Annotated in this window: 48 protein-coding genes and 2 pseudogenes; 25 read left to right on the top strand and 25 right to left on the bottom strand. The window is 71.4% G+C overall.

Translation table 11 applies throughout. The features are described from left to right. Positions 1-197: 197 nt before the first annotated feature. The 4 genes from HKK74_RS21840 to HKK74_RS39195 form a co-directional block, all read right to left on the bottom strand. Positions 198-1,223 (bottom strand): fatty acid desaturase family protein, encoded by a 1,026-nt coding sequence (locus HKK74_RS21840; RefSeq protein ID WP_187245139.1) that lies wholly within the window; start codon positions 1,221-1,223, stop codon positions 198-200. Between the two features lie 139 nt (positions 1,224-1,362). Then, complete coding sequence (locus HKK74_RS21845) at positions 1,363-2,160, bottom strand: ABC transporter permease subunit (protein ID WP_222722586.1); 798 nt, start codon at positions 2,158-2,160, stop codon at positions 1,363-1,365. Between the two features lie 29 nt (positions 2,161-2,189). Then, positions 2,190-2,966 (bottom strand): ABC transporter permease, encoded by a 777-nt coding sequence (locus HKK74_RS39190; protein WP_222722587.1) that lies wholly within the window; start codon positions 2,964-2,966, stop codon positions 2,190-2,192. After that, complete coding sequence (locus HKK74_RS39195; protein ID WP_222722588.1) at positions 2,963-3,874, bottom strand: ATP-binding cassette domain-containing protein; 912 nt, start codon at positions 3,872-3,874, stop codon at positions 2,963-2,965. Before HKK74_RS39195 ends, HKK74_RS39190 begins: the two co-directional genes overlap by 4 nt. A 156-nt stretch (positions 3,875-4,030) precedes the next feature. Here HKK74_RS39195 and HKK74_RS21855 point away from each other — a divergent pair, with 156 nt between their 5' ends. The 5 genes and pseudogenes from HKK74_RS21855 to HKK74_RS40130 all read left to right on the top strand — a co-directional run. Next, entirely contained in the window at positions 4,031-5,242 is a 1,212-nt protein-coding gene (locus HKK74_RS21855) for a sensor histidine kinase (protein ID WP_187245141.1), read from the top strand. Further along, the gene (locus HKK74_RS21860) at positions 5,239-5,898 is read left to right on the top strand and encodes a response regulator (protein ID WP_187245142.1); all 660 of its coding nucleotides are present in this window, start codon (positions 5,239-5,241) and stop codon (positions 5,896-5,898) included. Before HKK74_RS21855 ends, HKK74_RS21860 begins: the two co-directional genes overlap by 4 nt. A gap of 190 nt (positions 5,899-6,088) precedes the next feature. Next, complete coding sequence (arfA, locus tag HKK74_RS21865) at positions 6,089-7,690, top strand: arabinosylfuranosidase ArfA (protein ID WP_312881663.1); 1,602 nt, start codon at positions 6,089-6,091, stop codon at positions 7,688-7,690. 12 nt (positions 7,691-7,702) lie between these two features. Continuing rightward, entirely contained in the window at positions 7,703-8,707 is a 1,005-nt protein-coding gene (locus HKK74_RS21870; RefSeq protein WP_187245144.1) for a zinc-dependent alcohol dehydrogenase, read from the top strand. 5 nt (positions 8,708-8,712) lie between these two features. Beyond that, positions 8,713-8,909, top strand: a pseudogene (locus HKK74_RS40130) (IS5/IS1182 family transposase); the annotation flags it as partial. Between the two features lie 359 nt (positions 8,910-9,268). Here the strand turns inward: HKK74_RS40130 and HKK74_RS21875 are convergent. Continuing rightward, on the bottom strand, positions 9,269-10,213 hold the full coding sequence (locus tag HKK74_RS21875) for a TIGR03621 family F420-dependent LLM class oxidoreductase (RefSeq protein WP_187245145.1): 945 nt from the start codon (positions 10,211-10,213) through the stop codon (positions 9,269-9,271). 232 nt (positions 10,214-10,445) lie between these two features. On the opposite strand from HKK74_RS21875, the gene HKK74_RS21880 reads away from it, so the two are divergent. Together HKK74_RS21880 and HKK74_RS21885 are read left to right on the top strand one after the other, a co-directional pair. After that, on the top strand, positions 10,446-11,228 hold the full coding sequence (locus HKK74_RS21880) for an alpha/beta fold hydrolase (RefSeq protein WP_187245146.1): 783 nt from the start codon (positions 10,446-10,448) through the stop codon (positions 11,226-11,228). A gap of 145 nt (positions 11,229-11,373) precedes the next feature. Next, entirely contained in the window at positions 11,374-12,150 is a 777-nt protein-coding gene (locus HKK74_RS21885; RefSeq protein WP_187245147.1) for an SGNH/GDSL hydrolase family protein, read from the top strand. Between the two features lie 193 nt (positions 12,151-12,343). Here the strand turns inward: HKK74_RS21885 and HKK74_RS21890 are convergent, their stop codons facing one another. From HKK74_RS21890 to HKK74_RS41530, 5 genes are all read right to left on the bottom strand, one after another. Next, positions 12,344-13,141 carry an ATP-binding cassette domain-containing protein gene (locus HKK74_RS21890; protein ID WP_187245148.1) on the bottom strand — a complete coding sequence of 266 codons (798 nt, stop codon included), beginning with the start codon at positions 13,139-13,141 and terminating at the stop codon, positions 12,344-12,346. After that, the gene (locus HKK74_RS21895; RefSeq protein ID WP_222722589.1) at positions 13,138-14,169 is read right to left on the bottom strand and encodes an ABC transporter permease; all 1,032 of its coding nucleotides are present in this window, start codon (positions 14,167-14,169) and stop codon (positions 13,138-13,140) included. The genes HKK74_RS21890 and HKK74_RS21895 overlap by 4 nt, the downstream gene beginning before the upstream one ends. Before the next feature lie 60 nt (positions 14,170-14,229). Beyond that, complete coding sequence (locus HKK74_RS21900; protein ID WP_187245150.1) at positions 14,230-15,366, bottom strand: sugar ABC transporter substrate-binding protein; 1,137 nt, start codon at positions 15,364-15,366, stop codon at positions 14,230-14,232. Between the two features lie 76 nt (positions 15,367-15,442). Continuing rightward, entirely contained in the window at positions 15,443-15,637 is a 195-nt protein-coding gene (locus HKK74_RS21905) for a hypothetical protein (RefSeq protein WP_187245297.1), read from the bottom strand. Positions 15,638-15,642: 5 nt separating this feature from the next. Then, positions 15,643-16,563 (bottom strand): U32 family peptidase, encoded by a 921-nt coding sequence (locus HKK74_RS41530; protein WP_222722590.1) that lies wholly within the window; start codon positions 16,561-16,563, stop codon positions 15,643-15,645. A 230-nt stretch (positions 16,564-16,793) separates the two neighbouring features. Between HKK74_RS41530 and HKK74_RS21915 the strand changes: the two genes are divergently transcribed. Beyond that, positions 16,794-17,573, top strand: coding sequence for an IclR family transcriptional regulator (locus tag HKK74_RS21915; protein WP_187245151.1), 780 nt, complete (start codon positions 16,794-16,796; stop codon positions 17,571-17,573). Beyond that, positions 17,570-18,421: an SMP-30/gluconolactonase/LRE family protein gene (locus tag HKK74_RS21920; protein ID WP_187245152.1), complete on the top strand. Its 852-nt coding sequence runs from the start codon at positions 17,570-17,572 to the stop codon at positions 18,419-18,421. The genes HKK74_RS21915 and HKK74_RS21920 overlap by 4 nt, the downstream gene beginning before the upstream one ends. Positions 18,422-18,521: 100 nt before the next feature. Here HKK74_RS21920 and HKK74_RS21925 read toward each other — a convergent pair whose 3' ends face one another. Then, a complete protein-coding gene (locus HKK74_RS21925) occupies positions 18,522-19,205 on the bottom strand; it encodes an ACT domain-containing protein (RefSeq protein ID WP_187245153.1) in 684 nt (227 codons plus the stop codon). A gap of 409 nt (positions 19,206-19,614) precedes the next feature. On the opposite strand from HKK74_RS21925, the gene grpE reads away from it, so the two are divergent. The 6 genes from grpE to HKK74_RS21955 all read left to right on the top strand — a co-directional run bounded on the left by grpE (position 19,615) and on the right by HKK74_RS21955 (position 30,373). Further along, positions 19,615-20,202, top strand: a complete 588-nt coding sequence (grpE, locus tag HKK74_RS21930) for a nucleotide exchange factor GrpE (RefSeq protein ID WP_312881664.1) — start codon at positions 19,615-19,617, stop codon at positions 20,200-20,202. 9 nt (positions 20,203-20,211) lie between these two features. Then, a complete protein-coding gene (locus tag HKK74_RS21935; protein WP_187245155.1) occupies positions 20,212-21,795 on the top strand; it encodes an Hsp70 family protein in 1,584 nt (527 codons plus the stop codon). A 476-nt stretch (positions 21,796-22,271) separates the two neighbouring features. Beyond that, positions 22,272-24,863, top strand: coding sequence for a SaeA-related protein (locus tag HKK74_RS21940; RefSeq protein WP_312881665.1), 2,592 nt, complete (start codon positions 22,272-22,274; stop codon positions 24,861-24,863). Positions 24,864-24,865: 2 nt separating this feature from the next. Further along, positions 24,866-26,086 carry a TRAFAC clade GTPase domain-containing protein gene (locus tag HKK74_RS21945; RefSeq protein WP_187245156.1) on the top strand — a complete coding sequence of 407 codons (1,221 nt, stop codon included), beginning with the start codon at positions 24,866-24,868 and terminating at the stop codon, positions 26,084-26,086. Between the two features lie 3 nt (positions 26,087-26,089). Further along, positions 26,090-28,603, top strand: a complete 2,514-nt coding sequence (locus HKK74_RS21950; protein ID WP_187245157.1) for a GAP1-N2 domain-containing protein — start codon at positions 26,090-26,092, stop codon at positions 28,601-28,603. 3 nt (positions 28,604-28,606) lie between these two features. After that, positions 28,607-30,373, top strand: coding sequence for a TRAFAC clade GTPase domain-containing protein (locus HKK74_RS21955; RefSeq protein ID WP_312881666.1), 1,767 nt, complete (start codon positions 28,607-28,609; stop codon positions 30,371-30,373). Between the two features lie 106 nt (positions 30,374-30,479). Here HKK74_RS21955 and HKK74_RS21960 read toward each other — a convergent pair whose 3' ends face one another. Beyond that, positions 30,480-31,694, bottom strand: a complete 1,215-nt coding sequence (locus HKK74_RS21960; protein WP_187245158.1) for a hypothetical protein — start codon at positions 31,692-31,694, stop codon at positions 30,480-30,482. Positions 31,695-31,972: 278 nt separating this feature from the next. Here HKK74_RS21960 and HKK74_RS41535 point away from each other — a divergent pair, with 278 nt between their 5' ends. Continuing rightward, positions 31,973-32,719 carry an SMI1/KNR4 family protein gene (locus HKK74_RS41535; RefSeq protein ID WP_312881667.1) on the top strand — a complete coding sequence of 249 codons (747 nt, stop codon included), beginning with the start codon at positions 31,973-31,975 and terminating at the stop codon, positions 32,717-32,719. Positions 32,720-32,835: 116 nt separating this feature from the next. On the opposite strand, the gene HKK74_RS21970 is transcribed toward HKK74_RS41535, so the two are convergent. The 3 genes from HKK74_RS21970 to HKK74_RS21980 form a co-directional block, all read right to left on the bottom strand. After that, complete coding sequence (locus HKK74_RS21970) at positions 32,836-33,822, bottom strand: LamG-like jellyroll fold domain-containing protein (RefSeq protein ID WP_187245159.1); 987 nt, start codon at positions 33,820-33,822, stop codon at positions 32,836-32,838. A gap of 95 nt (positions 33,823-33,917) precedes the next feature. After that, positions 33,918-35,990: a PQQ-dependent sugar dehydrogenase gene (locus HKK74_RS21975; RefSeq protein ID WP_187245160.1), complete on the bottom strand. Its 2,073-nt coding sequence runs from the start codon at positions 35,988-35,990 to the stop codon at positions 33,918-33,920. Between the two features lie 153 nt (positions 35,991-36,143). Beyond that, complete coding sequence (locus tag HKK74_RS21980; protein ID WP_187245161.1) at positions 36,144-36,899, bottom strand: SDR family oxidoreductase; 756 nt, start codon at positions 36,897-36,899, stop codon at positions 36,144-36,146. A 354-nt stretch (positions 36,900-37,253) separates the two neighbouring features. On the opposite strand from HKK74_RS21980, the gene HKK74_RS21985 reads away from it, so the two are divergent. Then, a complete protein-coding gene (locus tag HKK74_RS21985; RefSeq protein ID WP_246491861.1) occupies positions 37,254-39,371 on the top strand; it encodes a M6 family metalloprotease domain-containing protein in 2,118 nt (705 codons plus the stop codon). A 57-nt stretch (positions 39,372-39,428) separates the two neighbouring features. Here the strand turns inward: HKK74_RS21985 and HKK74_RS21990 are convergent, their stop codons facing one another. Then, positions 39,429-39,848, bottom strand: a complete 420-nt coding sequence (locus tag HKK74_RS21990) for a MarR family winged helix-turn-helix transcriptional regulator (RefSeq protein ID WP_187245162.1) — start codon at positions 39,846-39,848, stop codon at positions 39,429-39,431. Positions 39,849-39,903: 55 nt separating this feature from the next. Between HKK74_RS21990 and HKK74_RS21995 the strand changes: the two genes are divergently transcribed. Together HKK74_RS21995 and mgrA are read left to right on the top strand one after the other, a co-directional pair. Further along, positions 39,904-40,317, top strand: coding sequence for a MarR family winged helix-turn-helix transcriptional regulator (locus tag HKK74_RS21995; protein ID WP_246491862.1), 414 nt, complete (start codon positions 39,904-39,906; stop codon positions 40,315-40,317). Positions 40,318-40,434: 117 nt separating this feature from the next. After that, the gene (mgrA, locus tag HKK74_RS22000) at positions 40,435-41,472 is read left to right on the top strand and encodes an L-glyceraldehyde 3-phosphate reductase (protein WP_187245163.1); all 1,038 of its coding nucleotides are present in this window, start codon (positions 40,435-40,437) and stop codon (positions 41,470-41,472) included. A 105-nt stretch (positions 41,473-41,577) separates the two neighbouring features. Here mgrA and HKK74_RS22005 read toward each other — a convergent pair whose 3' ends face one another. The 4 genes and pseudogenes from HKK74_RS22005 to HKK74_RS22020 all read right to left on the bottom strand — a co-directional run. Then, on the bottom strand, positions 41,578-41,769 hold the full coding sequence (locus HKK74_RS22005) for a DUF397 domain-containing protein (protein ID WP_187245164.1): 192 nt from the start codon (positions 41,767-41,769) through the stop codon (positions 41,578-41,580). Beyond that, positions 41,766-42,158 (bottom strand): DUF5753 domain-containing protein, encoded by a 393-nt coding sequence (locus HKK74_RS22010; RefSeq protein ID WP_187245165.1) that lies wholly within the window; start codon positions 42,156-42,158, stop codon positions 41,766-41,768. Before HKK74_RS22010 ends, HKK74_RS22005 begins: the two co-directional genes overlap by 4 nt. 105 nt (positions 42,159-42,263) lie before the next feature. Then, positions 42,264-42,701: a hypothetical protein gene (locus HKK74_RS22015; protein WP_187245166.1), complete on the bottom strand. Its 438-nt coding sequence runs from the start codon at positions 42,699-42,701 to the stop codon at positions 42,264-42,266. 344 nt (positions 42,702-43,045) lie between these two features. Then, a pseudogene (locus HKK74_RS22020) lies at positions 43,046-43,333 on the bottom strand (transposase); the annotation flags it as partial. Positions 43,334-43,610: 277 nt separating this feature from the next. Here HKK74_RS22020 and HKK74_RS22025 point away from each other — a divergent pair. Next, the gene (locus tag HKK74_RS22025; protein ID WP_187245167.1) at positions 43,611-44,960 is read left to right on the top strand and encodes an alpha/beta hydrolase family protein; all 1,350 of its coding nucleotides are present in this window, start codon (positions 43,611-43,613) and stop codon (positions 44,958-44,960) included. 42 nt (positions 44,961-45,002) lie between these two features. Here HKK74_RS22025 and HKK74_RS22030 read toward each other — a convergent pair whose 3' ends face one another. Further along, positions 45,003-46,259, bottom strand: coding sequence for an ROK family transcriptional regulator (locus HKK74_RS22030; protein WP_187245168.1), 1,257 nt, complete (start codon positions 46,257-46,259; stop codon positions 45,003-45,005). A gap of 142 nt (positions 46,260-46,401) precedes the next feature. On the opposite strand from HKK74_RS22030, the gene HKK74_RS22035 reads away from it, so the two are divergent. The 5 genes from HKK74_RS22035 to HKK74_RS22055 all read left to right on the top strand — a co-directional run bounded on the left by HKK74_RS22035 (position 46,402) and on the right by HKK74_RS22055 (position 52,202). Beyond that, positions 46,402-47,736 (top strand): ABC transporter substrate-binding protein, encoded by a 1,335-nt coding sequence (locus tag HKK74_RS22035; RefSeq protein WP_187245169.1) that lies wholly within the window; start codon positions 46,402-46,404, stop codon positions 47,734-47,736. Then, positions 47,733-48,755 carry a carbohydrate ABC transporter permease gene (locus HKK74_RS22040; protein ID WP_312881668.1) on the top strand — a complete coding sequence of 341 codons (1,023 nt, stop codon included), beginning with the start codon at positions 47,733-47,735 and terminating at the stop codon, positions 48,753-48,755. Before HKK74_RS22035 ends, HKK74_RS22040 begins: the two co-directional genes overlap by 4 nt. Beyond that, the gene (locus HKK74_RS22045; RefSeq protein ID WP_187245170.1) at positions 48,748-49,605 is read left to right on the top strand and encodes a carbohydrate ABC transporter permease; all 858 of its coding nucleotides are present in this window, start codon (positions 48,748-48,750) and stop codon (positions 49,603-49,605) included. Before HKK74_RS22040 ends, HKK74_RS22045 begins: the two co-directional genes overlap by 8 nt. A 54-nt stretch (positions 49,606-49,659) precedes the next feature. After that, on the top strand, positions 49,660-51,060 hold the full coding sequence (locus HKK74_RS22050) for a GH1 family beta-glucosidase (RefSeq protein ID WP_187245171.1): 1,401 nt from the start codon (positions 49,660-49,662) through the stop codon (positions 51,058-51,060). A gap of 122 nt (positions 51,061-51,182) precedes the next feature. Beyond that, positions 51,183-52,202: a Gfo/Idh/MocA family protein gene (locus tag HKK74_RS22055; RefSeq protein ID WP_187245172.1), complete on the top strand. Its 1,020-nt coding sequence runs from the start codon at positions 51,183-51,185 to the stop codon at positions 52,200-52,202. 78 nt (positions 52,203-52,280) lie between these two features. On the opposite strand, the gene HKK74_RS22060 is transcribed toward HKK74_RS22055, so the two are convergent. The 4 genes from HKK74_RS22060 to HKK74_RS22075 form a co-directional block, all read right to left on the bottom strand. Continuing rightward, positions 52,281-53,303: a LacI family DNA-binding transcriptional regulator gene (locus HKK74_RS22060; RefSeq protein WP_312881669.1), complete on the bottom strand. Its 1,023-nt coding sequence runs from the start codon at positions 53,301-53,303 to the stop codon at positions 52,281-52,283. 187 nt (positions 53,304-53,490) lie between these two features. After that, on the bottom strand, positions 53,491-54,993 hold the full coding sequence (locus HKK74_RS22065; RefSeq protein WP_187245174.1) for a hypothetical protein: 1,503 nt from the start codon (positions 54,991-54,993) through the stop codon (positions 53,491-53,493). 50 nt (positions 54,994-55,043) lie between these two features. Then, complete coding sequence (locus tag HKK74_RS22070; RefSeq protein WP_187245175.1) at positions 55,044-56,225, bottom strand: CoA transferase; 1,182 nt, start codon at positions 56,223-56,225, stop codon at positions 55,044-55,046. Continuing rightward, entirely contained in the window at positions 56,225-57,424 is a 1,200-nt protein-coding gene (locus HKK74_RS22075) for an acetyl-CoA C-acetyltransferase (RefSeq protein WP_187245176.1), read from the bottom strand. The genes HKK74_RS22070 and HKK74_RS22075 overlap by 1 nt, the downstream gene beginning before the upstream one ends. Positions 57,425-57,483 lie beyond the last annotated feature (59 nt).

Here is a 57,483-nt window from a genome sequence, read left to right on the forward strand (position 1 = left end):
GGCGTCCGCTGACCGGCGTCCATTGACCGGCGTCCGCTGACCGGCGTCCATTGACCGGCGTCCATTGACCGGCGTCCGGTGCGGCGCCCGTCCAGGGACGGGAGCCGCACCGGACGTTCCACGGACACGGTCACCGGCCGGATCGCGTCATCACCCCGGCGCCGTCACCCCTCCCGCACGGCATCCCTCCCGCACGGTCACTCCGCGGGTGCGGCGCCGACGGCGCGCAGGTGCCGCAGCGAACGGGTGTAGGAGTCCAGCAGCCCGGCCTCCGTGTACGGCAGTCCGACCAGCTCGCAGTGGTCGCGTACGAGCGGGCGCACCCGGCGCAGGTTGGGGCGCGGCATGCTCGGGAAGAGGTGATGCTCGATCTGGTAGTTGAGGCCGCCGAGCAGCCAGTCGACGACCGGGCCGCCCCGGACGTTGCGCGAGGTGAGCACCTGCTTGCGCAGGTGGTCCCATTGCTCGTCCGGCCCGGGCATCGGCATTCCCTTGTGGTTCGGCGCGAAGGCGCAGCCGAGATGCAGCCCGAACAGCCCCTGGTGCACGGCGATGAAGACGACGGCGTGCAGAGGCGACATCAGGGTGAACGCGAGGGTCAGGTACCCGACGGCGTGCACCGCGAGCAGAGCGCCCTCGGCGGCCCGTACCCGGGGTGGCCGGCTCCGCAGCTCCATGACGCTGGTGACCTGCAGGCTCAAGCCTTCGAGCAGCAGCATCGGGAAGAACAGCCGGTCCTGGTTGCGGGACATCCAGCGCAGCAGTCCCCTCCGTTCGCCCGCCTGCTCCGGCGTCCACACGAGCGCGCCCGCCGCGACGTCGGGGTCCTTGTCGGCATGGTTGGGGTTGGCGTGGTGGCGGTCGTGCTTGTCGACCCACCACCCGTGGCTCATCCCGAGCATCAGATTGCCCAGCAGGAACCCGAGCAGCCGGCTCGACCTGGCCGTCCGGGCGATCTGGTGGTGCCCGGCGTCGTGTCCTAGAAAGCCCGTACGGGTGGACAGCAGCGCGGCGGGCACGGCCAGGGCGACCTGCCACCAGGAGTCGCCGATCAGGGCGAGGGCCACCCAGACGGCGGCGGTGGCCAGCACGTTCGCGGCGATGGAGAACGCGTAGTAGCCGGTGCGTCGATCCAGCAGCCCGCTGGCGCGGACCTGTTTCGCCAGCGGGCTGAAGTCGCTCCCGCCCTTTCGTCCGCGGGGTGGGGCGAGCGTTTCCGGCATGAAGAGTCCTCCGGCTTCGGGGTGGCAGGTGTGGCCCTGAACGTACGCGTCCGGGCCTCCCCGGGTCTCCACCCTGCGGAGCTAGATCGCAACTGGCTCGCAGGTCGCTTCCGCCGGCGGCTCTCGCAGGTCAGGATTCTCAAGCGTCGCGGCGGCGGAGCACCAGATAGCCGCCGATGAGCGCGACCACGACCCACGCGACGAGGACGGCCAGGCCACCCCACGGGCCGTAGTCGCGGGCGAACCGGGGATCGTCCGGCGGTATCACCTGAGTGATCACGAAGCCCGCCTGGTCCGGCAGGTACTGCAGGACCACCTTGACCTTGGGCACGTTCCCCAGCCCCTGCGAGCCGAGGAACAGCAGCGGCATCAGGATGCCGAGCGCGGCCGCCGAGCTGCGCAGCATCGCCGCCACCCCGATCGCGAACGCGCACATCAGCGTGAGGTACAGGCACGCGCCGACGGTCGCTCGGAGGGCGCCGCCGGCACCGAGTGAGACGCCGTACGGCCCGAACGCCGCCTGCGCGACGAAGAAGGTGACGAACGCGGTGACCAGTGCGCAGGCGAAGGCCGCCGACGTGCCGGCGAGCACCTTGGCCCAGTACAGCGCCCCGCGACGGGGCACCACCGCCAGCGACGCGCGGATGGTTCCGCTGCCGTACTCCCCGCCCACCAGGAGGACACCGAACACGACGATGGCGAGCTGGCCCAGCGTGAGGCTGTAGAAGCCCCAGTGGACCGGGTCGAAGCTCCCCCGCCACTCCGCCGTCCCGTTCTCGAAACCGGACCGGAGGCCGCGCGCCACCAGCCAGCCGAGGCCGACGCTGACGAGGGGTGTCAGCAGCAGCGCCCAGACCGTGGACCGCACGGTGCGCATCTTGATCCATTCGGCGTGCGACACCGCCGCCAGGGATGCAGCCAGGGACGTCCTGTTCAAGGTCGCCTTCTCCTCTCCTCGGGCCGGTGTCATGCGTCGCGGCGGGACATCGAGACGTGGCCGCCCGCGACCGCGGCCGCGGTCCACAGCGACAGGACCAGCAGTCCGGTCCACGGCCCGAGGACCGTGTCCTCGCGGGGGACGAGCCGCAGGACGTGCCCACCGGCCGCGTCGGGCAGGAACTGCGCGACGGTCCGTACGCCGGGAATGTTGTTGAGGATCTCGGAGAGCATGAAGAACAGCGGGACCAGCACGCCGAGCGCCGCCGCCGCGCTGCGCACCATCGCCGCCACCCCCATCGCGAACACCGAGAGCAGTGTCATGTACAGCACGGCGCCACAGATCGCGCGTGGCACGCCCTCATCGGTCAGGGACGCGTTGTGCGTGCTCCCGATGGCGGCCTGGGCCGTGCCGAAGGTGATGAGAACGGTGACGAGCGAGACCAGGAAGGCCACCGCCGTCGCGGTGACGAGCTTGCCGCCGTAGAACAGGCCGCGCCGCGGCACCGCCGCGAGTGAGGCGCGGATGGTCCCGCTGGAGTACTCGCTCGTGACGGTGAGCACCCCGAAGACGACAAGCGCGATCATGCCGAGACGCAGGCCGTTGAAGCCGGAGCCGACGGGGTCGAAGGACGCCTTGCTCTCCGGCCTCAGATCGTCGTAGGCACCGCGGAGGACGAGCCCGAACGACAGGGCGATGCCGACGCTGACGGCGAAGGCCGGCAACAGCGTCCACAGGGTCGAGGGGACGCTCCGCAGCTTGGTCCATTCGGCGCCGAGGACCGCCCGCGCGGTCTCCGCGCTCACCTCTCCGCTCCGGCGCGGTGTTCCGTGGCCTCGGCGGTGAGGCGCATGAACGCCTCCTCGAGCGACGCCGACCAGGTGCTCACCTCGTGCACCGTCAGCCCGTTCGCTGCGGCCAGGTCGCCGACCCGGGCGGCGTCGGTCTCGAAGGCCTCCAGGAAGCCGTCGTCGGCCTGCCGCACCCGCGCGCCGGCGGCGGTGAGGACGTCGCGCATCCGCTCCGGCTCGGGCGTGCGGATCCGCACGTGCGACCGGGAGTTGCGCTCGATGAACTCGGTCATGCCGAGGTCGGCCAGCACCCTGCCGCGCCCGATGACGACGAGATGATCGGCGGTCAGCGCCATCTCGCTCATCAGGTGGCTCGACACGAACACGGTGCGCCCCTCGGCCGCGAGGCTCTTCATGAGGCCGCGGATCCAGCGGACGCCCTCGGGGTCCAGCCCGTTCACCGGCTCGTCGAGGACGAGGATCCCGGGATCGCCGAGCAGTGCCGCCGCGATGCCCAGGCGCTGGCCCATGCCGAGCGAGAAGCCCTTCGCGCGCTTGCCGGCCACGCTCTGCAGGCCGACCAGCTCGATGACCTCCCGTACCCTGCTCTCCGGAATGCGGCCCGCCCGCGCGAGCCACCGCAGGTGGTCGCGTGCTCTGCGGCCGCCGTGCACCGAGCCGGCCTCCAGCAGCGATCCGACATGCCGTAGCGGATCCCGCAGGTCGCGGTAGCGCCCGCCGTTCACGCGGATCCGCCCGGACGTCGGTGCGTCCAGGTCCAGGATCATCCGCATGGTGGAGGACTTGCCCGCGCCGTTCGGCCCGAGGAAGCCGGTGACCCGGCCGGGCCGCACCGTGAAGGAGAGCCGGTCCACCGCCAGGGTCCGGCCATATCTCTTGCTGAGGTTCTCTACCTCGATCATTCGCGACCACGCTTTCGAGATGCGATACCGATCGCGCTTCACGGTAGGAGTGCGCTGCGGGCGGTGGCTGTCCACGAAAGTCGACGATCGCGCCGACCAAAGATGACCGCCGACCAAAGATGACCATCGCCCGCGTCCGCCCGTAGCCTGCTCATCATGGGCCGACTCGTCGTCGCTGTGCTCGTGGTCGTCGTCGAAGTGACGTGGCTGCTGTCCTACCGCCCGGGCGTTCCCATCGCGGTGGTGCTCCTCTACGGTGCAGCCGTCGCCCTCGTGATGGCGGTCCGGTCACGGTTCCCCGCTCTCGGATTCGCCGCCGCGATGGCGCTGGCGACCGTGTCCGGGGGTTCGTACGCGGTCGTCGTCTGCGCCGCCTACGAGGCAGGGCACCGCATCGTCTCGCGCCGTGGCCTGGCGCTGGTCGGCGTCGGGTCGCTGGCCTGGCTGGGCGCACAAGTGCCGGCGGCCGGGCCGCGCAACACAATCGGCGCCCTCGTCGCCGCGTTGGTGGTGCTGGTGGCGCTGCCGTTCGTGGTCGGCCGCTACCTCGCCCAGCACCGGCGGCTGGTGGAAGCGCTCGACCGGCACAACCGGCAGTTGCGGTGGGAGCGGGAACTGCTCGCCGAGCGGGAGAGGCTGCGTGAGCGACTGCGGATCGCCAGGGACATGCACGACTCCCTCGGCCACCGGCTCGGCCTGGTGTCGGTCCAGGCGGCCGCGCTGGAGGTCACCGCCCTGCCGGATCCGCAGCGGGACGCCGTCGCGCGGCTGGCCGGCGCGGCCCGGGAGGCCATGGACGAAATGCACGAGCTGGTCGGTGCGCTCCGCCAGCCCGACGAGCGCGGCGAGGGCTCGCCGGGCGCCGAGGGCATCGGCGACGTGGTGGCCGAGTTCGCGGCCGCCGGAAGCCCGGTCGCCCTGCGGCAGCGCGGCGAGGCCCGCCCGTTGCCGGCCGCCGCGGGCCACGCCGCCTACCGTGTGGTCGAGGAGGGCCTGACCAACGCGGCCAAGCACGCACCGAAGGAGCCCGTCGAGGTGTCCGTGGAGTGGGAGCCCGACGCGTTGCTGCTGCGTGTCCGCAACGCCCTGCCGTCGGCGCCGCCCGTCACCGGGAGCCGTCCCGGGCACGGGCTGACCGGGCTGGCCGAGAGGGTACGGCTCGCCGGCGGCCTGCTGCGCACCGACCGGTCCGCCACCGACTTCAGCGTCGTCGCCATGCTGCCCACGGCGGGGGAAACGGCCGAGCGACCACCGGAGCCCGCGCGCTCCCCGACGGCGACGCGGATGCGGGCGGCCGCTCTCGTGCTCGCCGCCGCGGCACTGATCATGCTGACCGGCCCCGCGGGCGCGTTCATGGGGGGATCATGAGCCGGTCGATCCGTGTCCTGGTGGCCGACGACGAGCCGCTCATCACCGCCGGCGTCCGCACCGTGCTCGAGTCGGCGCCCGACATCGAGGTCGTCGCCGAGGTGGAGAACGGCCGGGACGCCGTGGAGCAGGCGATCCGGCACCGCGCCGACGTGGCGCTGATCGACATCAACATGCCGGTGATGGACGGGCTCACCGCCGCGGACCGGCTGCGACTGCGGTCACCGTCCGTACGGATCGTGGTGCTGACCGCCTTCGGCGATGAACCGAACGTGCTGCGCGCGCTGCAGAACGGCGCCGCCGGATTCGTACTCAAGAACTGCTCGCCCGGGGAGCTGATCCGGGCTGTACGGGCCGCCCACGGCGGCGACGCGTTCCTGTCCCCGGCGGTGACCCGGCAGGTGCTGGGCCTGCTCACCCCGGTGGAGGCCGGCCGGAGGCAGGAGGCCGCGCGGCGGCTGGAGTCCCTGACCGCCCGGGAGTCGGACGTGCTGCGGCTCGTGGCCGAGGGACTGTCGAACGCCGACATCGGCCGGCGGCTGCACATGAGCGAGACGAGCATCAAGACCTACATGACCAGGATCCTCGCCAAGCTCGGCTGCGCCAACCGGGTACAGGCGGCCCTGCTCGCCCGCGACGCCGCACCCCTGGGCTGACCGGTCGTCCGCGGCCTGATCCGCAATCCTGAAACACATGTTCTCGTGCAACCGGCACATCGTCGAACATCTGTGCAGGCCGCCCGACCGCCGTCCACCAGCCGAGGAAGCGCACCCGGGTCAGCCGGTATTGAGCAAACTCATCAGACAGGTCTTGATCCATCCGTCAGGTTCACGGATCCTGGGGCGCGTGGCGCACCATGCCGAACTCACCCTCGACCCCGCCTTCTCGGTCGGCGAGATCGACCGCCGGCTGTTCGGTTCCTTCGTGGAGCACCTGGGCCGGTGCGTGTACACCGGTGTCCACGAACCGGGCCACCCGGCCGCCGACGCCGACGGGTTCCGCGAGGACGTACTCGATCTCGTCCGTGAACTGGGGGTGAGCGTCGTCCGGTATCCGGGCGGCAACTTCGTCTCCGGCCACCGCTGGGAGGACGGCGTCGGGCCGCGCGAGCGCCGCCCGCGGCGCCTCGATCCGGCATGGCACTCGATCGAGACCAACGCCTTCGGGCTCGGCGAGTTCATGGCGTGGACGCGCCGCGCGGGCGTCGAGCCCATGATGGCGATCAACCTCGGCACCCGCGGCATCGCCGAGGCCTGTGACCTGCTCGAGTACGCCAACCATCCCGGCGGCACGCACTGGTCCGACCTGCGTGCCGAGCACGGCGCGAAGGAGCCGTACGGCATCGGCCTGTGGTGCCTCGGCAACGAGATGGACGGTCCCTGGCAGACGGGGCACAAGACCGCGCACGAGTACGGCCGGCTGGCGGCCGAAACCGCGCGGGCGATGCGGATGATCGATCCTTCGGTGCGGCTGGTGGCCTGCGGCAGCTCGCACTCCGGCATGCCGACGTTCGGTACGTGGGAGGCGACCGTGCTGGAGCACGCCTACGACCTGGTCGACTACATCTCCCTGCACGCCTACTACGAAGAGCGCGACGGCGACCCGGCGAGCTTCCTCGCCTCGGCCGTCGACATGGAGTCCTTCATCGAGAGCGTCGTCGCGACCTGCGACCACGTGCGCGCCGCCACCAAGGCCACGAAGCGGATCAACCTGTCGTTCGACGAGTGGAACGTCTGGTACGTGAGCCGCCGGGAGGAAGAGGGGCCGCCCACCGAGTGGGCCGAGGCACCGCGCCTGCTGGAGGACCGCTACAACGTCACCGACGCGGTCGTCGTGGGCAGCCTGCTCATCGCGCTGCTGCGGCACTGCGACCGGGTGTCGATCGCCTGCCAGGCGCAGCTGGTCAACGTGATCGCGCCGATCGTCGCCGAGCCGGGCGGCGCGGCCTGGCGGCAGACGATCTTCCATCCGTTCGCGCAGGCGGCGCGGTACGGGCGCGGTGAGGTGCTGCGGGTGGAGCCGTCGTCGCCGGTCGTCAAGACCGCTCGATTCGGCGAGGTACCGGCGCTGCACGCCACCGCGACGCGCGACGAGGACGGCGCCGTGACACTGTTCGCCGTCAACCGCGACCTGGAGCGGCCCCTCGATCTCACGGCGAACGTACGGGCGCTCGGCGCGTATCGGGTGGTCGGCCACCAGGTCCTTTCCGACGCCGACCGCCTCGCCCGCAACACCGCCGCCGAGCCGGACCGGGTACGGCCTCGCACTGTTACCGGCACTGCGATCGGCACTGCGATCGGCACCGCGACCGGCACCGCGATCGGCACCGCGATCGGCACCGCGACCGATACCGCGACCGGCGCCGTGGCCGAGGTCGGGCTGCTGCGGGCCAAGCTGCCCCCGGTGTCCTGGAACGTCATCCGCCTGGCCCCGACGACCGGCTACTGAGGAACCAGCGTCATGAACCGTTCAATCCTGCTGGAGTCGCCCGGGTCGTGGCGACTGGTCACCACGGATGCGCCGGAGCCCGGCCCCGGCGAGGCGCTCGTGAAAGTGTCGGCGGCGGGCGTGTGCGGCAGCGACCGCGAGTTGCACGCGGGTACCCGGCCGGAGGGCTTCGCCGCCTATCCGGTGACGCCCGGCCACGAGTGGTCGGGGACCGTGACGGCGGTCGGTGCCGGAACCGATCCCTCGCTGGTCGGATCCCCCGTCGTGGGCGAGGGCTACCGCGCCTGCCTGGCATGCGACAACTGCCGCAGAGGCGACACGAACCTGTGCACCGGCGGCTACGACGAGACCGGCTTCACCCGGCCCGGCGCGTTCGCCGACCACCTGCTGCTCCCCGCCAGGCTGCTGCACGTCCTCGCCCCCGGCACCGACCTGCGCGCGGCCGCCCTGCTGGAGCCCGCCGCCGTTGTCGCCTCGGCCCTGCGCAAGGCAGCCCCTCGGCCCGGCGACTCGGTGGCCGTCGTGGGCGCCGGCACCCTCGGGTTCCTCTCCCTGCAGTTGCTCGCGGCGTCCTCACCCGCCGAACTCACCGTCACCGACCCGCGAAGCGAACGCGAGCGGCCCGCGCTCGAGGCCGGAGCGACCGGTTTCCACCCGCCGGAGGCGGCCGAGCGACTGACCGGTCGCTTCGACGTCGTCGTCGAGACCGCAGGCGCCCCGGGCACCGCGCACACCGCGGTCGCACTCGCCCGCCGGGGCGGCCGCGTGGTCCTGACCGGAATCCCCGGCGACCCGGCCGACGCGATCCCGACCTCGCTGATCGTCACGCGTGCCCTCACGCTGTCGAGCGTCTTCGGCGCGACCTCCGCCGACTGGACCTACGCGGTGCGCGCCTTCAACGCCGGCATCCTCGCCCCCGAGGCCCTCATCACCCATGACCTCCCCCTCGAGGACTACGAACGGGCCCTCAACCTCAGCGGCTCCCCCACCGCCGGCAAGGTCCTCCTCCACCCCTGACCAAGCGTCTTTGGCATGAGGCCGGGGTGTGGGAGAAGCTGCATGAGCTGCTGCTGGCCGAGCTGCATACCGCTGATCAGCTGGACTGGTCCAAGGCGGTAATCGACAGCTCGCATGTGCGGGCGATGAAGGGCGGCCCAAAACAGGAGCGAACCCGGTCGACCACGCCCGGCCGAGCTCCAAACACCACCTCATCTGCGATGGGACCGACATTCTGCGGGTGCGCAGTCAAAGGGCCTTCTCATTGCGGATGGTGAATTCGATGTGGGCTCGAACGGGCCACGCCATCTCGGAGCGCACCAGGTCGACCGTGTGGCGGCGCCCGGAGGTCGCCATTCTGGCGCGAGCAACATGATCGAGCCCGTCCCCTCCCGTGATCATGCACTTATTCCGGCCAGAACGGTGGCCACCACCCTTCCGACCAAAGCGCCAGCGCGCAGATCAGCGGAAGGCTTAGCCCCGCTCATCTAGTTGTTCGCGCCAGAACGACGGCCACCCTCTCAACCGGACCGCCGACCCGTGACGATCGTTGATCGACACCTGGGGATGGGCATCGTCGGTTCAGCCGGAGCGGAGGCGTTCGATTACCGGGGCGAATTCCGCCATGAACGGCTCGTGCACGGTGATGTAGGTGAAGCCGTATCGCTCCCGGTTCTCGCGCAGTTGCTCCGCGATCTGCTCTTCGGTGCCGATGAGCAGGAGCGGGGTATCCAGGGCCTCTTCGACCGTGCAGAAGCTCAACTGCTCGGACACAAGGTGCTCGGCCACCGACCGGCGGTCGGGGGTCACGGCGACCATCTGCACGAGCACGTTCGACTCCATCTCGTCGGCCCGTGGCCCCGCCTGCTCACGAACGAACCGGACTCGTTCGTCCATCTCGGCGGCGGTCGCCAGCCGGAAGGTCCCCGGCGGCCGGCCCTTGACCTGGATGGCGCCCGCATGGCCGACCGTGTCGGCGTGCCGGGCCGCCAGGCGCAGGACCGTGTCACCGGTCCCCCCGACGAGCAGGGGCGGTCCAGATCCGCCGAACCCCTTGCGCTGGACGGGCCTGAGCTCGGGCAGGTCGTACGCGTCCCGCAGCGGGGCGCGCTCCTCGTAGTCGGGACCGCCGAACAGCCTGCCGAGCTCCTCGATCGTGCGCTCCAGCCGATCCGCTCTGGCGGCGAAGGGCTCCCACTCGATCCCCGCCGCCTCGAACTCCCACCTCATGTGCCCGGAACCGAGCCCGAGCTCCAGCCGGCCATCGGTGAGGAGGTCCGCCGTCGCGACCTCGCGGGCGAGCAGGTGCGAGTTCCAGAAGCCGACGTTGAGCACCAGCGTCCCCACCCGCAGCCGCTCCGTCGCCTCGGCGGCCGCGATGAGGACCGGGAAGGGCGCCGGGGCGCCGAGGTGGTCGGGCGCCAGCGCGATGTCGTAACCCTGCGCCTCCGCCGTACGGCAGCGCTCGACGAATTGCCGCCGCGACCGGATGCCGAAGACGTTGAACCCGAATCGGAAGTCCGCCATGCGGCCAGCCTCTCCCGCGAAGTGGCGCGTGATCCATACCGTACGCGCGCAGCGAAACCGCAGGGGCAGCCAACAAGGGACCGACAAGTAATTTCGTCCTGATAAGGACAGCAATCGGTGGCACAGTAGTTCGCCCGGTGAACGGCAGGTCGGCGGCGGCCCGCCTTCGCCGGACCACCGGCGAACACGGCCGCCCGCACATGGACGACGATCAAGGGAAGAGTTGATCTCGATGAACCACGTCAAATCCGCCGATGGCACGCCGATCGCCTTCGACCGTTCGGGCAGCGGGCCGGCGGTGGTCCTGGTCGGCGGCGGCTTCGCCGACCGGCACGACCCGATCTTCACGGCGCTGGCCGAGGCGCTCGCACCGCGCTTCACCGTGTTCAACTACGACCGGCGGGGCCGGGGCGACAGCGGCGACACGATGCCGTACGCGGTCCAGCGGGAGATCGAGGACCTCCGAGCCGTCATCGACGAGGCCGGCGGCCGGGCGGTGGTGTTCGGCGGATCCTCCGGCGGCGCCCTGGCCCTGGAGGCCGCGGCCGAAGGCGTGGCGATCAGCAGGCTCGCGGTGTTCGAGCCTCCGTACGTCACCGACGAAAGCCGTCCCCCGCTGCCGAGCGAGAAGGAGATCGGCTCGCTGGTCAAGGAGGGCCGCCGGGGCGACGCGGTCGAACTGTTCATGACCAAGGGCGCCGACGTCCCGGCCGAGATGCTGGCCGGTCTCAGGGGCGAGCCGTTCTGGCCGGGAGTGGAGGCGGTGGCGCACACCCTCGCCTACGAAGCCGCGATCATGGACGGCGGGCGGATCCCCGCGCAACGGTTCGCCGCCATCGGCATCCCCATCCTTGTGCTGGCCGGCACCCAGACCTCCGCCCGCATGAGCGACGCCGCGCAGGCGGTCGCCGACGTCCTTCCCGACGCCCGGCTGCAGGCCCTGGAGGGCCAGGCGCACGGTCAGCTCGATCCAGCGGATCTCGCCTCCGCGCTCTCGGCGTTCTTCGCCGCCTGACGCCGGACCGCACCGACGCCGGACCGCACCGATGCCGGACCGCACTGACGCCGGACACCGCCGGCCGTTGACCGCACCAATCCCGGACCGCACCGACGGCTGGCCTATTTGTCCGGTTAACCAAGACGTACGGCAGAATCCCACCATGACCTGGAAGCGGTACGTCGCCATCGGCGACTCGTTCACCGAAGGGCTCGGCGATCCGGATCCCGACTCCCCGGGCGGCTGGCGCGGGTGGGCCGACCGGGTGGCGGGCGCCCTCGCCGCCCGCGCCGAGGGCTTCGCCTACGCCAATCTGGCGGTCCGCGGCAGGCTGCTCGGGCAGATCATCGAGGGCCAGTTGCCGCAGGCGATCGCGCTCGGCCCCGATCTGGTGTCGGTCTCGGGCGGTGGGAACGATCTACTGCGCCCCGGGACCGACGTGGACGCCCTGGCCGAGCGGGCCGAGGACGCGGTGCGGCGGCTGCGCGAGACCGGGGCCGACGTCGTGATGTTCACCGGTGTCGACCCGGTGGGCTCGCCGGTGATCCGGCGTACGCGCGGCCGGGTGGCGGTCTACAACGAGCACATCCGCGGCATCGCGGCACGGCACGGTGCGTACGTCGTCGACCAGTGGGCGATGACCGTGCTGCGCGACTGGCGCATGTGGAACGCCGACCGGCTGCACATGTCCCCGGCGGGACATCGCCGGGTGGCGCTCGCCACGCTGGAGGCCCTCGGCGTGCCGACCGGCGGCGACTGGCGCGAACCGCTCCCGCCGCTGCCCGAGCTGAGCCGGGGCGCGCGTCGGCTCGCGGACCTGCGCTGGGCCGGCGGTTTCCTGGTGCCGTGGGTCGGACGGCGGCTGCGCGGCCGCTCGTCCGGCGACGACGTCATCGCCAAGCGGATCGCCCTCGCGCCGCTGACCCTGCACGACGACTGACCCTGCACGACGACGTCTGAGGACGTACCGACCGGCCCGACGAGTGCCGGCACCGCTCGACGAGCCCCGACGCGTCCCGCGGGACGCCGCCCCGCGCACGCCGGCACGCGGCGAGGTCGGCCGGACCCGGCGCCGCCCACTGGACACGGCCCTGTGCGGGGCGACGACGCTCGGCGAGCGGCGAGCCCCGCGGTCAGCCGCCCCTGGCCGCGCGGTACTCCGCGACGACCAGGTCGGTCAGCTCCTGGAGCGAGGTGTCCGAGGTCGCCTTGTCGAAGGTGATCTCGCCGTGCTGCAGCAGGTTGACGCGGTCGCACACCTCCAGGACCTGAGCGTAGTTGTGCGCGATGATGATGATCGAGACCTCGCCGCGCCGCTTCAGGTCGCGGACCAGGTCGAGGATGAGCGCGCCCTCCTTCGCGCCCATGGCGGCGAGCGGCTCGTCCAGCAACAGGATCCTCGCGTCGGAGTAGACCGAGCGGGCGACCGCGATGGCCTGCCGCTGGCCGCCGGACAGCTTGGCCACCTCGACGTCGACCGAGGGAATGTTCACCCCCATGTCCCTGAGGTGCTCGGCGGCGACCCGGCGCATGGCGCGGTTGTTCAGCAGCCGGGTCGGCCGCACCTTCTCCCGGCCGAGGAACATGTTGTGGTAGACGGTCAGCTCGTTCACGAGCGCGAGGTCCTGGTAGACGGCGTCGATGCCGAGCGAGCGGGCGTGCTCGACCGATTTGAGGGTCACCTCGTCGCCGTTCAGCACGATCCGCCCCGAGTCGGGCCGGTGAAAACCGCAGAGGATCTTCAGCAGCGTGGACTTCCCCGCGCCGTTGTCGCCGATGAGCCCGAGCACCTCGCCCCGCCGGAGCCGCAGGTTGACGTCGCGCAGGGCGGTCACGGCGCCGAACCGCTTGGCGACGTGCTCGACCGACAGCACCGTGGTCCCCGTCCCTCCATTGGTCCCCGTCCCTCCATGCGTCGTCGCCTTGGTCATCGTCCCGCCCTTCGCAACCTGGCCAGGTAGACGTTGGAGATCATCGAGATGAGGATCGCCGCGCCGAGGATCAGGTTGAACGGATTGGCGCTGATCCCGATGAGGTTGAAGCCGTTGCCGAGCACGGCGAGCACGAGCGCGCCGAGGAAGGCGCCGATGACCGTGCCGGAGCCGCCGGCCAGCGCGGTGCCGCCGATGACGGCGGCGGCCACGGCGGTGAACATGATGCCCGTGCCGCCCGCGGTCGGGTCGATCGACTGCACCCGGAACGCCTCGAGGATGCCGGCGAACGCGCCCAGCACACTCGTGATCATGAAGTTGCCGATCTTGATCCGGCCGGCCCGGATGCCGGCCTCGCTCGCGCCGAGCGGGTTCCCGCCGACCGCGACGGTGTGCAGCCCCCAGCGCGTACGGGTGAGCACCACGTGGAAGAAGGCGACGATCAGCACCGCCCAGATCAGCTCGGCCCACGGGGCCCGGCCGAACCACCCCTCGATCCCCACGGCGGCCGGCGGGATCTCCGCCGGGTAGGCGTGCGAGGTGGTCAGCGTGATCCCATTGACGACGAACAGCGTGCCGAGCGTCGTCACGAACGACGGCACCTTGAGGACGACGGTGACGAACCCGTTGACGAACCCGATCGCCGACGCCGCCAAAAGCGCGAGGGCGATGGCGGGGACCGGGAAGACGCCGTAGTAGTCGATGGCGTAGTGCACCAGGAACGGCGCGAGCGTGAACACCATGCCGACGGACAGGTCGATCTCGCCGCTCACGAGCAGCAGGACCTGTCCCACCGCGATGATCGCCGCGGGCGCCAGCACCTGCGAGATGTTCACCAGGTTGTCGTTGGTCAGGAAGACGTCACTGGCCGTACGGAAGTAGACGAACAGCGCGACCGCGACCAGCAGAATGCTCGCCTCACGGCGCCGCAGGAACGCCTCGGCGCCGGTCCGCAGGGGTCCGCGTGCGGGCGGGCCCGGCGACGGGGCGCGCGTCTCGCCGATCCGGTTGTCGATGGTCTCACTCACGGGCGTGTCCCAGCTCCTTCCGGTGGGGGGAGGAACCGGCCGGGCCCCTCCCCTCATCGCTCAGCCGTGCGGAATGGCCCCGGACCGGCTGAGCACCTGCTGCCGGGTGCTCGACCCCTCGAACCGGGTCTTGGTGGCCAGGTAGGGGTCGACGTTGTCCTTGCCCACGAAGAGCAGGCCGGTGTTGGTGTCGGCCGGCGCCACCAGACCGCCGGACAGCTTGTAGAGCCAGAGCTGCAGCACCGGCAGGAAGCCCTGGAGGTACGGCTGCTGGTCGATGGTGAAGTCCAGGTCACCGGCCTTGATGGCGGTGAGCGTGGCCGGGTTCAGGTCGAAGCCTCCGGCGACCACTCCCTTGCTCTTGAGCCGGTACTTCGCCACGGTCTTGCCGACCGCCTCGGTCGACCCGGCGTCGACGGCGAAGATGCCCCTGAGCCCACTGTGCCCCTGGACGTAGGCGTCGATGGTGGACAGCTCCTTCGGCAGTTCCGCGCCGCTGGCGACGTCGGTGAAATCGATGGACTTGCCGGAGGCCTTGATGGCGTCCTTGGCGCCGTCGATGCGCGGCTGGATGTTCAGCTGCCCGGGGGTGGCGATGAAGCCGACCGCGTCGCCGCCGGTCATGAGCGAGGCGACGCGCTTGCCGAGCTCGTAGCCGGAGACGTACAGGTCCTGGCCGACGTACGCGAGCCGCGCGCTGCCCGGGTCGTCCCTGGTGCCGTCGGCGTTGTACGACACGACGGGAATCCCCGCGTCGAGGGCCTTGCCGACCGGATCCCTGAACGCGTTCTTGTCGACCACCGCCGCCGCGATGCCGTCCGCCCTGGCCGAGACGGCGGTGTTCAGCGCGTTGACCATCTCGGGGACCTTGGCCGTCTCGGAGCCGGTCCACTGGAACTGGCAGCCGAGCAGCGCGCAGGCGTCCTGCGCGCCGTACTGCGTGGGGGTGAAGAAGGGATTGGTCGTCACGTGGTTGACGAACACGAATTTCCACTTGGGGGTGGCCGGGAAGTCACCGGGGCCGCCGGCCGCGGCCGGCGACTCCTTCTTGTTGCCGGAGGAGCAGGCCGCCAGCAGCGCCGACGCGGCCGCGGTGGCGCTCACCAGCCCGGCGCCGCTGAGCAGCCGCCGCCGCGCGACCCCGGTGATGCCCAGTGTGTCGACGGCCTGTTCGACCGTGGGATGGACGTCTTTCACTCGTACCTCCCTGCGGATGGCGCGGTCACGAGGCCGGCGGGCCCGAGGCGGTGAGGCACCCGGCCCCGCCGGAGTGTCAGCGCGCCGAGAACTGGTAGACGGTGGTCGTCCGATAGGTCTGGCCCGGCCGGAGCACGGTGGAGGGGAAGTTCGGGGAGTCGGGGAAGTCGGTCGTGAGTCGGTCGGTCGTGAGTCGGTCGGTCGTGAACGGTTCGTGGAACGTGGCCCGGCGACCCGTCGCGGACCCGTGTCCGGAACCGCGAGCGCGCATCCGGCCTATGGGCTGGCGACGGCCTCCCGGTAGTAGCGGTCCAGCATCGCCAGGCCGATCGCGGCGCGGCGTACGCGCTCGCGCGCCGTGGCGACGGCGAGCTCGCCGAGGTGCCCGCCGGAGGGATACAGGCCGGGAGCGTTGCGGACGGTGAACTTCAGATGGACGGGCGCCGCGATCCGGACGAGATCGGGCACCTCGTAGTAGCGGACGACCCCGCCGAAGTCGTCCGCGCCCTCGACGTAGACGTCGAGCGGAACGTCCACGGCCCGCCTGATCGCCGCGACCTGCGCGAGCGACAGGTCCGTGGGCAGGTTGATGGTGGTGATGCCGAGGTCCTCCAGCAGCCGGGCCGTGGCGGGGTTGGCCGTGGGGAAGGAGATGGAGGCCTTGAACTCCAGATCCGGCGGCAGGTCACCGGTCCGCTGCATGCGGCCGAGCACCCAGAGCTGGCCGATGTCGCCGACGAGCACGCTGCGAACGCCGAGTTCGCACCCGCGCACGACGTCCTCGATGCCGTACACGAGCTGGTCGGCTCCGCGGAGCACGCCCGCCGCCACGCCGCCCGACGCGGCCGTGACCTGGACGCCGGTGTCCCAGGAGGCCCGCGGGCCGACGAACAGGCACACCTCCACGTCGTGCTCGCGCCCGAGCGCGACCATCTCGGCGATCTCCGCGTCGGTGAGGAGCATCATGCCGCTGCCCTGGCTGATCCGGTGGACCCGGATGTCGTGCTCCTTCGCGGCCCCCAGCACGGCCCGCAGCGGCTCGGGTCCCTCCACCGACGGGATCTCCACCCGGAACTGAGCCCCGTCGGGGAAGCGCTTGGCCGAGGCCGGCAGCTCCCCCAGATCGCGTTCGGGCAGGCCGAGCGAGGAGAGGTACCGCCGGGTGCTCGCCATCCCGTGCCGGCCGTCGAGGTCCACCACGCGCTCCTGTTCGATATTTCGAACTATGTTCGAGAAGCCGCCTGCACATGGACGGTAAGCATCAAATGCGGCTCCGTCAACGGGTCATTTGTTAGAGTGCGTTCGGTATCTCGCACAAGGTCCGGCGAGCTGCCAGTCCAGCGAGATGCCAGTCCAGCGAGGTGCCGGTCAGACGCGATGCCTGTCCAACGCGATGCCGGTCCGACCGGTCAGACGAGGTGGCAGTCATGGGTCGCATGGTCCCCGCGGTCGGCCGAGCGCTCGACGTGCTCGAGCTCTTTCTGGATCGCCCCACCCTGTCCGCACCTGACATCACCGAACGGCTGGGACTGCCCCGTACGACCGTGCACGAGCTGGTCACCACGCTGGTGGAACGCTCCTACCTCGTCCCGGTGTCCGGCCAGCCGACCCGTTACCGGCTCGGCCTGCGGCTCTTCCAGCTCGGCAGCGTGTTCGCCGACCGGCTCGACCTCGCCGCCGAGGGTCGCGAGGCCGCCCTCAAGGTGGCGGCCGAATGCGACGAGACCGTCCAGGTCGCGGTGCTCGACGGAACCGACGTGGTCTACGTCGCCAAGGTGGACAGCACCCACCCGGTGCGCATGGTGTCGGCGGTCGGGCGGCGGCTGCCCGCGCACTGCACCGGCCTGGGCAAGATGCTGCTCAGCGGCCTGGGCGCCGAGGCACTGGACGCCCGGTATCCGCGCGACCGGAAGCTCCCCGGCATGACGCCGAACAGCATCACCTCGCCCGCGCGGCTGCGCTCCCATCTCGGCGAGGTGCGAGCGCGGGGTCTGGCCTATGACGACTGCGAGTCCAACGAGGCGGTCCATTGTGTGGCGGCGCCCGTCTACGACCACACCGGCGCTATGGTCGCGGCCATGAGCATCTCGGTACCGACACTTCGATGGAACGACGACCGGCGGCGGGAGTGGGGAGAGCTCGTGCGCGAAGGGGCCGCCGGCCTGTCCGCGCGGCTCGGTCACCGCGGCGGTGGGGACAGGGCATGAGCGGCACCGAGGTCGAGGTCGCCGTCGCCGCCGGCGCGGAGCTCGCCGAGGGCCCTACCTGGGATCCCGCCACGGGCCGCCTGATCTGGGTCGACATCCTCGGCTGCATGATCCACACCTATGATCCGGGCACCGGCCAGGACGCCTCACGCGGCACCGACCAGCACGTCGGCGCCGCCAAGCCGCGCGAGGAGGGCGGGCTCGTGGTGAACCTGCGCGACGGCATCGGGCTGTACGAGCCCGAGGGGACCTTCCGGTGGCTGGCCGAGCTCGCCAGGGAGGGGGTCCGCGGCAACGACGCCGCCATCGCGCCCGACCGGTCGCTGTGGGCCGGCACGATGCGCTACGACCAGGTGCCCGGCGGAGGTGCGCTCTACCGCGTCGCCCCCGGCGGTGAGGTCACGACCATCCTCGACGACGTGACGATCAGCAACGGGCTCGGGTGGAGCCCCGACGAACGGCTCATGTACTACATCGACACCCCGACCGGACGGGTGGACGTGTTCGACTACCACGGCGAGACGGTGACGAACCGGCGACCCTTCACCCTCGCCGGCGAGGCCGCCGGCGACGGCCCCGGCCTGCCGGACGGGCTGACGGTGGACGCCGACGGGTGCGTCTGGGTGGCTCTCTACGGTGGCGGCCGCGTGCACCGCTACACGCCCTCGGGGCAGCTCGACCGGGTGATCGAGGCACCGGCGGCGAACACTACGGCGTGCGCCTTCGGAGGCCGTGACCTCACCGATCTCTACATCACGTCCGCCCGCTCGGACGAGCCGCTGAGCGGATCGGTGTTCGTGGTGCCGGACGCCGGGCAGGGACTGCCCTCCCCCGCCTACGCCGGATGAGCCCGGACACGCCGGATGAGCCGGATGAGACCGCCCGGACGCGCCGGATGAGCCCGGACACGCCGGATGAGACCGCCCCCGACGACGCGCCGTCCGGTCGTCAGACGATCTCGACCTCGGCGTTGATCACGCCCCGGCGCGCCCCCAGCACCGCCTCGGCGGCGGTGACCAGCTGGGCGAGCCGGAACACCTCGGTGCGGTGGAACGGCGGCGCGCCGGTGCGCGCGACGACCAGTACCAGCTCACCGTCGGCGATCGGTGCGATGGTGTACTGCGTTCCGTCCTTGGCGGTGAAGGACCGCGGCCGGACCGGATTCACGTCGGGCACGTCGATGTCGCCGAATGCGCCGACGCTGGAGTGCAGGACGACCGCGTCGTCCGGCCGCCGTTCGCCGCCCTCGGCGGCGGGCCGCCCGGGACGCAGCAGCCCGGCCCAGTCGGCGCTGAGGATGGCGGGGACGGCGTCGGTCAAGATGACGAGCCCGCCGTCGGGGTTGGCCGCGAGCTGCCCGATCAGTGCCGCGTCCGGGAAGGCACCCTGCGGCTCGGCCGTCGGCCACACCCCGATGATCTCGACGCCGGGGATGGATGCGAGCCCGTCACAGAGCCGCTCGATGCCCGCCCCCGACGGCCAGGCCACCGTGAGGTCGTCGAGGGCCCGGCCGACGTCTCGCTCCAGGACGACCATCTGCACCACGTCGGCGCCGGCGGCGCCCAATGTTCTGGCGACCTTGCCCAGCGATCCCGGCCGGTCCGGTAGCCGAACGCGAACTCTCAGCAACATTGTTTACCCCCGAAATAAGAAGGAATGGCGCGACTATGCTGCGTCATACATATTTCATATCTGTTGCCTGCTCGTATCATCGCTGAGAAACACGGCTCCCGCCACCCTGAACCACCCCCTGAGCTGCGGCGGACCGCCCAAGGCTGTTGCCGTCGCGGCAGCGGTTCAGCGAGCGGGCCGCCGTTGTCGATCACGACCGAGCGGTCATGAACGGTGCCGATGCCCGCCGGTTCCGAGCCGTCGGCCGGCCGTCCGCCCGGCCTCTTCCGGCTCGGCACATTCGATCGATCGGTGGTCCGGTTCGGCTTTCCCACCAGGGCCCCCGCGGCACGGAACGGCCAAGAACACGGCCAAGAACATGGACAGAAAACCTTACGCCGAGCGTTACTGCTCGTTAGGGTTGCTGCCCGTGTCGAGTGCACAGGATCCGCCTGCCGAAGAGGGGCCCGCCGACATCGACGGGGTCATGGCGGAGCTCGGCGAGATCGGCTCGGCGCTCGCCGAGCTCACCCGGATGGTCGGCCGCGACAGCGAGCGCGCCGCGCACCGCGAAGCGATCATCGACCGCTTGCACGAGGACAACCAACTGCTGCGCCGAGGCGAGCTGCAGGCCATGTACGAGCCGGTGCGCGCCGCCCTTTACCGCCTGCATGACATGACCAAGCGCGAGTCCGAGCGCTGGGCGGCGCCGGAGCCGCCCGATCCGGTCCACATCGCGCCGCTGCTGGCCGCCGTCACCGACGAGATCGCCGAGGCGCTCGCCCGCTCCGGCGTCGAGCGCTTCACCGTCGAGCCCGGCGACCTCTACGACCCCGCGCGGCACCGGCCGGTCGCGACCGAACCGGTCGACCGGCCCGAACTCGACGGCACCGTCGTCAGCGCCCGTACGGACGGTTTCACCCGTTGTGAACGGGTCGTACGGCGCGCCGAGGTCGTCGTCGCTCGGTTCAAGTCCGACGACCGTGAGAACATCTCGCCTGAACCCGACCCCGAGTAGGTGGAAAAGATGGCTGTCTACGGGATCGACCTGGGCACGACGTACTCGTGCATCGCCTCCATCGACGAAGTCGGCCGCCCCACGGTCCTGCGCAACCTCGAGGGCACCGACACCACACCGTCCGTCGTCTACTTCGAGTCGGGCGACAACGTCGTCGTCGGCGCCGCGGCCAAGGACACCGCCGTACTCGAACCGGACAACGTCGTCAGCCTGATCAAACGGGACATGGGCCGCGACCTCACCCGGCCGGTCCACGGCTTCGAGTACACCCCCGAGGAACTGTCGGCGTTCATCCTGCTCAAGCTGGCCACCGACGCACGCACCACCACCGGCGAGGACGCCCGTGACGTCGTCGTCACGGTCCCCGCCTACTTCGGCGCCGCCGAGCGCGACGCCACCCGCAAGGCCGGCCGCATCGCCGGGCTGAACGTCATCGACATCATCTCCGAGCCGATCGCCGCCGCCATCACCTATGGCGTGCTCAACCCGGAGCAGGACCGCACGATCCTCGTGTACGACCTCGGCGGCGGCACCTTCGACACCACGGTCATCGCACTCAAGGGCGGCCACATCGAGGTGGTCTGCACCGACGGCGACCACGAGCTCGGCGGTGCCGACTGGGACGAGCGCCTGGTGGAGTACCTCGCCGAGCGCTTCCGAGCCGAGCACCCCGACGCGGGCGATCCGCTCGACGACAAGCAGACCGAGCAGCAGCTCCGCCGCGACGCCGAGGAGGCCAAGAAGGCGCTGACCTCCCGTACCCAGCACACCGTGCGGGTGATGCACGAGGGCCGGGTCGCCGCCGTCGAGGTCTCCAGGGAGAAGTTCGAGGAGATCACCAAGGACCTGCTGGACCGTACGGTGGAGATCACCGGCCGCACCCTCGCCACCGCGAGCGAGAAGGGCGTCTCCGACTACGACGACCTCGTGCTCGTCGGCGGGTCGACGAAGATGCCCGCGGTGGCCGCCCGGCTCGAGACCGAACTCGGCCTGCCGCCCAAGCTGCAGGACCCCGACCTCGCGGTGGCCAAGGGCGCCGCCCTCTACGCCTTCGAGGAGACGTTCCGCAGGCTTCTGCTGCAGGGCGCAGAGGAGCGGGCCGAGGAGATGGCCAGCCGGGCCGGGCTCTCCGCCGAGCAGCAGCGTCAGATCGCCAACCGCCAGATCAAGACGGTGGCCTCGCGCGCCTTCGGCATCGTGGTGCTCGACCGGGCCAACAACCTCGAGCAGGTCGCCCATCTGGTGCACGCCAACGACGAGCTGCCCGCGGCCCGCACCGAGGACTTCTTCACGGTCAACGACGACCAGACCGCCGCCGACGTGCGGGTGATGGAACAGGCGGGTGCCGCCGAGTCGGCGGAGGTGACCGACAACACCGAGATCGCCACCGGGGTCATCAAGGTGCCGCCGGGCAAGAAGGCGGGCTGGCCCATCGAGGTCACGTTCGCGCTCGACGCCTCCGGCCTTCTGCACGTCACCGCAGTCGAGAAGGAGACCGGCGAGCGGCTCGAGCTGACGGTCGACGTGGGCGGCATGTCCGAAGAGGACGTCGAGCGCTCCCGCGCGGCCCTGTCCCGCGTCCAGGTGAGCTGAGTCCATGGCCTCGCTCCGCTCGGCGGTTCGCGGGCGCCTCGTCGCGCGGTCTTCCCTCGTCACGTGCTCGCTCGTACCTCGCTCCGCGCGCTCCTCAGTCCAGACCGCGCGCGCCCGCTCAGAGCCCATGGCCTCGCTCCGCTCGGCGGTTCGCGGGCGCCTCGTCGCGCGGTCTTCCCTCGTCACGTGCTCGCTCGTACCTCGCTCCGCGCGCTCCTCAGTCCAGACCGCGCGCGCCCGCTCAGAGCCCATGGCCTCGCTCCGCTCGGCGGTTCGCGGGCGCCTCGTCGCGCGGTCTTCCCTCGTCACGTGCTCGCTCGTACCTCGCTCCGCGCGCTCCTCAGTCCAGACCGCGCGCGCCCGCTCACGGGGGCATATTCGATAAGGGGATCGGCCTGAACTTCGACGACCACTACAAGCGGGAGGTCCTCGAACCGGCGCGCAACGCCGGGGACCAGCCGCCAGAGGATCTGCGGGTGCGCTACCAGCTGCGCGACCCGCTGTCCCCTCAGGACGTCGCGGCTCAGGTCAAGCTGGTGCGGCAGTGCTGGCGCCGGGCCCGCGGCCAGCTGAAGTACCGCAAGCTCATCGACCGGCTCGAAGCCGAGCACCGCGAGCTCGCGCCCGTCTTCGCGGCCGCCGAGCGCGGTGACGCCGGCCCGTTGCGCGCCCGGCTGCGCGGCGGCACGGAGCGCACGGAGCGCCGGCGGTCCGACGCGAGGGCACGCCTGCTCGACGCCGCCGGGCCGCTGCGGCTGCTGTCGCCGGGCGACCTGGAGGCCATCGCGCGGTCCAGCGGCTTCGCCCGCGCAGAGCTGGAGTCGTTCCTGACGACCGAACGCGTCGAGGTGCGCGAACCCGACCCGCTCCCGGCGTCCGCGCCGTACCAGGGTTATCTCAAGGCGCGCGAGTCCCTCGCCGTGCTGGGTCACCGGCATCTCGCCGACTTCCTGTTCGGCGCGCGGCTCACCGGTCCGATGCGGGTGATGGGCGGTTTCCAGGCGCCCGGAGTGCGGCTGGACGCATCGGTGGTGGCGTCCGTGTCCGCCGACTGGGCCCGGCGGCCGAGGGACACCAGCTCCACCAACGCCGAGACGGTACTGGCTGCGCTGCGCTCGGCCCTCGGCGGCGACACCGGCGACGGCGCGCGACTGGCCGAACTGGTCCGGTACGACCTCGTGGACCGGCTGCGGGAACGGCACCGGCAGCGCGCCTCCGAACGGGCGCTTCTTCGGTACGCCGTCGACGGCCTCGGCATCGAGCCGGGTGAGGCCAGGCGCCTGGTCTTCGCCGTGCTGAGAGAGAGCGGCCCGGCGGGCGGCCTGGCCGGGCGGCTGCGTGAGCTGCTCGACGCCGGCGCGGTGCACGCCGCGGCCCTGCTCGCCGACTCGGCCCTCCCCGCCGCGGGCGAGGCCGAACGGGCCGGTGCGCAGAGCGCGGCACGGCGGGAGGCCGAGAGCGCCGAGGTACTCGCGGCCGAGGCGCGTGAGCGGCTCTCCACCGCCGTCAGGCTGCGCGATGAGGCCGTGGAATGCCCCGACCCGGACCGGGCGTGGCGGCTGCTCGCCGACGCCCTGCATCTGGTCCGCGACCTGCCCGGTGCGGAAGATCACCAGCGACGGCTTCCGCCGCGGCCGGTCGCGGAGGCCGCCGCCACCGTCGACGCCGGTGGCACGGCCGTGCGCCTGAGCTGGAGCGAGTCACCGTCGAAGGTGGGTGACATCGGCTACCGCGTCGTACGCCGGCGCGGCCGGCCACCGCGCGACTCGGCGGACGGCGAGATCATCGCGAGCAGCGGCACGGGCGCCTACGACGGCCGCCCGCCGGTCAACGTGCCGCTCTTCTACGCGATCATCGCCCGGCGGGGCGACACGGCCGCGGCCCCCGCGGTGGCCGGTCCCGTCCTGGTACGGCCGGAACCGGCCGAGGTGGAGCTCGTGGCCGGCGACGGGGTCGTCACGGGCCGGTGGCGGTGCCCGCCCGCGGCCGCCCGGGTGCTCGTCACCCGCGACGAGGCCTCGGTGGACCTGCCGAGGGTGGTGGTCCGGGCCGACCGTGAGGGCTTCCGCGACGCGGTCAGGAACGGGACGACCTACCACTATCGCGTGGCCGCCGTCTATCTCGACGAGTCCGGCCGTGAGGTGACGACCCCGGGTGTACGGGTGTCCGCCAGCCCGAGTGCGCCGCCCGAGCCCGTGGCCGGGTTCACGCTGGAGCCCGATCCGGGCGAGGCCGGCCGGCTGCTCCTGGGCTTCGACCCGCCCCGGCGCGGCACCACCGAGTTCGTCCTGCTCGCCGGTCCGCCGCCCTGGCCGCACGGCACCGTCGTGCCGCTGGCCGAGGTGCGCCGGGCGGGCCGGGCCGTACCGGCGACGCCGACCGCGAACGGGCTCGCGGTACGTCCCGGCGCGAGCGGGGTGCTGCTCGCCGTCACCGTCTCGGGCGAGGCGGCCGCGGTCGGGACTCACCGCCGGCACGTGAACCTGCCGCCGCCGAGCAATGTCGTCGCGCGGCGCCACGGGGCGACGGTGCACGTCGGTTTCGACTGGCCGCCCGACGTCGCCGAGGTCGAGCTCACCTACCAGGTGGGCGGCTCCGATCCACGCCGAACTCTGATCACCCGGGCCGCCTACGAGGCGCAGGGAGGGGTGCGGCTGGCCGCGCCCGAGACCCGGCAGGTCGACGTACTCGTGGCCTCGAGTGGCATGGGCGGCGAGGCCCGCGTCGTCGGCGCGCCGGTACCCGTGATGGTGTCCCCGCGATCCCTCGTGGACTACGACCTGCGCCTGACCGGGCCGCCCTGGCGCCGCACCCTCGTGGTGGCGCTCCGGTCCGAGGAGCCGGTGCGCGTCCCGCGCCTGCTGCTCGTGCTGCGCGAGGGCCGCGTGATGCCACAGCACCCGGGCGACGGAGATACCGTCGCGTCCTGGGACGAACTGGAGGTTCCGGTGGAGCTGTCGTTGCCGCATCCCCGGCGGGCCGGGTCGTTCTGGCTGCGCTGCTTCGCCGCCGATGATGAGATCGAGCTGAGCGACCCACCGGTCCGCCGCCTCCAGATGAAGGGCTGAGGATGCGCGCGATCACCTGTCCGTACTGCTTCGCGGCGGTGCCCGCCCAGCGGATCGAGTTCCGCTGCCTCGGGCGGGCGGGTCGCGGGCCGGGCTGCGAGCCGGTGCTCGACCGCAGGCTCGCCGACTACACCGGGTCGGCCGCGGCCGCCTCGCTCCCACCGGTGTTCTCCGCGTCCGGCCGACGGGGCCGGGCCGCCTGCCCGGCCTGCGGTAAGCCCACCGGACGGCGGGTGTGCCCGGAGTGCCACAACCCCCTGCCGTCGGCCTACTGCGACACCCCGGGCCGGATCGTCGCGCTCGTCGGGGCCAAGAACGCGGGCAAGAGCACCTACATCGCGGTGCTGCTGCACGAGCTGATGAACCGGATCGGCACCGAGCTCGACACCTCGCTGGTGGCCTGCGACGACCGCACCATCGACCGCTACAAGCGGGACTTCGCGCGGCCACTGTACGACGAGCGGCGGCTGCTGCCGACCACCGCCAGCGCGGCGACGACGCCGCGCGAGCCACTGGTCTACCTCCTCACCCGGACGCGGCGCCCCCGCTTCGGACGGCTGAACCTCGGCGGCGGCAACGACGCGCTCACGCTGGTACTGTTCGACACCGCAGGCGAGGACCTGCGCAGCCGCGACGTGCGCGACCTGCACCTGCGCTATCTCGAGGCGGCCGACGCCGTCATCTTCCTCGTCGATCCGCTGGAGCTGCCCGGTGCCCGGGCGGCCCTGGTCGGCGGGGCACTGCCGGTCACCGCCGACGATCCCGACAGCGAGCCGATCAACGTGATCGCCCGGGTCACCGAGGCGCTCCAGGCGCGTCGTTCGGGCGACCGGCTGCGGATCCCGGTCGCGGTCGCCCTCACCAAGATCGACGCGCTGCAGCCCTCCTTCGCCCGCCAGTCGGCGCTGCACCGCTCCCGGCAGAGCCAGGGCGCCCTCGACCTCGACGACCGCGAGGCGGTCGACGAGCAGGTCCGGGCGCTGCTGCACGAGTGGCAGGCCGGACAGCTCGACCGCTACCTGCGCCAGCACTACCTGGAGTACGGGTTCTTCGGGCTGTCCGCGCTGGGGGGCATGCCGGGCGACGGCCGGGTCGGCGCGGGCGGCGTGCAGCCCTATCGGGCGGAGGATCCGCTGCTGTGGCTGCTGCACCGGTTCGGGATGCTCGACGGCGTCCGCGGCGCGGCGGCGAGCCCCTGGCCGGCGGCCGGAAGGAACGCGTGAGCCGTGGCCTGGCAGCTGCACTACACCTCCGCGAAGTCCGGCCCGGACGGCCGGGCCGGCTTCCAGTTCGTCGCGGAGACCCCGGGGCTGCCGCCGGGCCTGCGCACCGCCGTGTCACCGCTCATGGTCTACCGGCCGCCACCGCACGCCCCGCTCTCCCCGAGCACCGACGAGCTGGCGCGGTTCCCGGTGGGGCTGGCCTACGACCGGCTGGACGAGCGGCCCGTGCTGGTCCGGTGCCGCTACCTCGGCCGGGACTACTCCGGGCGGTACGGCAACTTCTTCGCGCACGCGGTGGTGGCCGACACCGCTGAGCTCGAGGGGCTGCGCCCGATGGAGCTCTGGCACGCCCCGCTGTGGGACGACGCCCCCGCGAGCGGGCTACTCCCGGCCCTCGACGAGCTCTCCCCCGGTGACGGCTTCGAACCCGACGCGCTCGCCGACTGGCTGGCCGACCAGTGGGACGTCGCGTCGACCTATGACCTGCTGGCCCGGCTGATCGACGCCGTCACCACCGTCCTCGGGCGCGACCATGGCCGGATCATACTGGTCGCCGACGACACCGAGCTCATCGCGCGGTGGATCGCGGTCGTCTCGTACTCCCTGCCGGTGCCCGCCGCCGCGCTGATGTCGTTCATCACCTACAGCGCCGATCCGGGGGTGGCGCCGCAGCGCGTCGTCGGCACCACGCCCGATGTGTGGGAGACGACCCGCCACGACGGCCCCGTCTTCTTCGTCGACGCCCCGCACGCCATGGGCGGCCGCGTCGAGTACCACCGCGACACGGACCACCGCCTCGAGGACCACCGCGACGCGGGCGACCGCGCCGCACCGGCCGGCGAGTCACCGCGCGCCGCCCGGGGCCGCTACGCGCGGACGGCCGCGCAGTGCTGGCGCGATCTCAACTTCGCGGGGCTGGACGCGATGGGCGAGCTCGCCGACGCCGCGCTCCGCTCCAAGATCACGGCCCCGCTCGACGTCGTGCTCGACCGGGCCGCGGCACTGCTCGCGCTGTGCCAGGGCGACGAGACGGTGACGCCGGGCGAGGAGGCCGAGGCCGCCACGCTGCTGAGCCGGCACGGCGCCGACGTGCCCGGATGGGTCTGGCGCGACCTCACGCCGACGCTCCCCGGCATGGGCTTCGACCTGGCCGTTGCGATCATGAACTGGGCGGTGCAGGATCCGCACCTCGCCGAGCGATGCGCGGCCCGCTGTGTCGTGCTGGCGCTTCGCGACCCCGCCCTGCGCTCCCGGCTGCCCGACCTCACCCTGCCGGAACCCGCCCGCGACCGGCTCACCCCCATCGTCGAGGAGGCGCTGCTCACGGCACCCGACCTCACCGAGGTCGCGCTGATCGCCGGGCTGCTGGAGCGCGTCGGAGCCGACGTGCCCGGCCCCGGTGTCGAAGCGGCCGCCGTCGGATGCGCCCGGCGCGGCACCGCCGACCTGACCGCCGCCGTACGCCTCGTGCCCATGGCGGTGCGCGAGCCGCTCATCGCGGGCGCGCTCGCCGGGCTCGCCGCGACCGACGAGAGCACCCGTGCCGCGGTGCTCACCGACGCCGCCTGTGATCTGCTGTACGCGCGGAAGGCCCCGCGCCCGGCCAGGGCCCCGGTCGCGGACGCCGACACGACCCCGGACGCGCACACGGACGCGGCCCCGGCGGCGGATCCGGTCCCCGGCCCCGCACCGGCACCGCCGTGGCTGCCGGGAGCCGTCGCGCTGGACGTGCTGCGATCGGTCGGGCGGCGGCGCAGGGAACGGCGGATCGAGGTCACGCGGGTCCTGCTCGAACTCGCCGAACCCCGGTCAGCGGTCGAGGACGTACTGCACGCCGTGTGGGCCGAGCCGCCCACCGCCCGTGAGTGCCTCGCGGTCATCGACTCTTTCGGCGCCGCGCTCCCCCACTTCCGCTGCCTGTACGACCTGCCGTCGCGGGTGTTCACCCGGCTGGCCGAGAGCGGAGACGACCTCGACGCGCCGGACACCCTCGACCTCGCCCGGCGTACGCGCGAGGCGCTGACCGCCGACGACCGCCCGGCCGCCGACGCGGCCCTCGTCCAGGCCTATGCCTCGGCGGTGCGGGCCGGCGATGCCGCGGCGGCCGCCCTCGGGCTCGCCGACATCGACGTGGTGACCGGGGCGTCCACGCCGCTGACCGACTGCGTCGTCCGCTGCGCGGCGCAGCGCCTCGCGCTGCGAGCGCCACGGTTCCGCGCGGCGGTGCTGGCCGAGGCGCCCGCACCGGCCCGCGACCGGCTGGTGGCCGAGTGGACCGCCGGCAAGCACAGCAAGGCCGCGCGCAACGAGCTCATGGAGGTCGCGATCCGGCTGCGCCGCCTCAGCGTGTTCCCCGAGGCGCTCGAGGCGTGGGCGGCCGGGCAGGCCGCCGGCCGGCTGTCGTATCTCCAGCTCGACGCCTGCTTCCGCCACGACCGCGACCTGCGGGCCGGGCTCAGGGAACTGCGCAGCCGGACTCTGGCGGCGCAGACCCGGCGTCAGCGGCGCGGGAGGTGACGAGTGCAGGCCGTCTTCGTCGCGCTGCTGGTGGTCGTGTGGCTGGGTGCCATGTGGGTCGGGTTCGTGTTCGTCTTCCCTGTCGTGTTCTCCGTCTCGCTCGTCGCGGCCGCCGCGTGCGCGATCGGCTACTACTACGTGTACGCCTGCCGGGCCCTGGTGCCCGCCCCGGCCAAGGGCCTCGCACCGGTCGCGCCGCCCGGCTCGGCCCGTTCGCAGGGCGCCCCGGTGCCCGATCCGGCCTACCGGCACTACCTGCTGGCGCAGGTCTGGCGGGACCTGTGGGCGATCACCCGCGGCATCATGCCCAAGATCACTATGACCGCCACCGTCGCGCTCACGACCACCACGAGAACGCTCGTGTCGGGGATCTGGGGCTTCTTCACCTTCCCGCTCTGGCTGGCGATCTGCTCGGGCATCGTGCTCGCCGCCGTCCCGGCCGCTCTGCTCGGCGCGCTGCTCACCCTGCTGTACGCGGCGGTGGTGGCGGTCGGGCTGGCCGGATGGCTCGTCTGCGTGCTGGTGCTCGGCATCGTCGAACGGGTGTTCATGGCGTACGGGCGGATCCTGCAGACCTGTCCCCACCCGTTCTGCTACGAGAAGGTCGCCCTGCCGGTGTACGAGTGCCCGGCCTGCGGCGAGCGGCATCGCAGGCTCGCCCCGAACTCCTTCGGCGCGGTCAGGCACGTGTGCCGGTGCGGCGCCCGGCTGCCGACCACCATCCCGCTCGGCCGGTTCCGGCTCACGGCCTACTGCCCCCACTGCAACGGGCGGCTGCCGGAGCGGATCGGCCGGGTGCGGGTCGAGCCACTGCCCTTCGTCGGCGGCCCGGCCGCGGGCAAGACCACGTTCATGTTCCTGGCGATCCGCGCGCTGCACGCTCGCGCCCGGGCCGCGCACGGCACCGTGACCTTCGTCGAGCGGCGGCACGCCCAGGCCTACGCCGGAGCGGTACAGGAGTTCCAACGCGGAGGGCGGCTGGCCAAGACCGGTCCGGAGCTGCCTCTCGCCACGATGGTCGACGTCGACCTGCCCGGCGCCGGCCACCGGATCCTCTACCTGTTCGACCCGGCCGGTGAGCACTTCACCGGTGCCACCCTGGTCGAGTCGCTGCGCTATCTCGACCACGGCGAGGCACTGCTGTTCGTGATGGACCCGTTCGCGCTTCCGCAGGTGCGGCGGACCCTGACCGGCGATGAGAACGAACTGGTCGAGCAGGCGGTCGCCTCGTCCGACGAGGATCCCGCCGACACCCTGCAGCGCGTGCTCAACGAGCTGCGATCGCGGCGCGACCGGGGCCGCCAGAAGCGCGTCGCGGTGGTCGTCACCAAGACCGACCTGCTGGCCCACACCATCGTCGGGCGCCACCTGGAGCACCCGGAGTCGGGTGCCGCGGTCCGCGACTGGCTGGAGGGCCTCGGGCTCGGCAACTCCATCCGGGCCCTCGACCAGCTCGCCGCCGAAGTGCGCTACTTCGGCTCGGGCCTGACGACCGAACCGGCCCTGGTCGCCGAACTGCTCGGCTGGGTCACCGGGCTGCCGGTCGGCGACGGCATCGCGGCTCCGGCGGATACCGACCCCGAACTGCCGGGGCCCGAACTGCCGGGCACCGCCCCGCTGCGCGCGCCGTGGGAGGCCCGCGGCCGCGACGCCGCACTGGTGCCCGCGAGCTACCAGGCCGGCCGCTGGGCCATCCTCGCCGGCATGTCGGTCCTCACCATCGCCACCCTGGTGAGCACGGCCGCCTACGCCCTACCGCTGATCCGCTGATCCCGCCAGATCGTCCGGAGCGTCCGGTGCGCCGGTGGCCGCCCGGCGGGGCCGGGACCTCGTGCGGCCCCTGGACCCGCCGCGTCGGCGCGTGGCGGTCAACGCACTAGCCGACGTCCTCCGCATGGCGTGCGATCATCGGGTACGGGCCGGCGGTAGAGCCGACGACCCAGGTGTCCCCGCCGGGGACGGCCGCGACGCCATTGATCATCCCCTCGCCCTCATGGGGCACGGGATGGTTCACCCACCGGTCCCCCGCCCACCGCAGCACGTACATCTCGTAGGTGGGCGCGGTGGGAGAGAAGGTGTCGCCGACCGCCCACCCCCGCCCGCCACTCTTGCTCATGTCATACAGCTCACCCGGCCCGTCCGGCACCGGCGAGGTCGTCCAGCGGAGCCCGTTCCAGTGCAGGATCATCGGGCGCCGGATCTGCTCGCGGTCGGGTGCCGTCTTACTCCAGCCGACGACCCACGCGTCGTCACGCGCCGTTATCCGCACCTCCTCAGGGCGCAGGGTCCACTGGCCCGTCTCGGGCTCGGGCACGCGCTCCCATAAGGTGCCGTCCCAGTGGAGGAGCAGGAGCCGGTCGGGGCGAGCGTCGTCGCCGTACACGGTGCCGACGACCCAGACGTCGTTCGCACCGCGTGCGGCGACGGAGCTGAGATGATGGGAGTCCTCGATGGCCGGCAGGGTGAGAAGCCGCCAGTTCCGGCCGTTCCAGCGCTGGACGAACCCTTTTTCGACTTCAGTCAGAACGTCGTAGGTGTTGCCGACGAGCCAGGCCTCCTCGGGGCCAGTGGTGTGGAGGTCGTTGACCGAGGCCTGTTCTCCCGGAACCTCGGCGTGAGCGGTGTTCTTCCAGCTCCGGCCGTCCCACCTCAGCAGGCCGCAGTCGCCCAGCGCCCACATGTCGTTCGCGCCCGCGGCGGAAAGATCGTTGATCCGCCCGACATTGGGCACCGCGACCTGGTTCCAGGCGATCCCGTTCCAGCGCAGCATCAGTGAGGGGAAGTCCGCCGTGATCGTGTCGCACAGGTCGTCCGCGGCCCGGGCACCGGGAGCGTCAGGGGACATAGACGCCCCATTGATCTTGACGTGGAAACCACCCACCCAGGCGTCGCTTCGGCCGGTAGCGACGACGGCGGTCAGGTTCGCGCTGCCCTGGACCGGCACGTCGTGATGCCGCCACCCGGAGGCCGGAGCGGCTCCGGCCTCCGGCGCGCCGTCGGCGGACGCACCACCGGCAGAGGCGGTCGCTCCGGCCACCGCCATGAGCAGCAGGGCCCCCAGCCTGGTCGACTTCGATGTCAGGTGACGCACGTCGGTACCTCCGCTGATCGTTCGACAGGTCACCCTTTATCGCCACATGCCGTCGATCGAGTTCTCGCCGCATGGTCGCCGCATGGTCGCCGCACCCTCAGGCGGGCCCTCACACGGGTGGTCGTGACGCCGTGCCGGTGCGCGCCTTATCGACCTGTGGTTCTTCGGGCGCAATTGGCATGAGTTGAGCGGACGCCGCAGGCCCACCCCGCTCGGTGCGGGCGGCGCAGAAGCCGGGTCCGGGAGATCCGGTGACGTACTGGTACTAACCTGCCCGCATGCAGACTGGGATCACCGCCGATGACGTGGTGACGTTGTGGCGGCCTACCGGCCAGGCGGAGCTCGATCTCGTCGCCGCGTCGCAGTGGCGGGCGTGGCCGCCACGCCTGCCCGACCAGCCGATCTTCTACCCGGTGCTCAACCGGTGGTACGCCACGAAGATCGCTCGTGACTGGAACGTCCCCTCCGGCGGAGTCGGCTACGTCACGCGGTTCACCGTTCGCCGCGAGTTCCTCGACCGCTACGAAGTCCAGCAGGTGGGCGGGCGTGACGTGCTGGAGTACTGGATCCCGGCCGAGGATCTCGACGACTTCAACGCGAACATCGTCGGCGCGATCGTTCAGGAGGCCCACTACCGGGCCCCTGTGCCCGACGAGGAGTTCGCCGTCGCTGCCGAGACGCTCGGCCGCCCGTTGCCGGACGCCTGGCGGGCCTATCTGCAGAGCAGATCGTGGCTCTACCGCGGCTTCCTGCCGTCGGGCTGTTTCGTCTCCCTCAACACGCCACGGGAGATGCTCGAACTGCACGACGCGTGGGAGCACGGCACCGAGGCCCATCCCGGCATCGCGATCATCGGCGGCGACGGCTCCAGAGAACAGTTCGCCCTCGACCTGCGCCAGGACCCCTCCCCGGTGCTGATGGTCGACATCACCAGCGACGGCTGGGACCCGGCGATACGGCAGGCCGACGACGTCGGCGTGTTCATCGAACGCATCGAATCCGGCACGTTCGATCTCACCTGGTAGGGAGGCGCATCAGGCCGCGGGCCCGGTTCTCACCTCCGGGCCGCCTTGCCCGGCCTGTGCCCGACCGGGCCGCCGACCCGCTCGTCATGCCGCCGTGTCATCGCCGTGATCCGGTGTCATCGCCGGTGATACTGCAGCCACACCTCCCGGGGCGTCACGACCCGGTCGAGGAACATCAGGCCGTCGAGGCGGCAGTCGCACGGGTTCGCCTCGCGGGTGTTCTGGGGAAAGCTTCCACCGATCTTGATGCCTCTGGGGTCGGTGGCCGATGCGAGATCCGGTTCCGGCGGACCCGAGACGGCCCAGGGATCCCTGGGGAGCACGTAGGACCCGGCGAGTGACCGCCCGTTCTTGTAGAGCCTCATGACACCGTCGTCGAAGTCGAACGTCGCCGCCAGGAACACCCAGGTGTTCAGCGGCAGCACGCTCTGCCAGTCTTCGTTCGCGGCGAAGGTCTGGGAACTGCCCCCGTCGACGCGCCGCCCGAGGGCGACCACGCGGAGCTCTCCCGAAACGCTGATCACTTCGAGCAGGGCCCGTACGTCGTGACCTTGTGAGTCGCCACTGAGGACGCCCGCCAGCCCGACCGCGTTGTAGCGGTCGGCCGGATCGGGCGTGCCCGAGTTCAGGCCGGGGTTCGGACCGGTCATCTTGAACCAGCCCATGATGGTGGCGCCTTCGACGCCGTTGAAGGCGTGCAGAGTGCTGACGCCGGTTGCCGAATAGACGCCGGCCTTCCAGTCGTCGTTGCCGGCGGTGTCCGAGTTGACCTGCCCGACCTGTAGCGAATGACCTCTGCCCGGGTGAGCTCCGTCCCGTACCCGCATCGAGGCCCCGCCGTTGACGAGGTCGATGGTCGTGCCCGACAGGCCCTGGTCCCGCTCTCGCGCCGGATCTCCCGGGACCGGATGTTCGAAGTCGTAGTGGGCGACCAGGTTCCGCCGCAGGCTGGGCAGCACCTTCGGATCGCCCCACGCGGGCGAGCGCGCCGCGCCGGCGGGTCTCTTCTCGATGTCGGCGTCAGCCCGGCCCTCCCCGGCCGCCGCCGTGAGCGACCCGCACAGCAGCGCGGTCATGAGGACGGCGGACAGGCGTTCTCTCATCTCTCCTCCATGCGCGTCCGGTTCCCGGCGGCCACGGAAGGCCCGTGGCCGCCGGGAGGGTGGGGGTTTTCCGCCGCGGTCACCACACCGAGCGGTCAGTCGTCCACCCGGGTTCCCCTGACCTCGAGGTCACGGAGCCTTCCGATGTTGTCGAACGACCCGAAGCCGACCCGGCCGGACGTGAACGTGGTGTCAACGGCCGTCATCAGGGGGGTCTTCGAGTCATCGACGTACACCGCGATCTCTCCCGTGTCGGCGCAGTGCACCACACGGACGTCATGCCACTCGGTGTCGGTGATGGCCGGTACGGCACCCCGCGATTGGACGGCGTCCCACTGGTCCTCGATCCGCACCCGGTCGGCGTTGTCGACGACGAAGATCCCGTTGTGCGGGTAGATCGTGTTGTCCGTCGACAAATGGGCGTAGTAGAACTGCGTGTCGGACCGGTACCCGAACACGATGATCACATCGCGGTTGGTGATCTCGACCGGGGTGTCGATCCGGACCTTGGCGTCGATCCGGGCCGAGCCGAACTCCGGTCCCGCCGTCAGCACCGCGTACTCGAAGGGACGACGGGGGCCGGGACGTGCCGCTCCGGGCTCGGTCATGATCACTTGGTCGCCTGAGAACCGCCACTTCGACGGGGTCACCGGGGCCCAGTTCCTCTCGCCCGCCGTGTTCGACACCCGGGTGCGGCCGACGTCGCAGCCCGCGAAGCGGCGCGTGCCCGTGACCTTCCAGATCTTGCCGTTCGCCTTCGAGATCAGGTAGAGCTCACCGGCCCGGTCCCGGCCGAAGCGGAGGTCGATCCGCTGGTCGCCGGCCAGGTCCCGCATCGTCACCCGCTCGCCCGTCTTGTCGAAGAGCATGAGCTGGTGGATCGGGGCACGCTCCCGGCCGCGACGCATCTCGCGCTCGTTCGTGTAGAAGACGCGGCCGTTGACCAGGTCGCCGAAGATGTACTTGCCGTACAGCTCGGGCAGCTCGCGGCCGCGGTAGACGTAGCCGCCGGAGATCGCGCGTCCGACATCACCCGAGCAGGACCAGTCGGGCGGCGGGTCGTGGTCGTAGGCGGCCACCGGGTAGTCATAGCCGTACTTCGCGTCGTCCGCGGGCAGTGAGTGAAGGTAGCAGCGGTCGGTCTTGTCGAAGACGAACGCCCCCTCCCGTTCCGGCCAGCCGAGATTGTCGCCGGCCCGCAGGTCGTAGACGGCCTCGATGGCGTGCTCGCCGATGTGCCCGAGGAACATCCGGTGCTCGCCGCCGGTGTCCCAGCTGAACCGGTGCGGGTCGCGCATGCCGTACGCGTAGATCTCGCCGATGGCGCCCGGCTTGCCGACCAGCGGGTTCGTGGCCGGGATCCCGTACTTTCCGTTGGCGCTGTTCGTGCCGCGCGGGTCGATCCGGAGGATCTTGCCCTGCGGGATCGCGAGGTCCAGCGGATCGTCGTTGCCCGCGGCCGCGCCTCGGCCACCGTCACCCGCCGCGATGTAGAGCAGCCCGTACTCCTGGTCGCCGGGCTCGGCGTTCGGGTTGAAGCCGATCTCCTGGATGCCGTGGACCTGGCCGCCGAACCCGAGGCGGAGGATCTCGCGGCGGGTTCCCTGGAAGGTGCCCGCCGACGGGTCGTCGGCCGTCCACTCGGTCACGACACCGTGGTAGACGGTGTTCGGCTGGGGCGTCAGGTCGGGGGTCTCGGTCGTGCTCGACGCCAGTTCAGTGTGGACGGTGTAGAACCTGCCGGACCGCTTGAAATCGGGGGCAAAGGCCACGATGCCGAATCCCTGGCCGAGGCCGCGGCCGGAGAAGAACTGCGGGGCGAAGGTCGCGCCGACGTCGAGGTACACGTGCGGCTGCCCATGCTCGACCAGGTACATCTTGCCGTTGAGGTCGGGTACGTACATGCGCCCCGAACCGTCCGGCACCTCGCCGATGAAGTTGATCCGGGCCTGCCGCATCAGCCTCGGGTCGACCGGTGGCGGAATCGGTTCGGACTTCGGGAACGACGCGTACTCTTCGACGACCAGCCCGAGGCCCGACGTGATCGGGCGTTCCGGGATCGGATCGGTGATCGGCTGGTCATCGGCCTGCGCGGGGGTCGGCGGCACCGCCAACAGGGCCGCGAGAAGAGCCGCGATCGTCAGCAGACACCATCTGAGCTTGATCATCCTGCCACCCAGGTCAGTTGATCGGAAAGCGCTTTCTGTAACCGCTTCCCGAAGGTAGATCAGCCTCGAAGTGGCGTCAAGCAGGAAATTCAGGAGGCACGACCCGCGTTCCGCACTCCCGCCGGTCCCCCGCCGTTGATCACGCCGGGTGTCTCAACCCCGGCCGATGAAGGGCATTTTCGTGGCGGTGATGGTCATGAACTGGACGTTCGCCTCCAGCGGCAGGCCGGCCATGTAAAGCACCGCCCGCGCGACGTGCTCGGCGTCGAAGGTCGGTTCGGGCAGCACGCTTCCGTCGGCCTGAACGGCTCCGCGCGCTATGCCCGCGGTCATCTCGGTGGCGGCGTTGCCGATGTCGATCTGGCCGCAGGCGATGTCGTACGCGCGGCCGTCGAGTGAGATCGACTTCGTCAGGCCGGTCATCGCGTGCTTGGTCGCGGTGTAGGCCACGCTGTTCGGGCGGGGCACGTGCGCGGAGATCGAGCCGTTGTTGATGATCCGGCCGCCGCGCGGGCTCTGGGCCTTCATCATCCGTACGGCCTGCTGCGCGCAGAGCAGCGCGCCGGTGAGGTTGGTGGCCACGGCGCGTTGCCAGTCGTCGTGGGAGATCTCGTCGACCGAAGCGGCGGGGCCGAACACGCCGGCGTTGTTGACGAGCAGGTCGAGGCGTCCCCATTCCGATCGGACCGCGTCGAACAGCGCGGCCACGGATTCGGGCACGCCCACGTCGGTCGGCACCGGCAGCGCCGACGCGCCGGCCGGCCCGGCCTCGGCTGCGGTCTCCTGCAACGCACGCAGCCGTCGCCCCGCCAGCGCGACCCGGTACCCGGCCTCGAGCAGCGCTCGGGCGATGTGGCGGCCGAGCCCAGAGCCGGCGCCGGTGACCACCGCGACACGACCTGTGGTCATCGTCATCTCCTCGTCGTCGTAGTCATGATCGTGGTCGTGATCGTGATCGTGATCGTGATCGTCAGGGAACCCTACGTGCGCGGCCGGCGCGGAAACGGGTCCCGCGATCACCCGGTTATCAACCATCCAGCAACGAACCCAAACGATGCATGCATTTTCGACAGGTCGCTCTCTAGCGGGGAAGCGACCCCACAAGAGATCATCTACTCCCGGAACCGCTTGGAACGACCCCTTCGACACCTTCGACGACGACCCCGGCCGGTGCCGACAGCGCGGCGGCGCGACTGGCTCCTCGCTCCTGCCGCCACAGGACGAGGCGGTACGACCCTGATCCACGGAAGAAGGACCCCTCCCATGGGTAATCCCGTCAAGTTCGCCGGCGCGCGCCTGAGGCGCGCCGCGGGCATGTTGAGCGTACGGAAGGCATGGTGGGCGATCCCCGCCACCGCCGTACTGGTGCTGTCGACGACGGCCACCGCCGCGAGCGCGGCTCCGGCGAAGCCACCGGAGCCCACCGAGAACCCCTGGCAGATGCGGCACTGGCCGCGTACCCAGCCCTGGCAGCAGGGCCAGGCGATGCGCACGTTCGCCGCGACCGCGCCCACGCCGATCGATCCGCAGAACTACGAGCTGCCGGACACGATGACGTGGGACGACTACAAGGCCGTGCCGGAGACGTCGTGGAACGACCCGGCGCGGAAGGGTTCGATCAAGAACTTCAAGGGCGCGCTGGTCACCGTCGACTACTCGAACGAGCCGTTCATCGTGACGCAGCCCGAGAACTCCACGATCTACGGCAACCCGTCGGCCATCGGCGACGTCCCCCGCGACGAGGTGCCGAAGTTCTATCAGGACTTCCTCAACACCCCGAACGAGCTCAACCGCGGCCACACTCTGCACGAGTACTGGATGGAGGACTCCGGCGGTCGCTACGGCGTCGACCTGACCGCGTTCGGCGCCTATCGCATGCCGGCCAAGAGCCACGAGTACGGCATCGAGGCGCAAATGCAGGGCGGCCAGGGCTGCCCGGCGGGCGACACCTGCAACCGCAACTTCCGCACCGACGCCCGGGCGGCGTGGCTCGCCGACGTCGGGGAGGAGGTCGCGGCGCAGTACGACTTCGTGTTCTTCCTCAGCGCCGGCCAGGACGAGTCGTCCACCTGGCAGGAGTTCGGGGAGATGAAGTTCGACACCCCGCAGGACGTCACCGACGAGTGGGGACCGCCGGACTCGGCGCTGACCAACTGGAACCGCACCCGCTACGTGCCCTGGACCTCGTGGCGGTCCTCGGCCACCATCTGGCCGAACGCCAGCGCCGGCAGCTCGATCCAGGCGGAGAGCAGCGGGATGAGCGTCTACGCCCACGAGTTCAGCCACATCCTCGGGATCGGCGACAACTACAACAACCCGTACTCGGTGCCGGCCCGGCGCGACTACTCCGGGCCGTGGGAGATGCTGAGCCGCGGTACGTTCAACGGCCCCGGCGGCCCGCACAGCCGGTGGATCGTGCCGGGCACCGCCGGCAGTTCGATGGGCGCCCAGCACATGCTCCGCAACAAGATGAAGCTGGGCATCGTCGATCCGGCGAACGTCCTCAGCCTGTCCCGTGACGCGCTGAGCGGCTCGGGCGTCGTGGTCGCCAAGGTCAAGGCCCGCACCGCGCAGCCCGGCAAGGGCGAGCTGGCCGGGGTCAACCTGACCATGGGCGAGGACAAGAGCCCGAAATGTGACACGTCGGCCGATCCGATGTGCGACGGCGGCGGCTACGACAACTACACCGTCGAGGTCGTCGACCGGATGGGCTTCGACTCCTTCACCCCGGACAGCGGCGTGCTGCTGGCCAAGACGAAGAATCGCGACTCGGCCCCGTTCATCTGGACCATCGACGCCCACCCCGAGGACATCGACAAGGTCGACTTCGTCAAGCCGAACGGCACTCCGCAGAAGATGACGATCGGTGACTACCGGCAGCTCTCCGACGCGCTGTTCCACGTCGGCGCCGACTCCGGCAGCCAGTACGAGTACGTGGACGAGGCCAACCGGCTGCACTTCTACGTACTCGACCTCAAGCGCGACAAGACGGGGATCCTCTCGTACACGGTCGCGATCCGGTCGCTGGACGGCGCCGGCACGCAACGTCGGGGCGTGCGGCTGCTGCCGGGCGTCGGCGTGGCCGCGCCCCAGCAGGGCTGGGCGAAGTGCACGCTGCCGCTGCGCAACACCGGTACGGCCGGTACCGCGCCGTACAGCGACAGCGACGTCTACCGGCTGACGGCCAGCTCGTCGGGCCAGGGCTGGTCGGCGTGGCTGCCGAACGATCTCGCCACGGCGAAGGCCGGGCAGCAGGCGAGCGTGCAGGTGTACGCCAAGCGCGACTCGGGCGGCGCGAAGGTCGGCAAGGTCACGCTGACCGCCACCTCCGAGAGCGACCCGACCAAGAAGTCGACGGCGAACTGCACGGTCATCGGCTGACCCACTAGATCCGTGATCTCGCGACCGGCGGCGCCGCCGGTCGCGAGATCACCTTCTTCAATGGGGCAGCGCGGCGACGAAGCGGGTGAGCAGCCGGGCGAACTCGGCCCGCTCGGCATCGGTCCAGCCGGTCATCGCCTCGGCGAACACCTCGCGGCGGGTGCCGTGCGCCCGTTCGACGGCGGCCCGTCCCGCGTCGGTCATGAGCAGCACCGAACGCCGCCCGTCGGCCTGGTCGGCCGCGCGCCTGACCAGGCCGGCCGCGACGGCGGCGGCGACCAGCCTGCTCGCCCTCGGCTGGTCGACGCCCAGCGCCTGTGCGACCGACGACACCGTCACGGGTGACCCGCTCGCCTCGATCACATCGAGCACGTCGAAGCCCTGGCCGGACAGACCGTGCAGCCGGGCGAGCGCCCGCCGGCTCTGCCTGCGCCGGACCGCGACCATGGCCCGTTCGATCGCCTCGACGTCGTTCATGCGCTCATGGTACATGTCTAAGAACATGTATTTGTCAGAGCGCAAGGAGATGTACATGCGACGACCGATCGGGTACTGGTGCAAGCGGCTGGATCGGCTCATCGAGGAGGCCTTCGACCGGGCGTTCGGTGCGGCGGGCGTGTCGCGCCGCCAGTGGCAGACGCTCAACGTGCTCGGCCACGGCCCCGCCGGTGACGATGCCCTCGCTGAGGCCCTGCGGCCGTTCTGGGACGGCGGCGACGTGCCGATGACCGGCGTCATCGCCGACCTGCGCGGCAGGGGCTGGATCGAGCGGGACCCGGCCGGGCGCCACGGCCTCACCCCGGGCGGCCGGGCCGCTCACGCGAGGATCGCCGAGGCCGTCGCCGGGATCCGGGCGACGGTCGCCCAGGGCGTGACCGACGAGGAGTACCGCGTCACCATGGACGTGCTGCGGCGGATGACCGAGAACCTGGAGCACGTCTGCTAAGCGACCTCGGCAACGAGCGTCCGGCCGGCGACCGAGCCACGCTGACCGATAGCCGCGGGCACGGGCGGTGTACGCCCGGTGCCCGCCGGCGAGGCCGTCGGTGGCAGACTCGCACCCATGACCTATGTCGCCGCCGATGACCGCTATGACCGTCTTCCTTACCGCCGTTCCGGACGCAGCGGGCTCAAGCTGCCGACCGTGTCGCTGGGCCTGTGGCACAACTTCGGGGACGACCGCCCGCTGGACACCCAACGGGCCATCCTGCGGCGAGCGTTCGATCTCGGCATCACGCACTTCGACCTCGCGAACAACTACGGCCCGCCGTTCGGCTCCGCCGAGACCAACTTCAGCCGGCTGTTCCGCGACGACTTCACGCCCTACCGCGACGAGCTGATCATCTCGACGAAGGCCGGGTACGACATGTGGCCCGGCCCGTACGGCGAGTGGGGGTCGCGCAAGTACCTGCTCGCCAGCCTGGACCAGTCGCTGGGCCGGATGGGCCTGGACTACGTCGACATCTTCTACAGCCACCGCTTCGACCCCGACACCCCGCTCGAAGAGACGATGGGCGCGCTCGACACGGCCGTACGGTCCGGCAAGGCGCTGTACGCGGGCATCTCGTCGTACTCACCCGAGGACACCGCGCGGGCCGCCGCGATCCTGCGCGACCTCGGCACGCCGCTGCTGATCCACCAGCCGTCGTACTCGATGCTCAACCGCTGGATCGAGGGCGGCCTGCTCGACACGCTCGAACAGGAGGGCGTCGGCTGCATCGCCTTCTCGCCGCTGGCGCAGGGCATGCTGACCGACAAGTACCTGAACGGCGTCCCGGAGGGCTCACGGGCCAGTCAGGGCAAGTCGCTGTCGCCGGACCTGCTCACCGACGAGGCCATCAAGCACGTACGGGCGCTCAACGAGCTCGCCGCTCAGCGCGGCCAGTCACTGGCGCAGATGGCCCTCGCGTGGGCGCTGCGCGACGAGCGGGTCACCTCGGTGCTGATCGGCGCGAGCAGCGTCGCGCAGCTCGAGAACAGCGTCGCCAGCGTGGACCGGCTCGGCTTCAGCGCCGACGAGCTCGCGGCGATCGACCGTGACGCGGTCGAGGCCGGGATCAACATCTGGGCCGCCTCCAGCGAACCGGATGCGCGCGCCTGACCCGCGTACGGGCCCGTCACGTCACGTGCCCCCGTTCCTCCGGCCGGAGGACGGGGGTACGTCCGTTTCGGCGAGTTCGGCGAGTTCGGCGAGTTCGGCGAGGCGTCAAAGCGCCAGGTCACCGGCTTTGATCCGCGTGAGCAGCCCGCCGAACGCCTCGACCGAGAGCAGCAGGTGCCCGGCCTCCGGGCTCTTGCTGTCACGGACGCCGATGACACCGGAGATCTGGCCGACCTCGACGCACTCGCCACCGGACGTGTTGCTTCGGCTGCTCTTGCGCCACACCACGCCGTTCATCGCATGGCCTCCACGGCTCGTCTGATCAGGTCACGGGACAGGTTCACGGGAAGCGCCTCTTGTCCAATGCGCTCGTACCTTAATAGGAAGGATCGCATCTCTGGGGCGGAGGGTACCAATCGCCCGCCACCGGGAGCTTCTACATATCCAACGTCACCCGTGTCCACGCTCAGGACCATGAACGCCCCATCCAAACCCGGGTGCGCGCCCGCGGCCTTCGGGACGACGCGAATGACGATGTTCGGTGACTCCGAGGCCTCTAGCAGTCGCTTGAGCTGAGCGCGCATCACTTCCGGCCCACCCACGGGAATTTCCAGGAGCCCTTCGAAGAGCAGGACGAACAGCTGAGGCGGATCGTCGTCGGCATCGCCGCCGCTCTCATCCGCCACGCCGACTCACCAGATCAGACGACGTCTAAATAAGGACGGCGGATCATGGACATAAAAGAATGTCGGCTATGCCGTCGCCGCCCGCCTTGGCCCCTGGCATCGTCGTCAAAGGGGGCGAATCGTACCACCGATCTGGTCCACCTCTGGCAGCATCTCGCCTCGTCTGGTCCCGATGGTGACCGCACAGGCGACGTCGCCGGGCATCAGGATCCGAAACTGCACGGCATCGATCGATCCCTTGGAGCTCTCGAGCGTATAGCTCGCCTTGACCGCCGGTCGTCCCCCAATGACGACGTCGTCCGCCTGGACATTCTGCCCGCCGATACGGGCCAGCTGTATTTTGGTGATATTTCCGAACGCTTCAGCGGGTGCGCCGTCATTGGGCACACAAAGGCCGCTGATATTTTTAGTGAACCCGCTCTCGATACTGTGCGTATCGATGATGAACAGCATCTTTTTGCCTTTTAGTTCGGCCGCACCCTTCTCCACGATGGCGACCTCGGAGGGGGTTCCCTGGAACTTTTGTTTGAGCTGTTCAGCCACGTTTGCGCTGTTGACATCGATGTCCGTCCAGCCTCTCGGTACTCCGATGGACAGGCCGATGGTCCGGTTGTCGATCCTGTGCCATCCGGTGGGCAGTGTCGACGAGAGCCGCGATACCGCAGGTGAGGCGCTTACCGATTCCGAGGAAGAGGCACCCTGGGGGTTCGCCGAACAGCTGACGGTCAGAGTCGTTACCACTACCAGAAGGCCGGCTACCGCAGGTCGACGCCTCAGGACCAACACCCCACTCTTTAGTTACAAGCCGCACGATGACGGCGCTCACGCCCTGTGCGGACCGGCGCCTGCCGGAGATGCATCCTACTCCCGCTCGACTCCACCACCCAGCGATGACGGTGGCCCAGCCGTTGCGAGCGGATCGGCGGGATGCCTTGCACCAGTGACTGCAGCGCAAGCTTGTCGTGGGTGTTGGCAGCCGAGATCCCGATAGACAGTGGCAGACCGGCCCGGCCGGTGAGCAAGTGGATCTTCGACCCGTTCTTGCCGCGGTCGACAGGATTCGGTCCCGTCAGCTCCCCCCCTGTGGCGGCGCGGACGCTAACCGAATCTATGGCGCACCGCGACCAGTCCAGCTCGCCGGCCGCCCCCCGCTCGTCCAGCATCACCCTGTGCAGGAGACGACGTCTTATTCACCTCCGCACCGCCAAGCGGTCACCACACCCGAGCCCCCGGTCGGCCGAGGCCGGCAGGTGGACCCACCTCCCGCCGTGATCATGCAGTTGTTCGCCGGGCCGCACCGCCAAGCGGTCACCGCTCCCGAAGCCCCGCCATGCGTCCGCTCGCCGCGGCATGGGCGGTCGCCCCAACTGCCATTGACCGTGCCGGGGTGATCGCTTACGTTCCTCGTACCGACCGGTCGGTACGCGCCGGCGGACACAGGAGGGGAGCCCCATGCGCCCACGTTCCGTCCTGCACCGCCTCGGCCTCGTCTCGGCCGCGACCGCACTCGCCGTCGCGCTCGGTTCGGCCGCGCCCGCCGGCGCCGAGTCCTCGCCGGGGGACGGCCCGCTGCCCGGTTACACGATCGACAATCCGCCGCTCACCCCGGCCATCGTGCGCGGCGAGCCGACCCGGGTGATGCAGGGCGTGCACCGACACGCGGCCTACGATATCGAGGTGCCGCCGAAATGGAACGGCGAGCTGGTGATGTGGGCGCACGGATACCGTGGCACCGGCACAGTTCTCACGGTGGACACACCCGGGTACGGGCTGCGCCAGAAGCTGCTCGACCAGGGGTACGCGTGGGCGGCGTCGTCGTACTACGCCAACGGCTACGACGTGCGCGCCGGCGTGCTCGGTACCCGGGACCTGGCGCTGCTGTTCCGCGACCGCGTCCGTAAGCCGCGCCGCACGTTCATCGCCGGCGTCTCGATGGGCGGGCACGTCATCGGCCGCTCGCTGGAGGAGTATCCGGGCTTCTACGCCGGGGGCCTGCCGATGTGCGGAGTGCTCGGCGACCACGCGCTGTTCGACTTCCTGCTCGACTACAACCTCGTGGCCCAGGACCTTGCGGACGTCGACGCCCACCCGCCGGCCGCCGACTACCTGACGAACGCGGTGCCGAGGATCCAGCGGGCGCTCGGTCTCGACGGGCTGCGGCCCGGCGGCCCGGACACCACCAACGACCGGGGCAAGCAGCTGCGCGCCATCACGATCAACCGCAGCGGCGGGGAGCGGCCCGGAGCGGTCGCGGCCTTCTCGGTGTGGAAGGACTTCCTGTTCTCCCTCGGTACCCCGCCCACCGGCGACTCGCTGCCGGAGGATCCGGGCAAGGTGGCGACCAACCTGCTCACCCGCTATTCGCCCGACTCGCCGGTGCGGGTCAACCGTACGGTGGAGCGGGTGGCGCCCGAGTCCCTTCGGGACCGGCTCTCCCCTGGCCTGTCCGAGGTGCCGCAGATCTTCGGCGTGCCGAGTGCCCCGGTGCTGAGCCTGCACGGCCTCGGCGACCTGTTCGTGCCGTTCTCGATGGAGCAGGCTTACCGGTCCGACGCGGCCCGGCACGGCCGGAGCGGGCTGGTCGTCCAGCGGGCGATCCGGACCGCCGATCACTGCGAGTTCTCCGCCGCCGAGGCCGGCGCCGCCTGGGACGATCTGCGGTCCTGGGTCCAGCGGGGCGCCCGGCCGGCCGGCGACGACGTGCGCAGTCCCTCGGCGGCCGACTACGGCTGCCGGTTCAGCGACCGTGCGGCCTACTCCGCCGGAACGGGCACCCGCCGCCTGTACAGCGCCTGCCCCTGACGGTTCCGGCGGCGGGGCGGCCGGGCGCCGCCCGGGCCCTGGTCAGCCCGGCAGCCGCGACAGGCCCAGGCCCGGACGGCCGTCCACCACGGGCGCCCGGGACGGCCCGGTGGGGACGCCGCCGCGGTCGAGGAGCCGCGCCAGGGGAAGGGTGGCCGCGCCGACCGCGACCGCCTCCGGGCCCAGGTGGCACAGCTCGATGGAGGTCTGCGCGAACGGCCGGCGCAGCGCGTACTCCGCCGCCGCGGCCCGGACCCGCCCAAGGATGCGGCCGCCGAGCATCAGGCCCGCCCAGCCGCCGATGATGATCTTCTCGGGGTTGAAGAGGTTGATCAGGTCGGCGATCCCCGCGCCCAGATACGTCGCGGTCTCCTCGAGCACGTCGCGAGCGGCCGGCGCGGGGTCGGCGAGCACGCGGGCGAGCGCCGACTCCTCGTCGGCGTCCTCGGCCCGAGCCCCGCCGGCGGCGTGATACCGCCTGAGGACCGCACCGGCGCCCACGTACGCCTCGAGGCAGCCACGGGCACCGCAGCGGCACCTCGCGCCGCCGACCTGGGCCGTGGTGTGGCCCCACTCGCCGGCGCTGCCGGTCGCACCCCGGTAGGGCGTACCGTCCGTGACCACGCACGCTCCGACGCCGGAGCCGATCAGCGCCACGACGGCGCTGCGGCAGCCGCGCCCGGCACCGAACCACATCTCCGCCTGGCCGAGCGCGGTGGCGCCGTTCTCGACGAAGAGCGGCAGGTCGGTGCACTCGGCCAGCATCTGCTCCAGCGGCACCGCGTCCCAGCCGATGGTCTGGCTGTGGACGACGGCCTCGGGAGTGCGCTCCACGACGCCGGGCACGCCCACGCCGATGCCGATGATGCCGGGACCGTCCCCCGCCTCGGCGATGACCGTGCGCAGGCCGGCCCGGATGTGCCCGACGACGGCCTGGACGTCGTGCCCGCCGTCGCCCAGCGGCAGGTCGGCCTTGGCCAGCCGGCTCAGGTGCAGGTCGAACAGCTCGACGATGACGCGGGTCTCCCCCACGTCCACGCCCACGAGCCGGCCGTAGTCGCGGGCGGACCTGAGGAGCACCCGGGGCCGGCCGCCGTCGGACTCGACCGTGCCCGCCTCGACGACGAGACCGCCCTCGATGAGCTCGGCGACGACATTGCTGACCGACGCCGCGCTCAGGCCGGTGCGCCGGCTCAGCTCCTGCCGGCTCAGCGGGCCGTCGAAATAGAGGCTGCGCAGAAGCACCGACCGGTTGCCCCGTCGCAGGTCACGCACGGTGCGTTTGGTGCCCTCAGGCATTTGCGGCCCCTTCCCGCCGGCACTCTGGCCGCACGGTCCCCGATAGAGATGGCAGGTCTTGACGGCCCATCATCCCACTGCTTAGATCACGCCATGAATTAAGGCGTGATTCTACTTCCTCTGACCGCGGAGGGCAGAGCACATGCACACCCACCCCCTCTCCAGACTCCGCCGGACCTGGGCGGCGACGGCCGCCCTCATCGCCCTCGCGACCGCGTCGGCTGCCTGCGGCGGCGGTACGCCCACGGGCGGCGCGAACGACGCGCCGAAGACGCTCACCTACTGGGCGAGCAACCAGGGCGCGACCCTCGAGTTCGACAAGGAGGTGCTGACCCCGGAGCTGGCCAAGTTCGAGCAGCAGACCGGCATCAAGGTGAAGCTCGAGGTCGTCCCCTGGACCGACCTGCTCAACCGCATCCTCGCGGCCACCACGTCGGGCCAGGGACCGGACGTGCTGAACATCGGCAACACCTGGTCGGCGTCGTTGCAGGCCACCGGCGGGCTGGTGCAGTTCGACACCAAGACGATGGACGCGGTCGGCGGCAAGGCCCGGTTCCTGCCGTCCGCGCTCGCCTCCGCCGGCGCTCCCGGCAAGGACCCCACGGCCGTCCCGCTCTACTCCCTGGCGTACGGGCTGTACTACAACAAGAAGCACTTCGCCGACGCCGGAATCGACAAGCCGCCGGCCACCTGGGAAGAGCTGATCGAGGACGGCAAGAAGCTCACCAAGGGCGACCGGCACGGTCTCGCGATCGAGGGCGCGAGCATCCCGGAGAACTCCCACCACGCGTTCGTCTTCGGCCAGCAGTACGGCGCCGACTTCTTCGACGCCGCGGGCAAGCCGCAGTTCGACACGCCGCAAGCGGTGACCGCGGTCAAGGCGTACGTCGACCTGATGGCCCGCGACAAGATCGCCGCACCCGGCAACGCCGAGTACTCGGCGAACCAGTCGCTGAAGGACTTCGCCACCGGCAAGGCGTCGATGCTGATGTGGCAGTCGGCCGCGACCTCGCTGGCCAATCTCGGCATGAAGCCCGACGAGTGGGGCGTCGTGCCCGTTCCGCTGCCGGCCCAGCCTCCGCCCGGCGGCAAGAAGGTCACCTCCCTGGTCGCCGGCATCAACATCGCGATCTTCAAGTCCACCCGCAACCGTGACGGCGCGCTGAAGTTCGTGAAGTTCATGACCAGCGACGAGGAGCAGAAGACCCTCAACAAGACCTACAAGTCGCTGCCGCCGGTGCTCCCGGCGCAGCAGGACCCGGCCTTCTCCACGCCCGACCAGCAGACCTTCAAGCAGATCCTCGCGAGCAGCGCCGCTCCGCTGCCGATGGTGCCGCAGGAGAGCCAGTTCGAAACGCTGGTCGGCGGGGCCCTGAAGGACCTGTTCGCGGACGCGGCCGCCGGGCGGCCCATCACCGAGGAGCGGGTGAAGTCGAAGCTGACCGCGGCGCAGCAGCGGATGGGCCAGGGCGGGTGACCCAGCGGACGGCCGGCACCGGCGTGCGGCGACCGGACGTCGCGATGGCCGGGGGGCGGGGCGGGGCGCCGAAGGGCGCCCGCCCCGGCCGCCCGCGGCGCCGGGTGTCCGGCCGGCTGCGCCGCGGCGTGCTCCCCTACCTGCTGTTGCTGCCGGCGCTGTGCTTCGAGCTGCTCGTACATCTGGCGCCGATGATCGTCGGCGCCGTGATGAGCCTGCGCGAGCTGACCCTGTTCTTCATCCGCGACTGGTCCGGCGCACCGTGGGTAGGCCTGCGCAACTACCAGGTGGCGGTCGACTTCGACGCTCCCCTGGGCCGGGCGCTGCTGCAGTCGTTCCTGGTCACCGTGGCGTTCACGGTGCTCGCCGTGGGCCTGTCCTGGCTGCTCGGGACGGTGGCGGCCATCTTCATGCAGGACCGGTTCCGGGGCCGGGGCACGCTGCGCGCGATCTTCCTGGTGCCGTACGCCCTGCCCGTCTACGCCGCCGTGATGACCTGGGCGTTCATGTTCCAGCGGGACACCGGGATGGTGAACGATCTGCTGGTCGACCAGTTGCACCTGCTCGACGAGCGGCCGTTCTGGCTCATCGGCGGCAACAGCTTCTGGGCGCTGCTGACCGTGGTGGTGTGGCGCTCGTGGCCGTTCGCCTTCCTGATCCTGATGGCGGGTCTGCAGGCGGTGCCGCGCGAACTGTACGAGGCGGCCGCGATCGACGGCGCGGGCGTCTGGCGGCAGGTCCGCCGGATCACCCTGCCGTCGCTGCGCCCGATCAACCAGGTTCTCGTGCTGGTGCTGTTCCTGTGGACCTTCAACGACTTCACCACGCCGTTCGTCCTGTTCGGCAAGTCGGCGCCGGCGAGCGCCGACCTGATCTCCATTCACATCTACCAGTCGTCGTTCGTCACGTGGGACTTCGGCGCGGGCTCCGCGATGTCGGTGCTGCTCCTGCTGTTCCTGCTGGTCGTGACCGCCGGCTACCTGGTGGTCACCTCGAGGAGGAGGACGGCCGATGCGTAGGCGTTCCCCGATGGCGCCGCCGGCCTGGTTCGTCTGGCTGCGGAGGGTCACGCTGACGGTGCTGACGGTCTTCACCGTCACCCCGGTCTACGTCATGCTCAGCTCCTCGCTGAAGCCGCTGCGCGACGTACAGGGATCGTTCCAATGGATCCCGTCGGTGTTCACGCTGCGGCCGTACGTCGACATCTGGCACACGGTGCCGCTGGCGCGCTACTTCGTCAACAGCCTCATCGTGGCCACCAGCGCCACGGTGCTGTCGGTGGTGATCGCGATCTTCGCGGCCTACGCCCTCAGCAGGTACCGCTTCCCCGGCCGGCGGGTGTTCTCGGTGACCGTGCTGTCGACGCAGATGTTCCCCGGGATCCTGTTCCTGCTGCCGCTTTTCCTGATCTTCGTCAACATCGGCAACGCCACGGGCATCGCGCTGTACGGCAGCCGCGGCGCGCTCATCCTGACCTATCTGACCTTCTCCCTGCCCTTCTCGATCTGGATGCTCGTCGGCTACCTCGACTCGATCCCGCGGGAGCTCGACGAGGCGGCCCGGGTCGACGGATGCGGGCCGATCGGGGCACTGCTGCGGGTCATCGTCCCCGCCGCCGTGCCGGGGATCGTGGCGGTCACCGTCTACGCCTTCATGACCGCCTGGGGCGAGACCCTCTTCGCCTCCGTGATGACCAACGACTCCACCCGTACCCTCGCCGTCGGGCTGCAGGGCTACTCCACGCAGAACGAGGTCTTCTGGAACCAGGTGATGGCGGCGTCGCTGGTCGTCAGCGTCCCGGTCGTCGCGGGCTTCCTTCTGCTCCAGCGCTATCTCGTGACCGGCCTCACCGCCGGCGCCGTCAAGTGATCCGGCCGCGCGATCCCCGGCCGCATGACCGAAACTGTGAGGACACCTGTGCCCATGCATGAACCAACGGCTTTCGGCACGGCTTTCGGCACGGCCTTCGGCCCGGACTTCGTCTGGGGAGCGGCGACCTCCGCGTACCAGATCGAGGGCGCCGTGTCGGAGGACGGGCGCTCACCGTCGATCTGGGACACCTTCAGCCGCGTCCCGGGCGCGGTGGACGGCGGCGACACCGGCGACATCGCCTGCGACCATTACCACCGCTGGCCCGAGGACATCGGCGTGATGCGTGAGCTCGGCCTGGGCGCCTACCGCTTCTCCATCGCATGGCCGAGGGTGCTGCCGCAGGGCGGCGGCCCCGTCAACCCGGCCGGCCTCGCCTTCTACGACCGGCTGGTCGACGGGCTGCTCGAGGCGGGCATCACCCCGTACCCGACCCTGTACCACTGGGACCTCCCCCAGGTGCTCCAGGACCGCGGCGGCTGGCCCGAGCGCGACACCGCCGAGCGCTTCGCGGAGTACGCGGCGGTCGTCTCGGCCGCCCTCGGCGACCGGATCACCCAGTGGACCACCCTCAACGAGCCGCTCTGCTCGGCGTGGATCGGCCATCTCGACGGCGACATGGCACCCGGCTGGAAGGACCTGACCGCCGCGGTGCGCGCCTCGTGCCACCTGCACCTCGCCCACGGCCTCGGCGTGCAGGCGATCCGCGCCAACGTGCCCGGAGCCGAGGTCGGCCTCGTCAACATCCACTCACCGTGCGACCCGGCCTCGGACCGCGACGAGGACGTCGCCGCCGCCCGCCGCGCCGACGGTCACCTCAACCGCTGGTGGCTCGACCCGATCCACGGCCGCGGCTACCCGCAGGACATGATCGAGCTGTACGGCGTGGACCTGCCGCTTCGCGACGGCGACCTGCGGACCATCGCCGAGCCGCTGGACTGGCTCGGCGTGAACTACTACTTCCGCCAGGTCCTCACGGCCGACCCGGAGGGTCCGGCGCCGTACGCCCGCCAGATCGACCCGCCCGGCGCGTCGCACACCGCGATGGGCTGGGAGGTGAGCCCGGACGGCCTGGAACGGATGCTGGTCCGCGTGGCCGAGGACTACGCGCCGCAGCGCATCCTCGTCACCGAGAACGGCGCGGCGTACGCCGACACCGTCACGCCCGAGGGCGCGGTCCACGACGCCGAGCGCACCGCCTACCTGGAGACCCACCTGGAGGCGTGCGCCCGCGCCGCGCGCCGGGGCGTCCCGCTGGACGGTTACTTCGCCTGGTCGCTGCTCGACAACTTCGAGTGGGCCTACGGCTACGACAAGCGCTTCGGCCTGGTGCACGTCGACTACACCACGCAGGCCCGCACCATGAAGGACAGCGGGCGCCGCTACGCCGAGATCATCCGGGCGCACCGCCAGGCGGTCGCCGATCGGGGGACGGTGCCCTCCGTACCCTCATGACCGGTGCTCCTTCGTGACGCCGTGCCTTCGTGACGCCGTGCCTTCGTGACGCCGTGCCTTCGTGACGCCGTGCCTTCATGCCTGATGACGTCCATCTCCGGAAACGCCATACGATCTCGCCCATGACCGACACACCAATCCGCTGGGGCATCCTCGGTACGGGCGGGATCGCCCGGGTCTTCACCGAGGACCTGCTCCTGCTGCCCGACCACGAGGTCGTCGCCGTGGGATCCCGTGCCGCGCACACCGCCGAGGCGTTCGCCGAACGTCACGGCATACCGCGCGCGCACGGGTCGTACGAGGACCTCGCCGCCGACGACCAGGTCGACGTCGTCTACGTCGCGACGCCGCACTCCGGCCACTACCCGGCCGCGCTGACCTGCCTGGAGGCCGGCCGGGCCGTACTGGTGGAGAAGCCGTTCACCACCGGAGCGGCGGACGCCGAGCGGCTCATCGCGGTGGCCGGCGAGCGCGGGCTGTTCGCCATGGAGGCGATGTGGACCCGGTTCAATCCGCTCATCACCCGGTTGCGGACGCTGGTCGCCGAAGGCGCCATCGGTGAGATCACCTCCATTTACGCCGACTTCTCGTTCGCCTCGGTCTTCGACCCGGCGCACCGGCTGTGGGCGCCGGAACTGGCCGGCGGCGCGCTGCTCGACCTCGGGATCTATCCGGTGTCGTTCGCGTGGATGCTGCTCGGCCCGCCGGACACGGTGCAGGCGACCGCGGCCACCGCGCCGACCGGTGTGGACTCCAACACGGGCGTGCTGCTCGGATATGCCTCCGGGGCGGTCGCCCTCCTGCACTGCGGGCTCATGTCCGACACACCGCGCACCGCCACGGTGACCGGCACCAGGGGCCGGATCGAGGTAGGCGCGCCGTTCTTCCGGCCCACGTCCATGACACTTCACCGCAGGGACGCCGAGCCCGAGACCTTCACGGCCGAGCTCGACGGCCACGGCTATACCTACCAGGCCGCCGAGGTGGCCCGCTGCCTGCGCGCCGGGGAGCTGGAGTCGCCGGCCATGCCGCTCACCGAGACGCTCGCCATCATCGGCACCCTGGACACGATCGCCGCCCGGCTGGACCGCTCCGAGGCGGCGCGGGTGCCCGGCGTCGACGTGGCCGGGTCGGCGAGCTGAATCGGTTAAGCGGCAATCCTTGTGATCGCTTGAAACATCACGGTCGCGGGACCCGGCGGCCTCGTGATTCGGCGCCGGTCACGCTCCGCCGGGGCGGATCGGCGCCGTGCTCGCCCGCGGCACCAGCACGGGGGTCGCGTTGCACGCACCGGCCACCTCTTCGCCCGCCACGAGGTCGAGCAGCCGGCGGGCCACGTGGGCGCCGTAGGCCGGGACGTCCAGGCTGACCGCGGTCAGCGGCGGGTGCACCAGGCGGCAGAGGACGGAGTCGTCCCAGGCCACGATCGACAGCCGGCCGGGTACCGGGACGCCCATCTCGGCGGCGACCGACAGCCCGGCGACGGCCATGATGTCGTTGTCGTACACGATCGCGCTGGGCGGCTCGGCCGAGGCGAGCAGCGAGCGGGTGGCCTGCGCGCCCTCTTCCCCGGTGTAGTCGGTGCCGACGACGACGGGCGTCACGCCGAGCTCACCGGCCACCGCCTCGAACGCCGTGGTGCGCACGAGCGTGTGACGCAACCCGGACAGCCCGGCGACCCGGGCGATGCGGTGGTGACCGAGCGCGGCGAGGTACTCGACGACCGAGCGCACCGCCGCCGCCTCGTCGTTCCACACCCCCGGCAACCCGCTCAGCCCGTCCGGGCCGCCGATGACGACGGCGGGCATGCCGAGATCGCGCAGAAGTTCGGCCCGCGCGTCGTCGACGTGCAGGTCGACCAGGAAGACCCCGTCGACCCGGCGTCCGGCCCACCAGCGCCGGTAGGTGGCGAGCTGCGCCGAGCGGTCCTCGGTGACCTGCAGCAGCAGCGCCACCTCGCGGGCGGCGAGCTCGCCCTCGATGCCGGAGATGAGCTGCATGAAGAAGGGCTCGATCCCGAGGGTCCGAGCCGGCCGGTCGACCACCAGGCCGAGCGCGCCGGCCCGGCCGTCGGCCAGCGCACGGGCGGCGCTGCTCGGCTGCCACCCGACTTCGGCGGCGATCGCGAGGATCCGGCCGCGGGTGGTCTCGGACACTCCGGGCCGGCCGTTGAGCGCGAACGACACGGCGCTCTTGGTCACGCCGGCCCGAAGGGCGATGTCCGCGATGGTGGGCCGCTTCACCGCTACCTCCTGGCCGCGCTCAACCGGTTTTGCGGCGCTCCACAGGCTATCCCTCGGCGAATTCCCGGCGGGGACGCGGACCTCCGGCCGCCGGCGCACGGCCGGCGCGTGATTGATCAGGACCATACGGCCGCGCTCAGATGCGCGCCACCGGCCTCACCACTCGACCAGCAGCAGGATCGCGGTGTCAGGGCCCTACGCGGTAGACCCTGACCATGCCGTCACGAGTCGCGTACACCTCTCGCCAGCCCGTCCCCGGCCGAGGAGGATCACCCCAGGTCAGGCGGGCGTACTTGCGGCAGGAGCCGCACACCCGGCCATGGTCTACGTCGTAGAACAGGACGAGGTCCCCGGGCGCCGGAGCGGCCGCCCCGGGAGCGGCACGGGCGACCTGCGCGCGCCAGGCGAGACCGCCGAACGGCCCCTCCCGGTAGACGGCCAGGGTCTTGCCCGTGTGGGTGTCCGTCCACACCCTCGGCACGCCGTCCCCGTGCCGCGCCATCCAGGACCGGAACGCCTCCAGCTGGGTGTCACCACCTGCCCGCGTGCCCGGCCCCGCCCACCAGCCGCGCATCGCGGTGCCCGCCGCGGGCACCGCGACGGCGAGCAGGAGGACCACGGGCAGGGCCAACGCGACGCTTCGCACGCGGGGCCGGTCCCGCGCCCGGTGCAGGACGGCGAGGGCGGCCAGCCAGACCAGCCCGAGGCCGCCGAGAACGAACGCCGGGAAGACCGGGAACCAGTACCGGATGAGCTGCAGCCTCAGCTTGGGGGCGGCCGGATCGGCGATCCCGCCGAGCAGGGTCAGCGGAATCCACAGCAGCGCGAACCACGCGACGGGGACGGCGAACCTGCGCGGTCGCAGCAGGCCGCCGAGCACCGTCAGCCCGAGCAGCAGCACCAGCCAGCCGCCCTCCGGATAGTCGTTGAGGGTCGTGGGCAGCCGGAGCAGGTAGACGTGCCGCGGCTTGTCCTGGAAGGTGTCGGCGATCTGGGGCGTCGTGGGACCCGACCCGTGTCCGGTGACGGAGCGCAGCCGGGTCAGCGGATCTCCGTACATCGCCCAGCACAGGAGCGTCTCGGCGAGCACGAGCGCGATGACCGGCGCGGCCGCCCACAGCAGCCCCCGCCATCGCACCCGGCGGAAGACGAGCACCGCCACCAGCGGCCAGAGGAAGACGATGAACTCGCGTACGAGGTAGGACCAGCCGAGCAGGACGCCGAGGAGCAGCAGCATCCACGGCGTCGCCGGCAGCAGGTTTCGCCGGATCGCCACGGCCACGGCCAGCGCGATGGTGAACAGTCCGGCGGCGAGCACGTCCGGCAGCAGATCGGTGGAGTCGTAGGCGACCGGTGTCGACGCGAGCACCACGACGGCGGCGGCGGCGCCGACCGGTCGCGCGAACAACAGGCTGCCGAGCGCGTACGTGCCGAGCAGCAGCGAGAGCGCCGCCAGCAGAGGTACGACGTGGTACGCGGCCTGGGAGTATCCGAAGACCGCGATCGCCAGGCGCGTCGGCACGATCAGGCCGAATCGGGTGACCTGGTGTATCGCGGCGGCGTCGGGGAGCGGCTGCGGGAACCGCGCCGCGGCCGTCAGGTAGTTCAGCTGGTCGGAGGGGTAGGGCAGGCGCAGATGCGCCAGCATGACCACAAGGCACCCGAGCGCCAGCGCCGCCCCGATGCCCAAGTCTCTCCGTTGCACCAAGCGCCGTCGTGCGGGCCCGGCGGACGGCTCGCTTATGCCACCACCCCGTCCGCCCGCAGCGCGGCGATCTCGCCGGTGTCCAGGCCGATCCCGGCGAGCACGTCATCGGTGTCGGCGCCGAGGGCCGGGGCGAGCGCGGCGCCGCGGCCGGCACCGGAGGCCGCGCCGGAGGCCGCCACGGAATCGATGGGCGAGCCGGGGACCGGAAGGCGTCCGATGCCGGGCTGGTCGAGCTCGGCCATCAGCGGGTTGCCGGCCGCCGCTCGGGCGGCCTCGGTGAAGGTCCGGTACGGCGACCAGAGCACCGAGCTGCCGGCGAGCGCCTTCGCCACCTCGTCGAGACCACGCGCGGCGAACCAGGGTTCGATGAGGGCGGCGATGGCCTCGCGGTGGCGATAGCGGTCGGCGTCGGCGGCGAAGTCCGCGCCGAGCAGCCGTTCCAGTTCGGCGAACACCTCGGTCAGCCCGGTCACCGCGCCCAGGTCCGCGAAGTGCCGCGCGGTCAGCGTCACGAGCATCACCCGCCCGCCGTCAGAAGTGGCGAAGTCGCGGGCGAATCCGCCATAGAGGTGGTTGCCGATCCTCGGCCGGTCGGCGCCGCCCACGACCGCCTCACCGAGATGGCCCAGATTGCCGGCCATCGCCAGCGCCACGTCGGCGAGCGGCACCCGCATCGCCCGCCCCTCACCGGTGCGCGCCCGGTGCCGCTCGGCGGCGAGGATGCCGACGGCCGCGTAGAGCCCGCAGGCGATGTCCCAGGCTGGCACCACGTTGTTGACCGGGCCGGTGTGGGTCTGCGGCCCGGTGACGAGGGGGAAGCCCGTCTCGGCGTTGACGGTGTAGTCGACCGCGGGGCGGCCGTCGTGATGGCCCTCGATGCGCAGATGGATCAGGTCGGGACGCGCCCCCGCCAGTTCCTCGTGGGACGGCCGGCGGGCGTTGGTGAGGACGATCCCGGTATCGGCGGCGAGCGCTCCGACGATCTCGCGTCCCCGCGGGGAACGGAGGTCGACGGTGATGGACCGCTTGCCCTTGTTCAGCCCCGCCCAGTACAGGCTGGCGCCCGACGGGGCCAGCGGCCACCGCCGTACATCCGGGGCGCCCCCGATCGGGTCGACCCGGATCACCTCGGCGCCGAGCTGGGCGAGTGTCATGCCACCGAGCGGCGCGGCGACGAAGCTGGAGATCTCCAGGATCCGGAGGCCGCCGAGCATCAGGTGACCCGCTCGAACACCGCGGCCATGCCCTGACCACCTCCGATGCACATGGTCTCCAGACCGTAGCGGGCCTCGCGCCGGTCCATCTCGTGCAGAAGGGTGGCGAGGATCCGCGCGCCGGTCGCGCCGACCGGGTGGCCGAGCGAGATCCCGGAGCCGTTGACGTTGAGCCGGTCGAGATCGGTCAGCCCCCACTCGCGGGTGACGCCGAGGACCTGGGCGGCGAAGGCCTCGTTGAGCTCGATGAGGTCCATGTCGTCGAGGGTGAGCCCGGCGCGCCGCAGCGCGGCGGCGGTGGCGGGAACGGGACCGAGACCCATCAGCTCCGGCGCGACGCCCGCGACGGCCCATGACACGAGCCGGGCCCGTACTTCGAGCCCCAGCCGGTCGGCGTTCTCCGCGGTCGTCACCAGGCACACCGCCGCGCCGTCGTTCTGCCCGCTGGAGTTCCCGGCGGTGACGGTCGACTCCGCGTCCTGTGCAAGGCGCACGGGCCGCAGCTTGGCGAGCTTCTCCACGGACGTGTCGGCCCGGGGATGCTCGTCGGTGTCGACGACGACCGTCTCCTTCCGCCCGCGGACCTCCACGGGGACGAGTTCGGCGGCGAAGCGCCCTTCACGCTGGGCGGCGACGGCCCGCTGGTGCGACCGCACGGCGAAGGCGTCCTGCTCCTCACGGGGGATGCCGTGCTTGCGGCGTACGTTCTCGGCCGTCTCGAGCATCCCACCCGGCACCGGGTGGAGCTCGCCGCCGGCAGTCACGCGCGCCCGGTCCAGCCGGTCGGCCAGTTTGATCTCCACACCGGGGCGGTCCCACCGCAGGCCGGTGGCGTAGTACTCCACCTGGCTCATGCTCTCGACACCGCCCGCGATGACCGTGTCGCCGGCGCCGCTCTGAACCTGCAGCACAGCGTCGATCACCGCCTGCAGACCCGAACCGCAGCGCCGGTCGACCTGCCGGCCGGCCGTCTCGACCGGCAGCCCCGCGTCGAGCGCGGCCACCCGGCCGATGGCCGGAGCCTCGCCGTTGGGGTTGCAGTTGCCGAGGATCACGTCGTCGACGCGGTCGGCGCCGGTGCGCTTGAGCAACTCCGTGATGACGGTGGCTGCGAGTCGCTGCGGCGGCACGTCGCGAAGTGACCCGCCGAACCGGCCGACCGGCGTACGGACCGGAGAGCAGACAACGACCTCACGCATGACGAACCTCCAGGCGACCACCGATCCGGATGCCAGTCTGCCGCACGGCTCGGCACCGG

This window comes from Actinomadura alba (genome assembly GCF_014323705.1).
Lineage (GTDB): Bacteria > Actinomycetota > Actinomycetes > Streptosporangiales > Streptosporangiaceae > Actinomadura_C > Actinomadura_C alba.

Coding starts and splice junctions, on each gene's coding strand:
- HKK74_RS21840 (WP_187245139.1), bottom strand. CDS start 1,223: ATGCCGGAAACGCTCGCCCCACCCCGCGGACGAAAGGGCGGGAGCGAC.
- HKK74_RS39195 (WP_222722588.1), bottom strand. CDS start 3,874: ATGATCGAGGTAGAGAACCTCAGCAAGAGATATGGCCGGACCCTGGCG.
- HKK74_RS21855 (WP_187245141.1), top strand. CDS start 4,031: ATGGGCCGACTCGTCGTCGCTGTGCTCGTGGTCGTCGTCGAAGTGACG.
- HKK74_RS21860 (WP_187245142.1), top strand. CDS start 5,239: ATGAGCCGGTCGATCCGTGTCCTGGTGGCCGACGACGAGCCGCTCATC.
- HKK74_RS21870 (WP_187245144.1), top strand. CDS start 7,703: ATGAACCGTTCAATCCTGCTGGAGTCGCCCGGGTCGTGGCGACTGGTC.
- HKK74_RS21875 (WP_187245145.1), bottom strand. CDS start 10,213: ATGGCGGACTTCCGATTCGGGTTCAACGTCTTCGGCATCCGGTCGCGG.
- HKK74_RS21880 (WP_187245146.1), top strand. CDS start 10,446: ATGAACCACGTCAAATCCGCCGATGGCACGCCGATCGCCTTCGACCGT.
- HKK74_RS21885 (WP_187245147.1), top strand. CDS start 11,374: ATGACCTGGAAGCGGTACGTCGCCATCGGCGACTCGTTCACCGAAGGG.
- HKK74_RS21890 (WP_187245148.1), bottom strand. CDS start 13,141: ATGACCAAGGCGACGACGCATGGAGGGACGGGGACCAATGGAGGGACG.
- HKK74_RS21905 (WP_187245297.1), bottom strand. CDS start 15,637: ATGCGCGCTCGCGGTTCCGGACACGGGTCCGCGACGGGTCGCCGGGCC.
- HKK74_RS21915 (WP_187245151.1), top strand. CDS start 16,794: ATGGGTCGCATGGTCCCCGCGGTCGGCCGAGCGCTCGACGTGCTCGAG.
- HKK74_RS21920 (WP_187245152.1), top strand. CDS start 17,570: ATGAGCGGCACCGAGGTCGAGGTCGCCGTCGCCGCCGGCGCGGAGCTC.
- HKK74_RS21925 (WP_187245153.1), bottom strand. CDS start 19,205: ATGTTGCTGAGAGTTCGCGTTCGGCTACCGGACCGGCCGGGATCGCTG.
- HKK74_RS21935 (WP_187245155.1), top strand. CDS start 20,212: ATGGCTGTCTACGGGATCGACCTGGGCACGACGTACTCGTGCATCGCC.
- HKK74_RS21945 (WP_187245156.1), top strand. CDS start 24,866: ATGCGCGCGATCACCTGTCCGTACTGCTTCGCGGCGGTGCCCGCCCAG.
- HKK74_RS41535 (WP_312881667.1), top strand. CDS start 31,973: ATGCAGACTGGGATCACCGCCGATGACGTGGTGACGTTGTGGCGGCCT.
- HKK74_RS21970 (WP_187245159.1), bottom strand. CDS start 33,822: ATGAGAGAACGCCTGTCCGCCGTCCTCATGACCGCGCTGCTGTGCGGG.
- HKK74_RS21975 (WP_187245160.1), bottom strand. CDS start 35,990: ATGATCAAGCTCAGATGGTGTCTGCTGACGATCGCGGCTCTTCTCGCG.
- HKK74_RS21980 (WP_187245161.1), bottom strand. CDS start 36,899: ATGACCACAGGTCGTGTCGCGGTGGTCACCGGCGCCGGCTCTGGGCTC.
- HKK74_RS21985 (WP_246491861.1), top strand. CDS start 37,254: ATGGGTAATCCCGTCAAGTTCGCCGGCGCGCGCCTGAGGCGCGCCGCG.
- HKK74_RS21990 (WP_187245162.1), bottom strand. CDS start 39,848: ATGAACGACGTCGAGGCGATCGAACGGGCCATGGTCGCGGTCCGGCGC.
- HKK74_RS21995 (WP_246491862.1), top strand. CDS start 39,904: ATGCGACGACCGATCGGGTACTGGTGCAAGCGGCTGGATCGGCTCATC.
- mgrA (WP_187245163.1), top strand. CDS start 40,435: ATGACCTATGTCGCCGCCGATGACCGCTATGACCGTCTTCCTTACCGC.
- HKK74_RS22005 (WP_187245164.1), bottom strand. CDS start 41,769: ATGAACGGCGTGGTGTGGCGCAAGAGCAGCCGAAGCAACACGTCCGGT.
- HKK74_RS22025 (WP_187245167.1), top strand. CDS start 43,611: ATGCGCCCACGTTCCGTCCTGCACCGCCTCGGCCTCGTCTCGGCCGCG.
- HKK74_RS22030 (WP_187245168.1), bottom strand. CDS start 46,259: ATGCCTGAGGGCACCAAACGCACCGTGCGTGACCTGCGACGGGGCAAC.
- HKK74_RS22035 (WP_187245169.1), top strand. CDS start 46,402: ATGCACACCCACCCCCTCTCCAGACTCCGCCGGACCTGGGCGGCGACG.
- HKK74_RS22045 (WP_187245170.1), top strand. CDS start 48,748: ATGCGTAGGCGTTCCCCGATGGCGCCGCCGGCCTGGTTCGTCTGGCTG.
- HKK74_RS22050 (WP_187245171.1), top strand. CDS start 49,660: ATGCATGAACCAACGGCTTTCGGCACGGCTTTCGGCACGGCCTTCGGC.
- HKK74_RS22055 (WP_187245172.1), top strand. CDS start 51,183: ATGACCGACACACCAATCCGCTGGGGCATCCTCGGTACGGGCGGGATC.
- HKK74_RS22070 (WP_187245175.1), bottom strand. CDS start 56,225: ATGCTCGGCGGCCTCCGGATCCTGGAGATCTCCAGCTTCGTCGCCGCG.
- HKK74_RS22075 (WP_187245176.1), bottom strand. CDS start 57,424: ATGCGTGAGGTCGTTGTCTGCTCTCCGGTCCGTACGCCGGTCGGCCGG.